The sequence below is a fragment of the Burkholderia sp. 567 genome (assembly GCF_040545115.1).
Taxonomy (GTDB): domain Bacteria; phylum Pseudomonadota; class Gammaproteobacteria; order Burkholderiales; family Burkholderiaceae; genus Burkholderia; species Burkholderia ambifaria.
The window spans coordinates 55858-111633 of sequence record NZ_JBEPLG010000013.1; the positions used below are offsets into that span (position 1 = coordinate 55858).

A 55776-nucleotide genomic window follows, 5' to 3' on the forward strand; every position below is an offset into this window, starting at 1 on the left:
TTTTCCTTGATGATGTCGCCGAGGTACTCGTGGCCGGGCAGGTCGTGCTTGATGTAGTCCATGTACGCCAGCTCGCCCTTCAGGCGGCAGGTGTGCGTCAGGATGACCTTGTCGAAGCGGTCGTAGATGTCCGGATCGCGGATGATCGACATGAACGGCGCGAGGCCCGTGCCGGTCGACAGCATCCACAGCGTCTTGCCGGGCAGCAGGTTGTCGGCGACGAGCGTGCCGGTCGGCTTTTTGCCGATCAGCACCGAGTCGCCCACCTTCAGGTGCTGCAGGCGCGACGTCAGCGGGCCGTTCTGGACCTTGATGCTGAAGAATTCGAGGTGCTCTTCGTAGTTCGGGCTGACGATCGAGTAGGCGCGCGCGAGCGGCTTGCCGTCGACTTCGAGGCCGACCATCGTGAATTCGCCGTTGTTGAAGCGCAGGCTCGGCTCACGGGTGCAGGTGAAGCTGAACAGCGTGTCGGTCCAGTGATGGACGGATTGGACGGTGGCGGTGTCGTATTTGCTCATGGCTTTGAAAACGGACGCGCGTAGCGAACGCGTGTAACGGGCCCAAAAACGGGCAAAAAAACCGAGTGCGTCGGCCCGATCGCGGATCGGCCGGCCGGCGCGTCGGACACGCGCCTTCTCGATGACAGACGTTTGAGGAACTGGTTATTTTACCCTGCTTGGGACAGATGCGGGCTTGACCCGCCCGGCTGCGCGGATTTGGCGCAACGAATCATTTCAGCGAGCTTTCAACGATCGGCCGCGAGCTTCGCGCCGAGACCGACGAGCGCGACGCCGCACAGCGCGTCGAGCGGACGCCGCACGCGCCGGTAGCCGCGCTGCGCGCGCGGGCTCGCGAACAGGAACGCGACGCACGAATACCAGCCGGCCGACAGCACGCCGATCGTCACCAGCACCGCGCCGTTGAACCACAGCGGCACGTGCGCGGGCAGCATCGCCGCGAACACGCTGGTCCAGAACGCGCACGATTTCGGGTTGGTCAGGCAGGTGAGCAGGCCGCTGCGATACGCGCGCAGATAGTCGCGCAGGTGCGGCGCGGCCAGCGGCGCGCTCGCGGCCGCGGTGTCGGCCGGCGCCGCGTCGCGGCGCACGCCCGAGCGCAGCAGCTTGATGCCGAAATACACGAGATAGACAGCGCCGCCGATCCGGATCGTCTCGTACAGCCATTCGACCTGGTGCAGCACGGCCGCGAGGCCGAGCATCGCGAGCGTCGCCCACGCGATCGAGGCGGTGCCCACGCCCAGTGCCGACGCGGCGCCAAGACTGCGCCGCCCCGCGAGCGACAACTGCGAAATCATGAAGAAGTTCGGGCCGGGCGTGATCGCCGCGACGAGATAGACGACGGCGATTTGCAGCAGGATCGGCAGGTAGTTCATCGCGGCGGGGTGGCAGGCGGGCAAAGCACTACTGTAGCGCGCGCCGTGCAACCGCGCTTGCGGTGTCAGGTCTTCAAGGGCCTCAGTGCATCACCGCGGATCGAGCCGCAGCCGCGCGATATACGGCAGGTGGTCCGACAACCACGCGGTTTCGCCGGACGGTGCCTGCCATTCGAGGGGCGTCAGCCCGCGCACGAACATCTTGTCGAGCGCGAGCGCCGGCGAGAACGCGGGGAACGTGCGGCCCGACTGGCCGAGCAGCGTCGCGACCTCGGACATTCCGATCTCGCCGAACAACGCGACCGAATCGTTGCGCCAGTCGTTGAAGTCGCCGGCGAGCACGAGCGGGTCGTCGCCCGCGTTGCGCACGATCCAGTGCGCGATCCAGTGCATCTGGCGCAGCCGCGCGGCGCGCGTGAGCGCGAGGTGCGCGCACAGCAGCGTGACGGGCCGCGAACCGGCGAGCGTCGCGCGCGCGACCAGCAGCCCGCGCCGCTCGAAGCGGTGCGCGGAGATGTCCCAGCGGCCGCCGAGGTCGAGCGGATGCGGCGACAGGATCGCGTTGCCATGCCGCCACGACGGCTTGAACACGTTGGGCCCGAGCGCGATCTGCCAGTCGAGCGCCTGCGCGATCTCGGTGGCCTGGCAGTGCCACACGTCGTCGACCGCGTCGTCGATCGGTGCGCCGAAGCCGGTTGCCAGCATCGGGCGCGGCATGCGGCGCGCCATCGCTTCCTGCAGAAAATACACGTCGGCGTGCGTCGATTGCATCCAGTTGCGCATCGCGTTCCACGCGGTGAAGCCGAGCGGCGAGCGGCCCTTGTGCAGGTTCCAGCTGACCGCGGTGATTTCGTCGGGCGCGGCGTGCGGTTCGGCGAACGGCAGGGACAGGGCGTCGGCGGACATGGCGCTCAGTCCTTCGCGACGTGCGCACGCACGCGGTAGACGAGATGCGGATGCTGCTCGACGAGCGTCCAGTCGGTCCACGCGTCGCCGCCGACCGACAGCCCCGGATGGCTCGCGACGATCTGCCGCGGCGATGCGGGCACGCACGGATCGCTGCGCGTCGCGTTTTCGTCGTCGAGGGTCTCCTGCACGTCGAGCGCAAGCGACACCGTGTGCGCGGCGTCGTCGACGGCGAGCGGCGCGACCGTCACCGAGCGCGAGCGCTCGGTCGGCACGACGCGCGCGGCATTGCTGCAGCCGACGGGCACGGCGGACGGGTAGCGATGGGTGTCGGTGCGGGTTTGACCGACGGTGGTGCGCTGCTGGAACGTGTCGATCGTCTGACCGTCGCGCACCACCTGGATCTCCCATGCGACGGCGGCCGGTGCGGGGCTCTGCGCATGGGCCGCGAGCGCGACGCTCGCGAGCAGGACGGCCAGGCCGTGTTTCAGCATGAAACTTCTCCGGAAACGCGGGGTAGCGGGGAATGGACGCACATCTTACGCCCGATCGATTTGGACGGTCGTGTGACAGGACGCGTCGCCGCGGGTTCGCAGCACGATCCGGTCCTGATAGAAAGGTAGGTGCGCGTCACGCGTTTTCAAGCGAAAAGGCGCGCGAACTTGGCGACGCTCATGGGCTCGACGACGAAGCGTTTTCGCTCGTGTCCGGATCGTAGCCAGACCGGCGCGATGGCCGGTGAATCATCGATGATACGCCGCGCGGCGCGACGCTGCAGTGCACGCGCGGTGTTAGCAGCAGTGTCGGACGGCTGCTTGCTTGCGCGCCGATGCGGGATCGCTACACTGAAATCGTAAGGGTCTGATGGTCGTGTCTGATGGTCGTGTGATGGCAGCAGGAGCGAGGTTGGTATGACGACGGCGATGGTGAAACAGGAACTGGCGGTGGCATCCTTCAGCACGGTGTACGACCTCGAGCAGGTCGAGACCGCGCTCAACGACTTGAACGAGAGCGCGAGCGACGCACTGCGCGCCACCTACGAGCGGATGCTCAAGACGGGCAATCTGCGCTTTTGCGTGAAGCCGAACCGGATGCCGTCGTTCGACGAACTCGGCGACGCGCTGCCCAATTTCACCGAGCCGCTCGACGACGTGCGCAAGCAGGTCGCGCTGTGCCTCGAGACCGACGACCGGCTCGAACTGATGCCGATCCTGCTGCTCGGGCCGCCGGGCATCGGCAAGACGCATTTCGCGAAGGCGCTCGCGAAGCTGCTCGGCACCGCGTATCACTACGTGCCGATGAGTTCGCTGACGGCCGGCTGGATCCTGTCGGGCGCGTCGTCGCAATGGAAGAACGCGAAGCCCGGCAAGGTGTTCGAGGCGCTCGTCAACGGTAGCTACGCGAACCCGGTGATCGCGGTCGACGAGATCGACAAGGCCGGCAGCGACGCGCAATACGATCCGCTCGGCGCGCTGTACGCGTTGCTCGAGCACGACACGGCGCGCGCGTTCGTCGACGAATTCGCCGAAGTGCCGATCGATGCGGGCAACGTGATCTGGATCGCGACCGCGAACGAAGCGCAGGCGATTCCGGAGCCGCTGCTGAACCGGATGAACGTGTACGAGATCGCGCCGCCCGATGCGGCCGGCGCGCGACGGATCGCGCAGACGATCTACGACGAGATCCGCACGTCGCACGCGTGGGGGCAGCGCTTCCCCGACACGCTCGACGACGACGCGCTCGACGTGCTCGCCGCGACGCCGCCGCGCACGATGCGCCGCGCGCTGCTGCATGCGTTCGGCGCCGCGCGGCTCGACGGCCGCGACGTGATCGCGCCGTCCGACATCCGCGCCGACGAGGGGGCCGCTAAGCGCCGACCGATCGGGTTCTGAGGCGGCGGCGCACGGTTCGCGGCGCGCACGTACATGTCGATACACATGGGGTTCGGCAGGCGGGCGAACCGGGACGTACAATTCCTATCTCTCCCCTCGACGCGTGAGCGACGCGAAACGCCATGGAGCAGACGGATTGTGTGGTGATCGGCGCAGGTGTGGTCGGTCTTGCGATTGCGCGTGAGCTGGCCGCGCGCGGGCGCGAAACGATCGTGCTCGAGGCGGCCGACGCGATCGGCACGGGCACGAGTTCGCGCAACAGCGAGGTGATTCACGCGGGGCTCTACTACCCGCGCGGCACGCTGAAGGCGATGTCGTGCGTGCGCGGGCGCGAACTGCTGTACGAATTCTGCGAAACGCATCATGTGCCGCACCGGCGCATCGGCAAGCTGATCGTCGCGACGAGCGTCGCGCAGGTGAAGCAGTTGAAGGCGCTCGTCGCGCGCGCGGCGGAAAACGGCGTGCTCGACCTGCTGCCGCTCACGCGCGCCGAGGCGCAGACGCTCGAGCCCGCGCTCGACTGCGTGGAGGCGGTGTTCTCGCCGTCCACCGGCATCGTCGACAGCCACCAGCTGATGCTCGCGCTGCTCGGCGACGCGCAGCGCAACGGTGCGACGTGCGTGCTGAAATCCCCGGTCGAGTCGATCGACGTGCTGCGCGGCGGCCGCTTCGTCGTGCGCACCGGTGGCGACGCGCCGACCGAAATCGAGGCGGCGTGCGTGATCAACAGCGCGGGCCTCGGCGCGCAGGCGCTCGCGCGCCGCACGCGCGGCCTCGACCCGCACTGGGTGCCGCCGCTCTATCTCGCGCGCGGCAACTACTTCAGCCTGTCCGGGCGCGCGCCGTTCTCGCACCTCGTGTATCCGATGCCCGACCGGGGCGGGCTCGGCATCCACCTGACGCTCGACCTGGCCGGGCAGGCGCGCTTCGGCCCGGACGTCGAATGGGTCGATGCGCTGCGCTACGAAGTCGATCCGGCGCGCGCGCAGGCGTTCTACGCGTCGATCCGCGCATACTGGCCCGAACTGCCCGACGACGCGCTGCAGCCGGCTTACTCCGGGATTCGTCCGAAGCTCGCGGGGCCGGGCGAGCCGCCGGCCGATTTCATCGTGCAGGGCGGCGCGCAGCACGGCGTGCGCGGGCTCGTGAACCTGTTCGGCATCGAGTCGCCGGGGCTGACCGCGTCGCTCGCGCTCGCGCAGCGCGTCGGCGACATGACGTCGAACGCGTGACGCGCACGGGCGGCGCCGGTCCGGGTCGACCGTGCGCCCCCTCGTGTGAATTCTCTTATCTCCGGCATTTCGGCACGCACATTTGTCTGCATGGCGGTTATTCTGTCGAACGGCTGTCGACAGAACGGCTTTCAAACCAATAACGTTGGAGCGAGTCCCCCATGAAAACAACCCGTCGGAGTTTCCTGATCACGAGCATTGGCGCCGTATCCGCGCTGGCGCTGTCGCGCGAAGCGCTGGCCGATGCGCCGATGCTGTCGGAAACCGATCCGACCGCCGTGGCGCTCGGCTACAAGGCCGATGCCACGAAGGTCGACAAGACGAAGTATCCGAAATACGCAGCCGGCCAGGATTGCGCGGCCTGCATGCTGTACCAGGGCAAGAAGGGCTCGGCTTCGGGCCCGTGCGGCGCATTCCCCGGCAAGCAGGTGTCGGCGAAGGGCTGGTGCAGCGCATTCTCGAAGATGGGTTGACGTGTACAGCGGCATCGTGCGGTGCCGCAATGTGGCGAAAACCGCGAAACGCCCGCCATCGGAAGATGGCGGGCGTTTTTTATGCTTGAAAACGGTTCCGTCGCTTTCTACACTCGCTGCACACCAGCGCGCCGCGGGCCCTCCGCGCGCCGCACCGCCCGACACGGCGAATTCACGAGGACGAGGCACGCATGGCGACGATTGCGAATTCAACGAAAACGGCCCGCCCCGAGCGTGCGCTGAACCGGCGCGCGGTCGTGGCGGCCGTGATCGGCAACGCGCTCGAGTGGTACGACTTCACGGTGTTCGGCTTCATGACGGTCGTGATCGCCGAGCTGTTCTTCCCGACTTCCAGTGAATATTCGTCGCTGCTGCTGACCACCGCGACGTTCGGCGTCGCATTCTTCATGCGCCCGATCGGCGGCATCGTGTTCGGGCTCTATGCGGACCGCGCGGGCCGCAAGGCCGCGCTGTCGCTCGTGATCCTGCTGATGACGGCCGGCATCTTCCTCCTCGCGATCGCACCGCCCTATGCGGCGATCGGCATCGGCGGCCCGCTCTTGATCGTGCTCGGCCGCCTGCTGCAGGGTTTCTCGGCCGGCGGCGAATTCGGCAGCGCGACCGCGCTGCTGATCGAAGCCGCGCCATTCTCGAAACGCGGTTTCTACGGCAGCTGGCAGATGGCGAGCCAGGCGGCCGCGCTGCTGATCGGCGCACTGGTCGGCGCGGCGATCACGCGCGGGCTGTCGCACGACGCGCTGCGCAGCTGGGGCTGGCGCGTGCCGTTCATCCTCGGGCTCGTGATCGGTCCGATCGGCTTCTATATTCGCCGCCATCTCGCGGATTCCGAAGCATTCCTGCATGCACAGCAAAGCGCGCGCCGCGCGACGCTCGGCGAAGTGTTCACGCGCTATCCGCGCGAGGTGCTGTGCGGGCTCGGCTCGGTGATCGCGCTGACGGTGACGATCTACGTGCTGATCAGCTATCTGCCGACCTTCGCGGTGAAGCAGCTGAAGCTGCCGTATGCGGAATCGTTCTACGCGGTGATCGTCGGCAATCTGTTGCTGATGGTGCTGTCGCCGATCGCGGGCGCGTGGTCGGACCGCATCGGCCGCAAGGGGCTGTCGCTGTGGTCGCTCGTGCTGACGCTCGCGCTGATGTACCCGCTGTTCGCGTGGCTCGACGCGGCGCCGAGCATCGGGCGGCTGATCGCGGTGCAGGCCGTGCTGTCGGTGACGCTCGCGGGCTACTACGGGCCGTTCGGCGCGATGATCGCCGAGCTGTTCCCGGCCAACGTGCGCTCGACCGGGCTGTCGATCGCGTACAACGTCGCGGTGATGCTGTTCGGCGGGTTCGGGCAGTTCATCGTCACGTGGCTGATCAAGACGACGGGCACGCCGCTCGCGCCCACTTACTACGTGATGGCGGGGCTCGCGCTGTCGATCGTCGCCGTTGCATTCGTGCCCGCGCGCAACGCGGATCTCGACGCGCCGGACTGATCCCGCGTGCAGCGCGGGCACCGCATCGGTTCCAAGGCTGCAACAATGCGCGCGGCTTGGCCCGAAAACGGGCTGACGTGCCGCTATCGGCGCGTACAAATTGTTTAGTTGACGAAGGAAACACGCGCCGGATCGGCGAAATGGCCGTCCGCGCGTGCAGAGGCACTTTTCGCGTGTGCCAGACATCCGCAAAAACCCGCGGAAATGCGTGTAGAAGAGTTTTTTCTCCAGCTTGTTGCAGAATCGCTAGCTCAAGTAATATCCGCGTACCCGGCCCCTGGGGGACCGGTTCCGATCTGGAAACCTGGAGGAAACATGGAATACAACCGTCTGTTGCACACCCTGCGTGTTACCGCCATTGCAGGCGTGGCAGCGGCATCGCTCGGCGTCGCGGGTTCTGCATTCGCACAGATCCCGAACAAAACGCTCGTCTACTGCTCAGAAGGCAGCCCGGCGGGTTTTGATTCCGCGCAATTCACGACCGGCGTCGATTTCACGGCCGCCACGTTCACCGTCTACAACCGGCTCGTCGAATTCGAGCGCGGCGGCACGAAGGTCGAGCCGGGCCTCGCGGAGAAGTGGGACGTCTCGTCCGACGGCAAGGTGTACACGTTCCACCTGCGTCATGGCGTGAAGTTCCACACGACCGACTTCTTCAAGCCGACGCGCGAATTCAACGCGGACGACGTCGTGTTCTCGTTCGAGCGCATGCTCGATCCGAACCAGGCGTTCCGCAAGGCCTACCCGGTGTCGTTCCCGTACTTCACCGACATGGGCCTCGACAAGCTGATCACGAAGATCGAAAAGGTCGATCCGTACACCGTGAAGTTCACGCTGGCCGAACCGAACGCGCCGTTCATCCAGAACATGGCGATGGAATTCGCGTCGATCCTGTCGGCCGAATACGGCGAGCAGCTGATGAAGGCCGGCAAGGCCGCCGACATCAACCAGAAGCCGGTCGGCACGGGCCCGTTCATCTTCCGCAGCTACACGAAGGACGCGACGATCCGTTTCGACGGGAATCCTGACTATTGGAAGAAGGGTGCCGTGAAGCTGTCGAAACTGATCTTCTCGATCACGCCCGACCCGGGCGTGCGCGTGCAGAAGATCAAGCGCAACGAATGCCAGGTGATGAGCTATCCGCGTCCGGCCGACATCGCGACGCTGAAGGCCGACTCGGGCATCGACATGCCGTCGCAGCCGGGCTTCAACCTCGGCTACCTCGCGTACAACGTCGAGCACAAGCCGGTCGACAAGCTCGAGGTGCGTCAGGCGCTCGACATGGCGATCAACAAGAAGGCGATCCTCGAATCCGTCTATCAGGGCGCGGGCCAGGCCGCCACCGCGCCGGTGCCGCCGACCCAATGGTCGTACGACAAGAACCTGAAGATGCCCGCGTACGACACCGCGAAGGCGAAGGCGCTGCTTGCGAAGGCAGGCTTCCCGAACGGTTTCGACATCACGCTGTGGGCGATGCCGGTGCAGCGCGCTTACAACCCGAACGCCCGCCTGATGGCCGAGATGATCCAGGCCGACTGGGCGAAGATCGGCGTGAAGGCGAAGATCGTCACGTACGAGTGGGGCGAGTACATCAAGCGCGCGCACACGGGCGAGCAGGACACGATGCTGATCGGCTGGACGGGCGACAACGGCGACCCGGACAACTGGCTCGGCACGCTGCTCGGCTGCGAGGCGATCAAGGGCAACAACTTCTCGCACTGGTGCTACAAGCCGTTCGACGAGCTGGTCCAGAAGGGCCGCACGACGACGGGCCAGGACGCGCGCACGAAGATCTACACGCAGGCTCAGCAGATCTTCGCGCAGCAGCTGCCGTTCTCGCCGATCGCGAACTCGACGGTCTACCAGCCGGTACGCAAGAACGTGGTCGACATGCGCATCGAGCCGCTCGGCTATGCCCGCTTCGACGGTGTCGGCGTGAAGTAACACGACCCGTGTAAGCTGTCTGCAACGATCGAGAAGGCACTATTCATCCGGCGGCGGGAGGCCAAAAGCTTCCCGTCGCCGGTCGCACATTTCCCACAAGAAAATACGAGACGCATCATGTTCACTTTCGTGTTGCGCCGCGTGGGCATGGTGATCCCGACCTTCATCGGCATCACCATCCTGGCGTTTGCGCTGATTCACCTGATACCGGGCGACCCCATCGAAGTGATGATGGGCGAGCGCGGCGTCGATCCCGCGATGCATGCGGAGGCAATGAAACGGCTCGGCCTCGACCAGCCGCTGCCGCTGCAGTACATCCACTACATCGGCCGTGCGCTGCACGGCGACCTCGGCACGTCGATCATCACCAACACCAGCGTCGCGGGCGAATTCTTCGCGCGCTTCCCGGCGACCGTCGAGCTGTCGCTGTGCGCGCTCGTGTTCGCGCTCGCGGTCGGCCTGCCGGCCGGCGTGATCGCCGCGCTGCGACGCGGCTCGGCCATCGATCACGGCGTGATGGGCACCGCGCTCACCGGCTACTCGATGCCGATCTTCTGGTGGGGGCTGATCCTCATCATGGTGTTTTCGTCGTATCTCGGCTGGACGCCCGTGTCGGGGCGCATCGCGGTCGAATACGACTTCCCGCATCCGACGGGCTTCATGCTGATCGACGCGTTGTTCGCGCCGGACGAAGGCGCGTTCAAGTCGGCGGTCAGCCACCTGATCCTGCCCGCGATCGTGCTCGGCACGATCCCGCTCGCGGTGATCGCGCGGATGACGCGCTCGTCGATGCTCGAAGTGCTGCGCGAGGACTACATCCGCACCGCCCGCGCGAAGGGGCTGTCGCCCGCGCGCGTGGTCGTCGTGCATGCGCTGCGCAACGCGCTGATCCCGGTCGTCACCGTGATCGGCCTGCAGATCGGCACGCTGCTCGCGGGCGCCGTGCTGACCGAGACGCTCTTTTCGTGGCCCGGTGTCGGCAAGTGGCTGATCGATGCGATCGGCCGTCGCGACTATCCGGTCGTCCAGGGCGGCATCCTGCTGATCGCGACGCTCGTGATCGTCGTGAACCTGGTCGTCGACCTGCTGTACGGCGTGCTGAATCCGCGCATCCGCCACACGAGGTAATTCCATGAGCAATCTGCAAAACACCCTGCCGAGCGAATCCGCGCCGGCCGGCGGCCGTGCGCTCGCGCTGCGCGAGTTCTGGGCCAACTTCTCGCGCAACCGCGGCGCCGTCGGCGCCGGCGTCGTCGTGCTGGTGCTGATCCTGGTCGCGCTGCTCGCACCGCTGATCGCGCCGCACAGCCCGGTCGAGCAATATCGCGACTACGTGAAGATCCCGCCCGCGTGGCTTCAAGGCGGCAACTGGCACTTCATCCTCGGCACCGACGAAGCAGGCCGCGACATTCTTTCGCGCCTGATGTTCGGTGCGCGGATGTCGTTCTGGATCGGCTTCGTGTCGGTCGTGCTCGCGCTGATCCCCGGCATCGTGCTCGGGCTGGTCGCCGCGTTTTTCCAGAAGTGGGCCGACACGCCCGTGATGCGCATCATGGACGTGCTGCTCGCGCTGCCGTCGCTGCTGCTCGCGGTCGCGGTCGTCGCGATCATCGGCCCGGGCCTCACCAACACGATGTTCGCGATCGCGATCGTCGCGCTGCCGGCCTATGTGCGTCTCACGCGCGCGTCGGCGCTCGGCGAACTGCAGAAGGAGTACGTGACGGCGTCGCGCGTGGCCGGTGCCGGCACGGTGCGCCTGATGTTCTCGCAGGTGCTGCCGAACTGCACGGCGCCGCTGATCGTGCAGGCGACGCTCGGTTTCTCGTCGGCCATTCTCGACGCGGCCGCGCTCGGCTTCCTCGGCCTCGGCGTGCAGCCGCCGACCGCCGAGTGGGGCGCGATGCTCGCGTCCGCGCGCGACTACATCGACAACGCATGGTGGATCGTGACGATGCCCGGCCTGTCGATCCTGATTTCGGTGCTCGCGATCAACCTGCTCGGCGACGGGCTGCGCGACGCGCTCGATCCCAAACTGAAGCGGATGGCGTGACCATGAGCCAAGATCTTTTGACTATCCGCAATCTCGCGGTGAACTTCAACGGCCTGCCCGCTGTCGACCGGATCAACCTCTCGGTCGCGCCGGGCGAGGTGGTGGGCGTCGTCGGCGAATCGGGCTCGGGCAAGAGCGTGACGATGATGGCGCTGATGGGCCTGATCGACGCGCCGGGCAAGGTGACGGCCGACGAGGTCACGTTCAACGGCGTGGACCTGCTGAAGGCGTCGCCGAAGGCGCGCCGCAAGATCGTCGGCAAGGACATCGCGATGGTGTTCCAGGACGCGCTGTCGAGCCTGAACCCGAGCTACACGGTCGGCTATCAGATCAAGGAGGTGCTGAAGCTGCACGAAGGACTGCGCGGCGACGCGCTGCACCGGCGCGCGCTCGAACTGCTCGACCAGGTCGGCATTCCCGATGCGAAGAACCGCATCACGGCGTTCCCGCACCAGATGTCGGGCGGGATGAACCAGCGCGTGATGATCGCGATGGCGGTCGCGTGCAACCCGAAGCTGCTGATCGCCGACGAGCCGACCACCGCGCTCGACGTGACGATCCAGGCGCAGATCATGGATCTGCTCGTGAAGCTGCAGAAGGAGCGCGGGATGGCGCTCGTGCTGATCTCGCACGACCTGGCCGTGGTGTCGGAGGTCGCGCAGCGCGTCGCGGTGATGTATGCGGGCGAGGTCATCGAGACCAATCGCGTGCCGGACATCTTCCGTGCACCGCATCATCCGTACACCGAAGCGCTGCTCGCGGCGATTCCCGAGCACAATAAGGGGGCGCGTCGCCTTGCCGCATTGCCGGGCATGGTGCCGGGCCGCGATGATCGCCCGTCCGGCTGCCTGTTCGCGCCGCGCTGCAAGTACGTCGTCGACGATTGCCGCAAGGCGCGTCCGGCGCTCGACACGCTGGTGCCGGCCAACGATGCGATGCGTGCGCGCTGCATCAAGCCGCTCAATATTTCCAACCTCGACCTGACGGGAGGCGCACGATGAACGCAGTCCACGAAACGCGTGCCACGCCGCACGACGAGGAAGCGGTGCTGATCGCGGACGGCCTCGCGAAGCACTACTCGGTGAAGCGCGGGATGTTCGGGCAGGGCACCGTGAAGGCGCTGAACGGCGTGTCGTTCACGCTCAAGCGCGGCAAGACGCTCGCGGTCGTCGGCGAGTCGGGCTGCGGGAAATCGACGCTCGCGCGCCAGCTCACGATGATCGAGACGCCCACCGCGGGCAGCCTGGTGATCGACGGCAAGAACGTGGCCGGCGCGAACCGCGAGACGGTCGCCGACCTGCGCCGGCGTGTGCAGATGGTGTTCCAGAATCCGTTCGCGTCGCTGAACCCGCGCAAGACCGTCGAGCAGACGCTCGGCGAGCCGCTCGAGATCAACGCGAACCTGACGGCCGCCGAACGCGCGGCGCGCATCGCGCAGATCATGCGCACGGTCGGCCTGCGGCCCGAGCACGCGAAGCGCTATCCGCACATGTTCTCGGGCGGCCAGCGCCAGCGCGTCGCGATCGCGCGCGCGATGATCCTCGATCCGCGCATCGTCGTTGCCGACGAGCCGGTGTCCGCGCTCGACGTGTCGATCCAGGCGCAGATCCTGAACCTGTTCATGGATCTGCAGGAGCAGTTCAAAACCAGCTACGTGTTCATCTCGCACAACCTGGCGGTGGTCGAGCACGTCGCGGACGACGTGATGGTGATGTACTTCGGCAGCGTCGCCGAGCTCGGCGACAAGGCAACGATCTACGCGCGGCCGCGGCATCCGTACACGCGCGCGCTGATGTCGGCGACGCCGGCGATCTTCGAGGAAGACCGCCGCGTGCAGATCAAGCTGCAGGGCGAGCTGCCGTCGCCGCTCAATCCGCCGTCGGGCTGCGCGTTTCACCAGCGCTGCCCGTACGCGATCGAGCGGTGCCGTGTCGAGGAACCGCAGTTGCGCGACGTCGACGGACGCCGTGTGGCCTGCCATCGCGCCGAGGAGGTGGGGGAGGCGAATGCCTGATGGTTTGGCGGCGCGCGCGTCAGACGTGCGCCGTTCGGGGACTGGCAGCGCGCGCGTGATGCGCGCGTGCCGCAACGCACGGCGCTGGAGCGTGCGCACGGTCACGGGCGCGGCGCTGGCCGGCGCGTGCGTGGCCGCCAGCGTGCTGGTCCCGGCCGACGCCGCACGTGCCGAAGGGCGCGCGCCGTCGAGTTCGCCGATCCATCCGTCGCAGGTACCGCCGCCCGGCCTGAGCCTGCCGGGCTTTCACGCGCCGTCCGTGTCGAACGGCACGGTCGCGCGCGGCACGGTGCGCGTGCAACCTGCGCGCATGCCGTTCTATGTCGCCACCCGGGGCCGGGTCACGCTGTACGTGCTCGGCACGCTGCATACGGGCGACCCGTCCGACTATCCGAGCGCCCAGCCGTTCCGGCCGCGCATCCTCGGGGCGCTCGCCGCGTCGCCGACGCTCGCGCTCGAGCTGTCGCCGGACGATCTGCTCGAATCGCAGGACGACGTGTCGAAGTACGGCGTGTGCCGCTACCCGTGCCTGCAACGCCTGCTGCCCGAGCCGCTGTGGCAGCGGCTCGCCGCGCGCCTGCGCGGCAATCCGGCCGCGCTCGTGGAGATCCGCCGGATGCGGCCGTGGCTCGCGGCGCTGGTCGTCGAGACCTACGACTCGCTGTCGGCTGGCCTGCAGACCGAATACGGCACCGAGGCGCAGCTGCAGAACGTGTTCCTGAAGAAGAAGGGCGGCCGCGTGATCGGGCTCGAGACGCTGGCCGAGCAGATGCGCGCTTTCACCGGGCTGACGCTCGCCGAGCAGCGCGAGATGCTCGCGCAGGACATGGTGCAGACGCCGGCGCAGAACGCGGCCGACATCAAGGCGCTGCACCGGCTGTGGCAAATTGGCGACGCCGATGCGATCGCCGCGTGGGCGGTCGCGAAGAGCGAACGGCTGGCCCGGTCGAAGGCGCTGTCGGCGTCGATCGACAACAAGATCCTGTACGAGCGCAACAGGCGCTTCGTTGCACGAATGACGGCAATCGCCGCGCCGGACCGGCCGGTATTCGTCGCGATCGGCGCGCTGCATTTGGGCGGCCCGCGCGGCGTGCTCGAATTGTTGCGCCGGCAAGGATACCGGGTCGACGCGAACTGATCGCGCCCGGCGCCGCGCATCGATCCTCCCCTGTTTGATCGACGTCGCGCGCGCGGTGCGAAGCGCGTGCGCGGCCGCGCGAGCCGATAAGGAAAACCCTCGAATCCTCAGGAAATAGCGTTTAAGACCATTGACATCCCGTTCTGCGAATCTCTATTCTTCATCCCACAAGTTGAAAAAATGAAAAGAATAGATAAGTTCTACGGGGTAGCAGAAAACAAAGCGCGGGGTTAGCGTAGCCGGCACGTGATGCGCGTGCCGGCCACGGAGTGTCTGCATGCACGGCGGGGCCAAACATCGTCGGTACAACAAATGCATGCGGCAGACTTGCGGATAAGCGACGTTCCGTCGTCCGACCGGGGGAAGCAGTATTCGGGCGGCGGCGGACGTTTTTTAATCCGGAGCAGGTTTCCGGTCACCGTCGACAGACGGTTTCGGGGGGCGAATCGACAGACGGCGAAGTCCGTGGCGATCGTGCCAACAGAAAAGCGCCACCAGGGCGCTTTTTTCTTTTGTGCGGCGGTTTTGGTCGGACGGCAGCGGGGCTTGCGCGCTTTTCAAGCGTCTTCGTCGGCCTGCAGCGCGCCGGGTGCGATGACGTCGACACCGGCCGCTTCGAGCGCCGTGCGGATCCGCTTCGCGAACGCGAGCGCATGCGGGCCGTCGCCATGCAGGCAAACCGTCTGCGCATTGAGCGGCACCCACTCGCCGCTCACCGCGCGCACCTTCCGCTCGCGCACCATGTCGAGCGTGCGCGCGAGCACGGCATTCTCATCGTCGATCAGCGCGCCGGGCTGGCTGCGCGGCACGAGCGAGCCGTCCGCGCGATAGCCGCGATCGGCGAACACTTCCTCCACCGCGGCGAGCCCCGCGTGGCGCGCGGCCGCGACGAACACGCTGTTCGCGAGCCCGAACACGGCGAGCGACGGATCGAAGTCGTGGATCGCGGACACCACCGCGTCGGCGATCAGCGGGTCGCGCGCGGCCTGGTTGTACAGCGCGCCGTGCGGCTTCACGTGCGCGATGCGGCCGCCTTCGGCCTGCGCGATCGCCGATAGCGCGCCGAGCTGGTACAGCACGCCCGCGTAGATGTCGCCGGCCGGCAGCTGCATTTCCTTGCGCCCGAAATTCTCCGGGTCGTGAAAACTCGGGTGTGCGCCGATCGACACGCCTTTCTGCACGGCCCAGCGCACGCAGTCGAGCATCGCATTGGCGCCGCCTGCATGCCAGCCGCACGCGATGTTCGCCGACGTGACGAGGTCGAGCAGCGCCTCGTCCGATCCGCATCCTTCGCCGAGATCGGCATTCAGATCGATTTCCATGATGTTCGTCGTCCACGGATGGCGTGGCGCGTCCTCCTTGTTGCTTACGACATTGTCACGCCGCGCGCGATTGCTCGCGGCGGCGCGTTTCCTCGCGCATCTCGATCGCGACGTCGATCTGCCGCAGATACGCACGTTCCGCGCTCAGCGCGGCGCGCGCGGCGTCGCGTGTCGTGCGCACGAAGCGGATCGGCAGGTTCAGGCGCGCCTGCGCGAGTTTCCAGAGATCCGCATGGATCACCGTGCCGATCTTCGGATAACCGCCGGTGGTCTGCGCATCGTGCATCAGCACGATCGGCTGGCCGTTCGGCGGCACCTGGATCGTGCCGGGCAGCACCGCGTGCGACAGCAGCTCGACCGGCCGCTCGCGCACGAGCTCGGCGCCGGCGAGGCGATAGCCCATCCGGTTGCTGTTCGCGGTGACGAGCCATTCCTCGTCCCAGAACGCCTGCTGCGAATCGGCCGCGAACGACGCGTAGTCGGGGCCCGGCAGCACGCGCACGGGCATCGCCCACGGCGCGTGCGCGGGACGGTGGTGGCGGCGCGGGGGTTCGTCGACGCGCACGAACGCGCACCACATGGGCGCCTTCACGCCGAATTCGGGCGCATCGGCCGCGAGGCAGCCGGCGCCGGCCGGCGGCACGCCGACCGGGAGCCGATCGCCGTCGCGCAGCGCGCGGCCGCCGAGGCCGCCGAAGCGCGACGCGAGATCGGTGCTGCGCGAGCCGAGCATCGGCAGCACGTCGATGCCGCCCGCGATGCACAGGTAGCCGCGCATCCCGCGCTTCGCGGCCGGCAGCACGAGCGTCTGCCCGGCCTCGACCGGCAGGCTCCACCATGAATACACGGGCTTGCCGTCGAGCGTCGCGCCGAATTCGGTGCCGGTGATCGCGATGCGCGTCGCGCGCGTGAAGCGGAACGCGGCCGGGCCGATCGTGATTTCGACGGCCGCCGCGTCGGGGCGATTGCCGACCAGCCGGTTGCCGACCTCGAGCGCGAGGCCGTCGAGCGCGCCGCCCTGCGCGACGCCGAGATGGCGCGTGCCGCGGCGGCCGAGATCCTGCACGGTCGACAGCGGGCCGGCGCGGACGACCTCGATCGTGCCCGGTGCGGTGTTCTGGCTCATGTCGCGTCGACTCCGGCAATGGTGAAGCGTACGCGGTCGCCGGGCAGCAGCAGCGTCGGCTGCGCCCGCGTGGGGTCGAACAGCACGTGCGACGTGCGGCCGATCAGTTGCCAGCCGCCGGGCGACGTGGCTGGATAGATGCCCGTCTGCGCACCGCCGATGCCGACCGAGCCGGCCGGCACTTCCAGGCGCGGCGCCGCGCGGCGCGGCGTGTGCAGCGACGCATCGAGGCCGCCGAGATACGCGAAGCCCGGCTGGAAGCCGACGAAGAACACGACGTATTCGCCCCCCGCGTGGCGCGCGACGACTTCGTCGGCCGACAGCCCCGTATGCGCGGCGACGGCCGGCAGGTCGGGGCCGGCGGTGCCGCCGTATTCGACGGGAATCTCGACTTCGCGGCCCTCCGCGTGCTCGACGTCGGCGGTTTCCCACGCGTCGCGCAGCGCCGGCGTGAGCGACTCGGCCGTCGCGGCGAGCGCGTCGAACACGATCGTCAGATTGTTCATGCCCGGCACGACGTCGATCACGTCGGGCCACGCGCGCGCGACCTCGGCGACGGCCCAGACGCGGCGCTGGCAATCGAGCGTGGCGGGCGGCGGCACCTCGCAGACGAGGGCGGCATCGCCGAGCGGATAAATGCGGGGTTGCGTCATCGGACTGGCACGGTTCGGACGGCAATGTTAGCGCACATTGTCGATAAAATATCGACAACTTCCCAATAAGCGTTTTCGCCTAGCTCGTATGCCGGGCCTTCTGTCGTACACTCGGCACACCCTGTCATCCGGCTTGCGCCGCCTTTCCATGAAGCGTCCTGCGACCAAGATCGTGTCATCCGAACACCTCGTTTCCGAGTCGAGCGCCGAATTGTCGGAGCTCGAATACGGCCTCATCATGGCCGGCAACGCATTCAACCGATGGATGGTGCGCTGCATGTCGGCCGCGGGCGCGAAGGACATGACGGCGGTCGAGGTGTCGCTGCTGCATCACGTGAGCCATCGCGAACGCAAGAAAAAGCTCGCCGACATCTGCTTCGTGCTCAATATCGAGGATACGCACGTCGCGACCTATGCGCTGAAAAAACTGATCGCGCGCGGCTATGTGAAGAGCGAGAAGAGCGGCAAGGAAGTGTTCTTCTTCGCGACCGACGCGGGCCGCGAGCTGTGCCTGAAGTATCGCGAGGTGCGCGAGCATTGCCTGATCGAGACGCTGAAGGACAGCGGCCTCACCAACGCGCAGATCGGCGACGCGGCGCAACTGCTGCGCCACGCATCGGGCCTCTACGATACGGCCGCGCGCGCGGCGGCCTCGCTGTAAACGATTGCGAACGGGACGGTGAACGCGGTGACGCGCGGCATGCGGCTGGCGCGGTGTCGCGCGCCGCGTCATCCGGCGGCCGGGTAAAGCGCGGCGTCGGTCACGATCCAGCCCATTGCGAGGTCGTGCGCCTCGGCCGGCAGCGCATCGACGCGGCACGCTTCATACGCGATGCCGACCGTCACCGGCAGCGTGTCGCCCGGCCACACCGCGAGCGTGCGGTCGTAGTAGCCGCCGCCATAGCCGAGCCGGTAGCGCTCCAGATCGAATCCCACACACGGAATCAGCAACAGGTCGGGCACGACGACGACCCCCGACGCCGGCTCCGGAATCCGGTGATGCCCTTCGCGCATCGGCGTGTGCGCATCCCACGCATGGAACGCGAGCGGCGTGTGACGCTCGCCGATCACCGGCAGCGCGGCACGGCGGCCGGTGCCGGCCGCGGACCACGCGAGCACCGCGTCGCGCGCGTCGAATTCGCCCGGCAGCGGCCAGTAGAAGCCGACCGTGCGCGGTGCGAGGCGTTCGAGCAACGCGCGCAGCCGCGCGTCGAGCGCGGCGTTCACGGCGGGCTGCGACGCGGCGTCGCGACGCGCGCCGGCCAGCGTTTTACGCAGTGCAACCTTCGGGTTCGGCACAGGGTTGCATGCTATGCTTTCGCTCAATTCGTGCTCCATTCAAAACGATGTCGAACAGCCTTTTCCGAGTATATCGCGCGGTCGCGCTCACGCTTTCCGCCGCCGCGCTCGTCGCGGGCACGGCCGCGTGCGCCGCACCGGGCGACGACACGCTCGCCGGGGATGACCAGATCTTCGTGCAGCTTCGCGAAGCCGCACGCCGCAACGACGCCGCGAAGGCCGCGCAGCTCGCGTCGATGATCCCGAACTATCCGGTCCCGTCCTACGTCGAGTATTTCCAGATCAAGCCGCAGTTGTTCGATTCGACGGGCCGCGCACGTGTCGACGCGCCCGACGCACCGGTGCAGTCGTTCCTGCAGCGCTACGACGGCCAGGCGATCGCCGACCGCATGCGCAACGACTACCTGCTCGTGCTCGGCGCGCGCCACGACTGGCGCAACTTCGACGACCAGTACAAGCGCTTCGTGCTCGACGACGACACGCAGGTCAAGTGCTACGCGCTCGAATCGCGCGCGGCGCGCGGCGAGAACGTCGCCGACGCGGCACGTGCGCTGCTCGTCGAGCCGAAATACTACGGCGACGCCTGTGTCGACCTGATTACGGCGCTGACGGTCAACCAGCAGTTCACGAGCGACGACGTGTGGCAGCAGGCGCGCCTCGCGTACGAGCAGAACTACACGACGCTCGGCGGCAAGATCGTCGACGCGCTCGGCGCGCGCCCGGTCGGCTTCGACCAGGCGACCAGCGCGCCGCCGCTGTATCTCGCGCGCGGCGTCGGCCCCGACGCGGCGTCGCACCAGCTCGCGCTGATCGCGCTCGGCCGCATGGCGCGCAACGATCCGGACGCGGCGGCCGGGATGCTGACCTCCGTCGCCGGCTCGCTCACTAAGCCCGAACAGGCGATCGCGTGGGGCGCGATCGGCTACCAGGGCGCGATCAAGCGCTCGCCGCTCGCGTCGGTCTGGTATGCGAAATCCGCGAACGCGCAGCTGTCGAACCCCGGCTACGAATGGCGCACGCGCGCCGCGCTGCTCGCCGGCAACTGGCCGATGGTGCGCTGGTCGATCGAGCAGATGCCGCCGTCGCTGCGCGAGGATCCGGCGTGGATCTACTGGCATGCGCGCGCGCTCAAGCAGAGCGGCGACACGCTGCAGGCGAACCAGGAATTCGAGCAGGTCGCGGGCCAGTACAACTTCTACGGGCAACTCGCCGGCGAAGAACTCGGCCAGCGCACGAGCATTCCGCCGCGCACGAAGGTGAGCGACGCCGACATCGGCGCGATGAGCAAGATCCCGGGCTTCGCGCTCGCGCAGCGCTTCTATGCGCTGAACCTGCGCCTCGAGGGCAACCGCGAATGGAACTGGCCGCTGCGCGGGATGACCGATCGCCAGCTGCTCGCGGCCGCCGAATACGGCAAGCGCGTCGACCTGCTCGACCGCACGGTCAACACGGCCGACCGCACGAAGGCCGAGCACGACTTCACGCTGCGCTACCCGTCGCCGTACCGCGACATCGTCGAGCGCTATGCGCAGTCGTCGGGCCTCGACATCGAATGGGCGTACGGGCTGATCCGCCAGGAATCGCGCTTCATCACGAACGCGCGCTCTTCGGTCGGCGCGGGCGGGCTGATGCAGCTGATGCCGGCCACCGCGCAGCTCGTCGCGAAGAAGCTCGGGATGGGCACGATCACGCGTGCGCAGATGCACGACATCAATACCAACATCCAGCTCGGCACCTGGTATCTGGCGGACATCTACAACAACTTCGACAGCTCGCCGGTGCTGGCGACCGCCGGCTACAACGCGGGCCCGGGCCGGCCGCGCCAGTGGCGCCAGGTGCTGACGCAGCCGGTCGAAGGCGCGATCTTCGCGGAGACGATTCCGTTCAACGAGACGCGCGACTACGTGAAGAACGTGCTGTCGAACACCGTCTACTACGCGGCGCTCTTCGAGGGCAAACCGCAGTCGTTGAAGAAACGCCTGGGCATGATCTCGCCCTGATCCGCAATCTTCATACTGCCGTGCGACACGCGGCAGTATGCTCGAGGGGCTGTCCACGCTCATGACGGGCCAGCCCCGTCTATGATTCTCCTGGTCAGGGGCGCGAGCGTGGCCGGTCGCACTGCGGCGTCGCACGTCGCTCGTCAGGCTCGGCCGGACGGCGCACCCCGCTTCTTGCACGCGACCGAAGGAAGTCCCGCTGGGACAGCCGGCCCGTCTCGTTCGCAAGCCCGTCATCAGCGTGAACCGCCCGTTGGAGGACTCGACCATGGATCGCCAGACCATCGCGCTGCTGGGCGGCACCGGCTTCATCGGCAGCCGGCTCGTCAATGCGCTGATCGACGCCGGCAAGCACGTGAGGATCGGCACGCGGCGGCGCGACCACGCGCGCCACCTGCAGATGCTGCCGGTCGAGATCGTCGAACTCGACGCGCTCGATACGCGCACGCTGGCCCGGTTCGTCGCCGGCGCGCACGCGGCCATCAATCTCGTCGGCGTGCTGCACGACGGCCGCGGCACGCCATACGGGCCCGGCTTCGAGCGCGCGCACGTCGCGCTGCCGGCCGCGCTGGCCGCCGCATGCGTCGAAGTCGGCGTGCAGCGCGTGCTGCACATGAGCGCGCTCGGCGCCGATTCGCACGGCGCGAGCATGTACCAGCGCTCGAAAGGCGACGGCGAGGCCGCGCTGCATGCGGTCGCGGCAACCGATTCGCTCGCGCTGACGATCTTCCGCCCGTCGGTCGTGTTCGGCCCCGGCGACACGTTCCTCAACACATTCGCGAACCTGCAGCGCACGCTGCCGGTGCTCCCGCTCGCGATGCCCGACGCGCGTTTCCAGCCGGTGTTCGTCGGCGACGTCGTGAGCGCGTTCGTCAACACGCTCGATCTCACGGCCGCGCACGGCAAAACCTACGAGCTCGGCGGTCCGACCGTCTATACGCTCGAGCAGCTGGTGCGCTATTGCGGCACGCTGGTCGGCCGGCAGGCACGCATCGTGCGGCTGCCCGACGCGCTTGCGCGGCTGCAGGCGCGCGTGTTCGAATGCCTGCCCGGCGAGCCGGTGATCACGCGCGACAATCTCGCGTCGATGTCGGTGCCCAACGTGCTGTCAGGGCCGCTCGCGCCGGAACTCGGGCTGTCGCCCGCGAGTCTCGAGAGCATCGCGCCCGCGTATCTCGGTGACGGCGCGCAGCGCTCCCGCTTCGACTGGTTCCGCTCGCGCCGCTAGGCGTCGCGGGCAGCCGCTTTCCGTCATTCACTTTCGCGCCTTTCGGAACACCGCCATGAAACTCGTCATTGGAGACAAGAATTACTCGTCGTGGTCGATGCGGCCGTGGCTGCTGCTCGCGCATTTCGGGATCCCGTTCGACGAGATCGCGATCGAGCTGCGCCGCGACGACACGGCCGCGCGCATCCGCGAGTATTCGCCGACCGGCAAGGTGCCGTGCCTGATCGACGATCACGGCACCGCGATCTGGGATTCGCTCGCGATCGCCGAGACGCTCGCCGAGCGCTATCCGCAATTCCCGATGTGGCCGGCCGATCCGCTGGAGCGCGTGCACGCGCGCTGCATCTCGGCCGAGATGCACTCAGGCTTCGCCGCGCTGCGCACGCAGATGGGGATGAACGTGCGCGCGTCGATGCCGGGGCGCGGCGCGACGCCCGATGCGCTGGCCGACGTCGCGCGCATCGACGCGCTGTGGAGCGCGTGCATCGAGGCATCGGGCGGGCCATTCCTGTTCGGTGAATTCGGAATTGCCGATGCGATGTATGCGCCGGTCGTGATGCGCTTCAACACGTATGCGCCGGCGCTGTCGCCGGAAGCGGCCGGGTATGCCGCGCGCGTGACCGCGCTGCCGGCGGTGCAGCGCTGGATCGACGCCGCGCGCCGCGAAACCAACGTGATTGCCGAATACGAACCGAACCCATGAACATCTACGCAGTAGGCGGAGCGATCCGCGACGAATTGCTCGGCGTGCCGGTGCAGGACCGCGACTACGTGGTGGTGGGCGCGACGCCCGAGCAGATGGTCGCCCAGGGCTTCCGGCCGGTCGGCAAGGATTTCCCGGTGTTCCTGCATCCGGACACGCAGGAGGAATATGCGCTCGCGCGCACCGAGCGCAAGACGGCGGCCGGCTATCACGGCTTCCAGTTCTACTTCGCGCCGGACGTGACGCTCGACGAGGATCTCGCGCGGCGCGACCTGACGATCAACGCGATGGCGCGCGAAGTGAGCCCGGAGGGCGCGCTGGTCGGGCCGGTGATCGATCCGTTCGACGGACAGGCCGACCTGCGTGCACGCGTGTTCCGGCACGTGGGCGACGCGTTCGTCGAGGATCCGGTGCGAATCCTGCGGATCGCGCGTTTTGCCGCGCGCTTCGCGGATTTCACGGTCGCGGACGACACGCTCGCGCTGATGCGCCGCATGGTCGACGCCGGCGAAGCGGACGCGCTGGTGGCCGAACGCGTGTGGCAGGAAATCGCGCGCGGGCTGATGGAGGCGAAACCGTCGCGGATGTTCGCGGTGCTGCGCGAATGCGGCGCGCTCGCGCGCGTCCTGCCCGAGGTCGACGCGCTGTGGGGCGTGCCGCAGCGCGCCGACTACCACCCGGAAGTCGACACGGGCGTGCACGTGATGATGGTCGTCGACTACGCGGCGAAGCAGGGCTACTCGCTGCCGGTGCGCTTCGCGGCGCTCACGCACGATCTCGGCAAGGCGACGACGCCCGCCGACGTGCTGCCGCGCCACGTCGGCCACGAAGGCCGCAGCGTCGAGCTCATCAAGCCGTTGTGCGAGCGGCTGCGCGTGCCGAACGAATGTCGCGATCTCGCGCTGGTGGTCGCGCGCGAGCACGGCAACCTGCATCGCGTGATGGAAATGGGCGCGGCCGCGCTGGTGCGGTTCTTCGAGCGCAGCGATGCGCTGCGCAAGCCGGCGCGCTTCGCGGAGATGCTGCAGGCGTGCGAATCGGATGCCCGCGGCCGGCTCGGGCTCGACACGCAGCCGTATCCGCAGGCCGAGCGGCTGCGCGTGGCGCTGGTGGCGGCGCGCAGCGTCGACGCGGGCGCGATCGCGCGCGGTGTCGGCGACGATGTGATGCAGATCAAGGACGCCGTGCATCGCGCACGGGTCGAGGCCGTCAAGCAGGCGCTGGCGATCGGCGAATAGCACGGAAGAAACGGGTGGCGCGGTGCGTCGCCCGGCCGCTCGCCGTCATTGCTTCGTGCGGGCGGTGGCTCGGCGGGCCGGGGTGGCGGCGGCCGGGCGTTTGCCCGTGGTCGCGCGCGGCTTGTCGGCAGCGGGCTTGGCCGCCACGCGGGCAGGCAGGTCGGCGGCAGGCGCGGCCGCGTTCGCGGCGTGCTCTTGTTCGCGTTTCTGCGCCGGTTCGCGGCGGCTCACGCGCGGCTCGCGCGGCGTCGGGCCGGCATCGCGTGCGGGCGGCCTGATTTCCATTGTCGCGGATCCGAATTCGGCGCAACTGTCGTCGAAGAGCGGCAGCGTGCCGACCGCGATCAGTTCGGCCGGCCCGTCCCCGACATTCGCGACGCGATGGCGCTTGCGCGCGTCGAAGTGCAGCGAGTCGCCGGGCGACAGCGGGTAATCCTTCTTGCCGATCGTGTAGCAGACGCGGCCGGTCAGCACGTACACGAACTCGTCGCCGCCGTGCGCGACCCATTCCGAACGGTAGCCCTCCATCATCCGGACCTTGAGCGCGTGGATCTGGCTGCCGTCGAAGGTGGTCGACAGCCGTTCGTACCATTGCGACGTGGCGTCGACCGCGTACGGTTCGCGGCGGCCCGCGCGCGAGTCGGGCTGCGCCTGGCGCGGCTGCTCGATCAGCGTGCCGAGCGGCACGTTCAGCGCCGTCGCGACGTTGACGAGCGACGACAGCGAGATCCCGGTGAGATTGCGCTCGACCTGCGACAGGAATCCGATCGACAGGTTCGCCTCGGTCGCGACTTCCAGCAGCGTCTTCTTCGCTTCCCGGCGCAGGCGCCGGATGCGCTGGCCGATACGCATGAGGTCTGAATCCATGAATCTCTTTCGTGACAACGAGTCGGGAGGCGAGCGGAAGGGCGGTGCAGCCGCCGGGACGTTGCGTTCCGCGAAGCGCACGACGCACGGCCGTCGGGACGGCGATGCCGGCGCATTGTACCGCGCGGTGGCGCCCGCACGACGCCACGCCGCGCCCTGGCCGGGCCGCCGTCGCGCCGTGCCGGGCCACCCTCGCGCCGTGCCGGGCCACCCTCGCGCCGTGCCGGTAATTTTAGCCCTACGAAAATTTTGGCTTGACCTCAATTTGAGCGTGCTCTAGATTCTGTCGACGCATCAAACAAAGTTAAGTGGGACAAAAATTTTTCTCGAGACCGGCCGCCGGAAACGGCGCTGCGGCGCCGCGGCCCGGCTGCCCGCGGGGCCTTGCGTCGTCCGCGCCCCGGGCGCGCCGCGTCACGCGTGCGCGATGCCGCGTGACACCGCCGGCTGCCGACCACAATCATTAGCGGGTACCCGATGATCGATCGACTGAAATACAGCTTCTCCGGCCTTCCCCCGTATGACGCGTGCGTCGCCGACACGCAGCGCGGCCTGTCGCGCGTGCTCGACGCGCTGCGGCTCGACGCCGTGGTCGTCACGTCGCAGGACGAATACATCACCGAATACCTGCCGCGCAGCAACAACCCGCGCTACGCGCTGTCGGGCTTCGACGGCTCGGCCGGCTGCGGGATCTTCCTGAGCGCGGCGACCGCGCAGGCGCTCGGCATGCCGCCGTTCGTGCTGTTCGTCGACGGCCGCTATCACCTGCAGGCCGAACAGCAGTGCGACCCGGCGCACGTGCGGATCGAGAAGCTCGGGATGAACGTGACGATCTGGCAGGCGCTGGGCGACTGGCTCGTCGCGCACGCGAGCCGGCTCGCGCGGGTCGGCTACGACGCGCTGCGGATCAGCGTCGCGCAGCGCGACCGGCTGATCGAGCAGACGCAGCCCGCGTCGCTCGACTGGACGAGTCTCGTCGAGCGCGAGATCGACCGCGCGATCGCGCTGCCGGGCTGGGTGGTCGAGCGGCCGATCTTCGAGCTGCCGGACACGATGACCGGCGCGAGCGTCGCGCAGAACCTCGACGCGCTGAACCGCCGGCTCGCCGCGCACACCGGCGCGGCGCCCGGCAAGACCGCATTCTTCACGTGTGCGTCGGACGATCTCGCGTATCTGCTGAACAGCCGCGGCTATCACATCCCGAACGTGTCGTCGCACCTGGGCTTCCTGTTCGCGGTCGGCGCGCAGGTCGTGCTGTTCCTGCCGGAAGGCTGCGACCGGTGCCCGGTCGAGCTGACGTCGTATCCGGCGCTGCGCGTGATCCGGCGCGACTTCGCCGAACTCGAGCGCTTCCTCGCGTCATGCGCGGTCGACCACGTGTGCTACGGCTTCGAATCGGTCAACTGCGCGCTGGTCGAATCGGTGCGTCGCGTGTGGCCGCAGGCGCGCCACGCCGATTTCAACCCGGTCGAGGCGATGCGGGCGAGCAAGACGCCGGCGGTGCTCGACCGCTTCCGCGACGCGTTCGCGCGCAGTTCGGCGGCGATCGCCGAAACGATGCGCTGGGCGAAGGCCGGCGAGCCGGGGCGGCGCCATACCGAATACGACCTCGCCCGCACGATCAACGACGCGTACGGCGCGCGTTCGGCGGTCGCGCTGACGTTCCCGTCGATCGCGGCGAACGGCGCGAACAGCGCGTTCGCGCATTACACGACGGCGAGCGCCGAGGTCGAGTTGACGGAAGGCGAACTCGTGCTGCTCGACAGCGGCGCGTATTACGACGCCGGTTTCGCGACGGACTGCACGCGGGTCGTGCTGCGCCGCACGCGGCCGGAAACGGTCGCGCAGCCGTGGCAGCGCGAGATCTATACGGTCGCGCTGAAGGCCTGCATCAAGGGGCTTGTCACGCGCTTTCCGAAGACGGCCACGGGCGGCGACGTCGATGCAGCGGTACGGCAGGTGTGCCGCGACCACGGCTACGATTTCGGCCACGGCACCGGGCATGGCGTCGGGATCCACGTCCACGAGGGCGGCGTGCGGTTCGCGCCGGGCGCGAAGTACGGGCTGGTGCCGAATGCGGTGATTTCGGTCGAGCCGGGCATCTACGTGCCGGGCAAGGGCGGCGTGCGGATCGAGAACATCGTGATCGTGCGCGCGGACGACGACGCGTCGGACACCGTCTCGTTCGAGAACATCGTCACCGTCGGCTACGACTGGGATCTGATCGACGTTGAGCTGCTGGACGACGGCGAGCGCGCGTACCTGCGCGACTACGAACGGCTTTGCGTGGAACGCGGCACGCAGGTCACCGCGTGTCCGTTGCTGTAAGGCGGGGAGGGGGCGCGCGGCCGGCGCGTCGGAGTGCTGGCGTGATCGGTACGCCGATGCTTCAGCGCATCAGCGCCGACACGCGCCCGTCGGGCCCGTAGACGCCGGCCGGCGCGGGGGCCGAGCGCAGCACCGCGAGCGCGCGCTCGTTGTAGTCCATCCGGATCCGGATCAGCATCCCGTTGGTCGCATTGGCCTGGCGCGCGCGTTCGGCGGCCTGCAGCAGCAATTGCCAGCGGCCGGCGAGGCGAGCATCGCGCTCGGCGGCCTGATCCATGCCTTTCTTGCCGGCCGGAAAGCCGAGCGCGGACAGCTGCGTGTCGCGCGTGCGCTCGAGCTGCGCGAGCCGGTCGATCAGCACGCTCTTCTTCTCGACGATGCCGGGCAGCATGTCGAGCGGCTCCGGTGTCGTGAGCGCCTTTTCCTCGTAGGCGAGCAGGGACGCGAACGCTTCGACCGTCGCGTGTTCGTCGTTGACCGTGGCCAGCAGCTCTTCTCTCATCGCGTCATGCTCGTCGCGCCGGCACGCGGGGGCGCATGCCGGCAAACCAGGGGACCGGTCAGGGCGTGACGGGCCCCTGGCCGGCTCAGTTGCCCTGCGAGCGCTGCTGTTGCAGCAGGTCGCGGGCGGTATTCAATACGCCGTCGGCGATCTTGTTCACGTCGATCGTCAGCGTGCCGTCGTTCAGCGCGTCCTTGATCGACTGGACGAGGGCCGTGTCGATGTCGGCGCTGCCCGAGGCCGACTGCGAACGCAGCTGGCCCGACAGACCCGACAGGTTCACGGTCGTGTCGCCGCCGGTCGATCCAGCGTCGGCCGCCTGCGCGGGCGACGACGAAGCCGCGCCGGATTGCGCGCGGGTCGCGCCGTTGCCGGTCGACGCGAGGGGGCTCGGTTTCGGAGTGGAATCGATCTTCACGATGGGTTTCCTGTACGGTATGACCCGGATAACGGCCGGGTCGGCCCGAACTTTAGCATCGTGAGCCCGACAGGCTCCGAATAAACAATTCTTTGCAATCTTGCGGCGGGATCCGCCCCTACAGCGGAATTTCCACGGTGCCGGCGTCCTTGACGATCGCCGTGACGATTTGCCCCGCGGCCATCCTGACCCGTATCGACTGGCCCGGCGCCGCGTTCGCGAGCGCGCTGCCCTCGGCCGAGATCGTGAAGCCGGGCCCGGCCGCGACGACCCGCACCGTCTGGCCGGCCGACACCGACGCGGCGCTCTTCAGCATGTCCTGGCGCAGCGGCAGCCCGGCCGAGATCCGGGCCAGCGCGGTCGCGCCGACCGCCTGCGCGGGATCGGTGATCACCGCGAGCGGCAGCACCGTCAGGTCGCCGTCGCGCGCGACGAGGTCGGCCGCGGTGAGCGGCTCGCCGGGCGCGATCTGCCGCGCGGCGACGTAATAGGTGGCCTGCACGGCAACCTTCGCCTGCAGGTAGACGGTCCACGGCCGCTCGCCCGCGCAGCGCACGCCGACCGTCGTGCGGCCCCACAGGCGCGCGCCGGTCGGCTGGAACGGTTCGAGCGTCGTGCACGCGGCGAGCCCGCGCGGAAACGCGGTCGCGACGGTCGCGGTGGTCTTGCCCGGCAGGCCGGCGATCTGCTGCTGGAGGAACGCGAGGGCCGTGCGTCGGATCGCGTCGGGGTCCTGCTGGCCGGGCGGCGTCGCCGGCTGGGGCGCGGCGGAAGCCTGGGCCACGGTGGTTGACGCCGTCGGCGCGCGCGGGGCCGGTGCGGCCGGGAGGGGGCGGGCTGCCGCGATGCGCTGGGCGATCGCCGCTCGCGCCGGGTTCGATGCGGGATTCGACGCGGGCTCAGCCGTACCGGCGACGACGGTCGCGACGGCGCCCGGATCGGCGGCGCGCGGCGCGCCGTAACCGGTGTTCATGCGCGCGGTGTTCATGCGTGCGGCCGCGTAGACGGGCCGCGGTGCGGGCGCCGGCGCGGCGGCCGGCGGCGGAACGCTCGTCACGACCATCGAGCCAGCCGGCTGCGCCGCGTAGCCGGCCGCGGCACTTGCAGTGCCGGCCGCGCCGCCCGCCATCGCCATGCCCGCTCCCGGCGCCATGCCCGAGCCCGACGCCGCTCCCGCTCCCGGCACCGTTCCCGACACCGCGCCCACCGCCATCCCCGCATTCCCCCCAAACCGCCCGCCGCTCGCCGCATTCGCATGCGCGAGCGCCGTCTCGGCCGTCTCGCCGCGTCCGGGGATCACGATCATCCCGTCGTCCGCGTGCGCCGCCGGCACCGCGAGCCACAGCGCCGCGGCGAGCGCGAACGCACGCGGCACGCGCGTCCGGCGTCCGTCGTTCCCGCGAAGTGCGCTGCCTGTCATCGCCGTGTCCTCGAAACCGTTGATCCGATTCGCATTCTAGGCAGCGGGGCCGTCGCGCAAACGATGAATAGAGGGGGCCTTTGCCGCGTTATTCGCCCGATTGCCGGTTGCGCGCGACGCCTACCATCGCTGTCATGGAAAAAAGCCCCTTGGGTCGCCATCCGGCGCAACGGGCGTGCAGCGCTTCATACGGAGAGACGCACACATGCTGGACAAACTCGATGCCGAATTCGCGTTCGGCCGACAGGCGCTCGACGTGCGCGCCTATCGGCAGGAACTGCTGTCGTCGAACATCGCGAACGCCGACACGCCGGGCTACCAGGCCCGCGACGTCGATTTCGCGTCGACCCTCGCGCGCTCGTTGAAGCAGACCCACGGCGGCCTCGCGCCGAGCAACGCCGCGCAGCTGCCGATGGCGCAGCCGGCCGGCGTGGCAAGCGGGATGACGATGGTGTCGACGGCGCCGGGCCACATGGCCGGCACCGCGAAGCTGATTCCCACCGGCGGCCCGGCCGACGACTACGGTCGTTCGCAATACCGGATGCCGCTGCAGCCGTCGCTCGACGGCAACACGGTCGATCTCGACGTCGAGCGCGTGCAGTTCGCGAACAACGCGCTGCACTACGAAACCGGGATGACCGTGATGACCCAGCAGATCAAGGCGATGATCGCCGCGATCTCGACGAACTCGTAAGCGCGCGCCGCTTCCGTACCCGAACAAGGAGCCCTCATGCCCTCGTTGATGAACATCTTCGGCGTCGCCGGTTCGGCGCTGTCCGCGCAATCGCAGCGCCTGAACGTCACCGCGTCGAACCTCGCGAACGCCGACAGCGCGACCGGCCCCGACGGCAAGCCGTACAAGGCCAAGCAGGTCGTGTTCGCGACCGACCCGATGGGCGGCGCGCGCACCGCGTCCGGCCAGGGCGTGGGCGGCGTGCGCGTGACGAAGGTGATGGACGATCCGTCGCCGATGAAGTCGACCTACGACCCAGCGAACCCGTCCGCCGACGCGAACGGCTACGTGCAGATGCCGAACGTCGATCCGGTGCAGGAGATGGTGAACATGATCTCGGCGTCGCGCTCGTACCAGGCCAACGTCGAGACGCTGAACACCGCGAAGACGCTGATGCTCAAGACGCTGACGATCGGCTCGTAAGCCGCGCAGAGATACCGACACATCGAGACCCCAGACCCGACAGTTCCGACACAAGGCCATTCAGGATGACATCCACCAGCACGACGATCGGCGGCAACGGCACCAACGTGTCGAACCTGCCGACCGACACGATGAACACCAGCAACGTGTCGACGACCGGCACGTCGGCGAGCGACCTGCAGGCGACGTTCCTGAAGCTGCTCGTCACGCAGTTGCAGAACCAGGATCCGACGAGCCCCGTCGACAGTTCGCAGATGACCTCGCAGCTCGCGCAGATCAACACGGTGAGCGGCATCGCGCAGCTGAACACGTCGCTCACGTCGCTGTCGAGCCAGCTCGCGGCCGGCCAGCAGACGCAGGCCGCGCTCCTGATCGGCACGAACGTGCTCGCGCCGGGCAACGGCGTCGCGGTGAAGGGTGGCGCGGCGTCGCCGTTCGGCGTGTCGCTCGCGAACGACGTGTCGAACCTGACGATCACCGTGAAGAACAGCTCGGGCGCCGTCGTCAACACGATCAACGCGGGCAAGCAGGCGGCCGGCACGGTGCCGTTCAACTGGACGCCGACCGATGCAGCGGGCAACGCGCTGCCGGACGGCAAGTACACCGTGAGCGCGCAGTACACGGGCAGCGACGGCAAGACGTATGCGCCGACCGTGCTCGCGGCCGCGCAGGTACAGAGCGTGATCAAGCAGGCGGACGGCACGGCGGGGCTCGTGCTGTCGAACGGCACGACCGTGGGGCTCACCCAGGTCGCGTCGATCTTCCCGAACACCGCATCGTCGTCGACCTCCGACGCCACCACCAACTGATCCAGCTTTCTCGAAAACGGAGACCGAAATGGGTTATCAACAGGGTCTGAGCGGCCTCGCCGGCGCATCGAACGCGCTCGACGTGATCGGCAACAACATCGCGAACGCGAACACGGTCGGCTTCAAGTCGAGCACCGCGCAGTTCTCCGACATGTACGCGAACTCGATCGCGACGTCGGTCAACACGCAGATCGGCATCGGCACGGCGCTCTCGTCGGTGCAGCAGCAGTTCGGCCAGGGCACGATCAACACGACGAACTCGTCGCTCGACGTCGCGATCAACGGCAACGGCTTCTTCCAGATGTCGAACAACGGCGTGACGACGTACTCGCGCGACGGCACGTTCCAGCGCGACAAGAACGGCTACATCGTCAACGCGCAGGGCCTGAACCTGATGGGCTACCTGGCCGACAAGAACGGCGTGGTGAACACCGCGCAGACCGTGCCGCTGCAGGCGCCGACGACCAACATCTCGCCGACCGCCACGACCAAGATCACCGGCCAGTTCAACCTGAACTCGCAGGACAAGGTGCCGACCAAGACGCCGTTCGACGCGACCGACACCTCGACGTACAACTATTCGACGTCGGTGCAGGTGTACGACTCGCTCGGCGGCTCGCAGGCGGTCAACATGTACTTCGTGAAGTCGGCGGCGGGCACGTGGGAAGCGTATGCGGGCGTGCAGGGCGGCGCCACGACCGACCTCGGCACGGTCACGTTCGATTCGTCGGGCGCGATCAAGAGCACGACGACGGGCACGCCGGCCGTGCCGACCGCGTCGGTCGGCCAGTTCCAGTTCACCGTGCCGACCACCGACGGCTCGACCACGCCGCAGCCGCTCACGCTGGACCTGACCGGCACCACGCAATTCGGCGGCAAGGACGGCGTGAACAACCTCGCGCAGAACGGCTACGCGAGCGGCACGCTCACGACCTTCTCGATCGGCGCGGACGGCAAGCTGACCGGCAACTACTCGAACGGCCAGACGGCGGTGCTCGGGCAGATCGCCATCGCGAACTTCAACAACCCGAACGGCCTCGTCAACCTCGGCGGCAACCAGTACGCGGAAACGGCCGCATCGGGCGTGCCGCAGATCTCGGCGCCGGGCAGCACCAACCACGGCACGCTGCAGGGCAGCGCGCTCGAGAACTCGAACGTCGACCTGACGTCGCAGCTCGTCAACCTGATCACCGCGCAGCGCAACTACCAGGCGAACGCGCAGACGATCAAGACGCAGCAGACCGTCGACCAGACGCTCATCAACCTGTAACGCGCGGATAACCGGCAGCCATGGACCGACTGATCTACACGGCGATGACGGGCGCGTCGCAGTCGCTCGACCAGCAGGCGATCGTCGCGAACAACCTCGCGAACGCGTCGACGACGGGTTTTCGCGCGCAGCTCGCGACCTACCGTGCGGTGCCGATGAATTTCGGCGACGGCAGCACGAGCGATCCGACGACGACGCGCACTTACGTGCTCGCGTCGACGCCCGGCGCGGACTACGCGCCGGGTCCGATCACGCGCACCGGCAACCCGCTCGACGTCGCCGTGCAGGGGGCCGGCTGGCTGGCGGTGCAGACGGCCGACGGCAGCGAGGCGTACACGCGCGCCGGCAACCTGCACGTCGATGAAAACGGCCAGCTCGTCAACGCGAGCAACCTGCCGGTGATCGGCAACGGCGGCCCGATCTCGGTGCCGCCGAACGCGGAAGTGACGATCGGCAAGGACGGCACGGTGTCCGCGCTGATGCCGGGCGACCCGCCGACGGCGGTCGCGATCGTCGACCAGATGAAGCTCGTGAACCCCGATCCGGCCACGCTCGCGCGCGGCAACGACGGGCTGTTTCGCACCGCCGACGGCAATCCGGCCGACAGCGACCCGAGCGTGGTCGTCACGCCGAATTCGCTCGAAGGCAGCAACGTGAATCCGGTGACCGCGATGGTCGCGATGATCGACAACGCACGGGCGTTCCAGCTGCAGTCGAAGCTGATCCAGACGGCCGACCAGAACGAGCAGTCGGCGAACCAGCTGCTCAACTTCAGCTGAGCGGCCCGGCCCTCGCTACCAGGAGAAGATTCAACATGAACCGTTCGCTCTACATTGCCGCCACCGGCATGAATGCGCAGCAGGCGCAGATGGACGTGATCTCGAACAACCTCGCGAACACCAGCACGAACGGCTTCAAGGCGTCGCGCGCGGTGTTCGAGGATCTGCTGTACCAGACCATCCGCCAGCCGGGCGCGAACTCGACGCAGCAGACCGAACTGCCGTCGGGCCTGCAACTCGGCACCGGCGTGCAGCAGGTCGCGACCGAGCGCCTGTACACGCAGGGCGGCCTCACGCAGACCGGCAACTCGAAGGACGTCGCGATCAACGGCGCGGGCTTCTTCCAGGTGCTGATGCCGGACGGCACGAATGCGTACACGCGCGACGGCTCGTTCCAGACCAACGCGCAGGGCCAGCTCGTCACGTCGAGCGGCTACCAGATCCTGCCGGCGATCACCGTGCCGCAGAACGCGCAGTCGCTGACGATCGGCAAGGACGGCGTCGTGTCGGTCACGCAGCCGGGCTCGAGCAACGCGGTGCAGATCGGCTCGCTGCAGATCGCGACCTTCATCAACCCGGCCGGCCTCGAGGCGAAGGGCGAGAACCTGTTCGCCGAAACCACGTCGTCGGGCGCGCCGAACGTGGCGCAACCGGGCCTGAACGGCGCGGGCGTGCTCAACCAGGGCTACGTCGAGGCGTCGAACGTGAACGTCGTGCAGGAGCTCGTCAACATGATTCAGACGCAGCGTGCGTACGAGATCAACAGCAAGGCCGTGACGACGTCCGACCAGATGCTGCAGACCGTCACGCAGATGAAGAGCTAACCGGAAAGTCCAGTCGTCGCCATGAAGCAGGTTTGCCTCCTCCCGCCAGCCCCCGTGCGCGCCGTGTGCGTGCTCGCGGTGGCCGCGCTCGCCGGCTGCGCGCAGATTCCGCGCGATCCGATCATCCAGCAGCCGATGACGGCGCAGCCGCCGATGCCGATGTCGATGCAGGCGCCCGGCTCGATCTACAACCCGGGCTACGCGGGCCGGCCGCTGTTCGAAGACCAGCGGCCGCGCAACATCGGCGACATCCTGACGATCATGATCGCGGAGAACATCAACGCGACCAAATCGTCGGGAGCGAACACCAACCGGCAGGGCAACACCGACTTCAGCGTGCCGACGGCCGGCTTCCTCGGCGGGCTGTTCGCGAAGGCGAACATGTCGGCGGCCGGCGCCAACAAGTTCGCGGCGACGGGCGGCGCGAGTGCGGCGAACACGTTCAACGGCACGATCACCGTGACCGTCACCAACGTGCTGCCGAACGGCAACCTCGTCGTCAGCGGCGAGAAGCAGATGCTGATCAATCAGGGCAACGAGTTCGTGCGCTTCTCGGGGGTCGTCAACCCGAACACGATCTCGGGCGCGAACTCGGTCTACTCGACGCAGGTCGCCGACGCGAAGATCGAATACTCGTCGAAGGGCTATATCAACGAAGCCGAGACGATGGGCTGGCTGCAGCGCTTCTTTCTCAACATCGCACCGTGGTGATGACGATGCCGCAGCCTCTTTTCCATCGACTGTCATCCCGCGCGCAGGCCGTCGCGCGGATCGCCGCCGCGCTCGTGCTGGCAGCCTGCGCGTTCGGCGCGCCGGGCGCGCATGCGGAACGCCTGAAGGATCTCGCGCAGATCCAGGGCGTGCGCGACAACCCGCTGATCGGCTATGGCCTCGTCGTCGGCCTCGACGGCACGGGCGACCAGACGATGCAGACGCCGTTCACGACGCAGACGCTCGCGAACATGCTCGCGAACCTCGGCATCTCGATCAACAACGGGTCGGCCAACGGCGGCCCGTCGTCGTTGAGCAACATGCAGCTGAAGAACGTCGCGGCCGTGATGGTGACCGCCACGCTGCCGCCGTTCGCGCGGCCGGGCGAGGCGCTCGACGTGACCGTGTCGTCGCTCGGCAACGCGAAGAGCCTGCGCGGCGGCACGCTGCTGCTCACGCCGCTCAAAGGCGCGGACGGGCAGGTGTATGCGCTCGCGCAGGGCAACATGGCGGTCGGCGGCGCGGGCGCGAGCGCGAACGGCAGCCGCGTCCAGGTGAACCAGCTCGCGGCCGGCCGGATCGTCGGCGGTGCGATCGTCGAGCGCGCGGTGCCGAACGCGATCGCGCAGATGAACGGCGTGCTGCAGCTGCAACTGAACGACATGGACTACGGCACCGCGCAGCGGATCGTGTCCGCGGTCAATTCGAGCTTCGGCCCGGGCACCGCGACGGCGCTCGACGGCCGCACGATCCAGCTCGCCGCGCCGGCGGATTCCGCGCAGCAGGTCGCGTTCATGGCGCGCCTGCAAAACCTCGACGTGAGCCCGGACAAGGCCGCCGCGAAGGTCATCCTGAACGCGCGCACCGGCTCGATCGTGATGAACCAGATGGTGACGCTGCAAAGCTGCGCGGTCGCGCACGGCAATCTGTCGGTGGTCGTCAACACGCAGCCGGTGGTGTCGCAGCCGGGGCCGTTCTCGAACGGGCAGACGGTGGTCGCGCAGCAGTCGCAGATCCAGTTGAAGCAGGACAACGGGGCGCTCAAGATGGTGACGGCCGGCGCGAACCTCGCCGACGTCGTGAAGGCGCTGAACACGCTCGGCGCGACGCCGGCGGACCTGATGTCGATCCTGCAGGCGATGAAGGCGGCCGGCGCGTTGCGCGCCGACCTGGAGGTGATCTAAATGGCTGCGAACCTTCCGGACGCGAACGATCTCACCCAGCGCTTCGCACTCGACGTGCAGGGCTTCGACGCGCTGCGCGCGCAGGCGCGGCAGTCGCCGCAGGCCGGCGCGAAGGCGGTCGCGGGCCAGTTCGACGCGATGTTCACGCAGATGATGCTCAAGAGCATGCGCGACGCGACGCCCGACGGCGGGCTGCTCGATTCGCACACGTCGAAGATGTACACGTCGATGCTCGACCAGCAGCTCGCGCAACAGATGTCGAAGCGCGGGATCGGCGTCGCCGACGCGCTGATGAAGCAGCTGATGCGCAACGCGGGGCAGGGCGGCGGCACGGCGGCCGACGCCGGCGCGGCCGGGCTCGGCGCGGCGGGCCTGGGCGCGGCCGGCGCCGGCACGTCGGGCAACGAAGGCAGCCTCGCCGCGATGAATGCGATGGCGCGGGCGTATGCGAACGCGGCGAACAACGGTGGACTCGCCGGCGCGCGCGGCTACTCGGCCGGCAGCGCGCTCACGCCGCCGTTGAAGGGCGCGAGCGGCGTGCAGGACGCCGACGCGTTCGTCGACCGGCTCGCCGCGCCGGCGCAGGCGGCGAGCGCGAGCACCGGCATCCCGGCGCGTTTCATCGTCGGCCAGGCCGCGCTCGAATCGGGCTGGGGCAAGCGCGAGATTCGCGCGAGCGACGGCTCGACGAGCTACAACGTGTTCGGCATCAAGGCGAACAAGGGCTGGACGGGCCGCACGGTGTCGGCGCTGACGACCGAGTACGTGAACGGCACGCCGCGGCGCGTCGTCGCGAAGTTCCGCGCGTACGATTCGTACGAGCATGCGATGACCGACTATGCGAACCTGCTGAAGAACAACCCGCGCTACGCGGGCGTGCTGAGCGCGAGCCGCAGCGTCGAGGGTTTCGCGCACGGGATGCAGAAGGCCGGCTACGCGACCGACCCGAATTACGCGAAGAAGCTGATCTCGATCATGCAGCAGATCGGCTGACGGGCAGCCCCCGTTCCGCCGCCTCTCGGACCGCGCCCGGCACCCTGCCGCGCGCGGTTTTCAACGTTTGCGCGAAAAATATCGGCAATTCGATCTAAACTTTCGGGGAGCACTGCCGCTAAGTGTGTGAGACCTGCTACCGGGCCCTGTTCTGGCCCGGTTTTACTGCGCACCGTTCGTCCGGGCGCCCTGACAAGAAAACCGGCTAGCCATGAATATCGAAACGTCGACCGATCCGAGCCTGGATGCGGGCCATTCCGGGCCTGACTACGCCCGCCGCAATCCGCTGGAGATCGGCGTGCAGCTGCGCAATCTCGTGAATCGCGGCGACTTCCTGACCGTCCAGTACCCGGGCGGCCAGCTCGTCACGCGCCTGCTCGAGGTCGACGTCGGCGCGCGCACGTTCACGTTCGACTGGGGCGCGCTGTCCGAGCAGAACGCCAGCATCCTCGCCGCGTCGCACTGCACGTTCTCGGCCGCGCCGGAGGGCGTGCGCGTCGAATTCACCACGAACACGCCGCGCGAGACGCGCTACGAGGGGCTGCCCGCGTTCGTCGCCGATTTCCCCGACGTGCTGATGTGCATCCAGCGCCGCGAGTACTTCCGCGTCGATGCGCCGATCGTCGATCCGTTCCTGTGCCGCGGCACGCTGCCGGACGGAGAGAGCTTCGTGTTCGAGGTGCATAACCTGTCGCTCGGCGGCGTCGGGTTGCGCACGGCCGACGAGCGCGTCGAGGCGCTCGAGGTCGGCACGCTGCTGCCGGACGTCGAGCTCGAGCTGACCGGCCACGGCAAGCTGTCGCTGGAACTGCGCCTCGTATCGCAGCGTTCGACGCAGATGCCGAACGGTTCGCGGCGCTACCAGCTCGGCTTTCGCTTCATGTCGCTGCCGGGCAGCGCGGAGAACACGCTGCAGCGCCTGATCACGCAGCTCGAGATGAAGCGCCGCTCGCTCGCGCGGGCCTGACACACCCCCTCGCGGCCCCGCTCGGGGCCGCCTTCGCAGCGGCGCCGGCAGCGCGCGCCGCGGCCCTCGACCGGCGACGCGCGAGCGCGCGTCGCGCGTGCATTTTTTCCTCAATTTTTCCGATCCGCGGCCGTTATACCGGGAGTCACGCAACCCGGCGGCCGCAGCGCGGCCGGCTCATCAGGATCGCGCATGTCCAACACACTCATGAACCTCGGCGTCAGCGGCCTCAATGCCGCGCTCTGGGGCCTCACGACGACCGGTCAGAACATCAGCAACGCCGCGACGCCCGGCTATTCGGTCGAGCGTCCCGTTTATGCCGAGGCGAGCGGCCAGTACACGTCGAGCGGCTACATGCCGCAGGGCGTGAATACCGTCACCGTGCAGCGGCAGTACAGCCAGTACCTGAGCGACCAGCTGAACAGCGCGCAGTCGCAGGGCGGCGCGCTGTCGACGTGGTATTCGCTCGTCGCGCAGCTGAACAACTACGTCGGCAGCCCGACGGCCGGCATCTCGACCGCGATCACCGGCTATTTCACCGGGCTGCAGAACGTCGCGAACAATGCGTCCGATCCGTCGGTGCGGCAGACCGCCATCAGCAACGCGCAGGTGCTCGCCGATCAACTCAAGGCGGCCGGCCAGCAGTACGACGCGCTGCGCCAGAGCGTGAATACGCAGCTCACCAGCACCGTGTCGCAGATCAACACGTACACGTCGCAGATCGCGCAACTGAACCAGCAGATCGCGGCGGCGAGCAGTCAGGGGCAGCCGCCCAACCAGTTGATGGACCAGCGCGACCTCGCGGTGTCGAACCTGTCGAGCCTCGCCGGCGTGCAGGTCGTGCGCAACGACAGCGGCTACAGCGTGTTCCTCGCGGGCGGCCAGCCGCTCGTCGTCGCCGACAAGAGCTACCAGCTCGCGACGGTCACGTCGCCGTCCGATCCGAGCGAGCTGACCGTCGTGTCGCAGGGCATCGCCGGCGCCAACCCGCCGGGCCCGAACCAGGCGCTGCCGGATACATCGCTGTCGGGCGGCACGCTCGGCGGCCTGCTCGCGTTCCGCAGCCAGACGCTCGACCCCGCGCAGGCGCAGCTCGGCGCGCTTGCGACCAGCTTCGCCGCGCAGGTCAACGGGCAGAACGCGCTCGGCATCGACCTGTCGGGCAAGCCGGGCGGCAACCTGTTCGCGGTCGCGAACCCGGCCGTCTATTCGAACCAGGGCAATACCGGCACCGCGTCGCTGTCCGTCTCGTTCGCCAACGCAGCGCAACCGACGACGAGCGACTACACGCTGTCGTACGACGGCACCAACTACACGCTGACCGACCGCGCGAGCGGGTCGGTGGTCGGTCAGTCGACGTCGATGCCGGCGTCGATCGGCGGGCTGGCCTTCTCGTTCGCGTCCGGCTCGATGAATGCCGGCGACCAGTTCACCGTGCTGCCGACGCGCGGCGCGCTGAACGGCTTCGGCCTCGCGACGACGAGCGGTTCGGCGATCGCGGCCGCGTCGCCGGTGGTCGCGGCGGCGTCGAGCACCAACCTCGGCACGGGCAAGATCGCGCAGGGCGCGGTGAGCGCCGGCTACCAGGTCCCGACCACGCCGACCAAGCTCACCTACGACGCGGCGTCGAAGTCGCTGTCGGGCTTCCAGGCCGGCACCACGGTGACGATCGCGGGCACGCCGCCCACCTCGGTGACGATCACGAGCCCGACCGACAGCGTGCCGTACGACGCGACGGCCGGCGCGAAGCTGACGATCACGAGCACCACGCAGCCGGCGCCGGCGGGCGTGATGAACGGCGTGACCGTCACGCTGTCCGGCGCGCCGTCGGATGGCGACTCCTTCACGATCGGGCCGTACGCGGGCGGCACGAGCGACGGCTCCAACGCGCTCGCGCTGTCGCAGCTCGTCACCGCGAAGTCGCTCGGCGGCGGCACGACGACGCTGACCGGCGCATATGCGAAGTACGTGAACGCGATCGGCAACACGGCGAGCCAGCTGAAGTCGTCGAGCGCCGCGCAGACCTCGCTGGTCGGCCAGATCACGACCGCGCAGCAGTCGGTGTCGGGCGTGAACCAGAACGAGGAAGCGGCGAACCTGATGCAGTACCAGCAGCTTTACCAGGCGAACGCGAAGGTGATCCAGACGGCGGCGACGCTGTTCCAGACCGTGCTCGGCCTGTTCAACTGACCGGATTCGAGGAATAGAAGCGATGCGAATTTCCAGCGCCCAGTTCTTTCAGCTGAACGTTTCCCAGATGAACGATCAGCAGGCGCAGCTCGCGCAGCTGTACCAGCAGATCGCGAGCGGCGTGAGCCTGCAGACGCCGGCCGACAACCCGGTCGGCGCGGCGCAGGCCGTGCAGCTGTCGATGACGTCGGCGACGCTGTCGCAATACGCGACCAACCAGACCGCGGCGCTCGCGTCGCTGCAGGCCGAGGATCAGGCGCTGCAAAGCGTGAGCGGCGTGCTGACCGGCGTGCAGACGCTCGTCGTGCGAGCCGGCGACGGCTCGCTCGCCGACAGCGACCGCTCGGCGCTCGCGACGCAGCTGCAAGGCTATCGCGACCAGTTGATGACGCTCGCGAACTCGAACGACGGGGCCGGCAACTACCTGTTCGCCGGCCTGAACAATTCGTCGGCGCCGTTTACCAGCAGCCCGAACGGCAGCGTCAGCTACGTCGGCGACTCGGGCACGCGCCAGGTGCAGATCGGCGATTCGAGCAGCGTGGCGCAGGGCGACACCGGTTCGGCGGTGTTCATGTCGGTGCCGTCGCTCGGCAGCGCCCCGGTGCCGTCGGCCGGCGCTGCCAACACGGGCACCGGCACGATCACCGCGGTGACGGTCACGACCCCGTCGGCCGCGACCAACGGCCATCAGTTCTCGATCGCGTTCGGCGGCACGCCCGCCGCGCCGACCTACACCGTGACCGACAACTCGGCCAAGCCGCCGACCACCACGCCCGCGCAGGCGTACACGGCGGGTGCGTCGATCGCGCTCGGCGGCGGGATGACGGTGGCGGTGTCGGGCACGCCGGCCGCCGGCGACACGTTCGCCGTGACGCCCGGCCCGCAAGCGAGCGGCGGCGCGGACATATTCTCGACGCTCGACTCGATGATCTCGGCGCTGAAGACGCCCGTGACCGGCAACCCCGTCGCCGCCGCGGCGCTGTCGAACGCGCTGATGACCGGCTCGATCAAGGTCGGCAACACGATGCGCAACGTGACGACGATCCAGGCGTCGGTCGGCGGGCGCGAGCAGGAGGTCAAGGCGATGCAAGCCGTCAACCAGACCGCGTCGCTGCAGACCACCAGCAACCTGACCGACCTGACCAGCACCAACATGACGACGACGATCAGCCAGTACCTGCAGGTGCAGAACGCGCTGACCGGTGCGCAGAAGGCCTACGTGCAGCTGCAGAACCTGTCGCTGTTCCAGTACATCAATCCGTGATGTCCGCGGCGCCCGCTGCGATGTGAGCGCCCGCTTACGTCGCGCGACGGGCTGGGCGGTCGCTGTTGGCCACGGCTTACGGCTTACGGCTTACGGCTCACGGCTTACGGCTTACGGCTCACGGCTTACGGCTCACGGCTTACGGCTCACGGCTTACGGCTCACGGCTCACGGCTCACGGCTCACGGCTGCGGCTGCGGCTGCGGCCGGCCGGCGTGCGCGATCGCGCCAGGCCCGTTGGCCGCTTCTCCCGGCGCGGCCGTCGCACCGGCGGTTCGCGCTTGCCAGCCCCATTTCCGCTCCGTAAACTCGCGCCAGATTCCAGACCGGCGCACCGTCCGCAGCCGGCGTTCGACAGGAGCCCTTTTTCCCCATGTCCGATTCCTACTTCCCGCGCTGGCGGGTGCAATCGACCGGCGCGTCGCGCGTGGTCGGCCCCGACGAACGCCTCGCGTGGCCGCAGATGGTCGCGATGGGCGTGCAGCACGTCGTCGCGATGTTCGGCTCGACCGTGCTCGCGCCGCTGCTGATGGGCTTCGACCCGAACCTGTGCATCTTCATGTCGGGCATCGGCACGCTGCTGTTCTTCGTGCTGGTCGGCGGCCGCGTGCCGAGCTACCTCGGCTCGAGCTTCGCGTTCATCGGCCTCGTGATTGCGGTGACGGGCTACGGCGGCAGCGGCCCGAACCCGAACATCGCGGTCGCGCTCGGCGGGATCGTCGCGTGCGGCGTCGTGTACGTCGCGCTCGGCGCGCTGGTGCAGGCAATCGGCACGCGCTGGATCGAGACGCTGATGCCACCCGTCGTCACCGGCGCGGTGGTCGCGGTGATCGGGCTGAACCTCGCGCCGATCGCGGTCAAGGGCGTGTCGGCCTCGACGTTCGACTCGGTGATGGCGCTCGTCACGGTGCTGTGCGTGGGCGGCGTCGCGGTGTTCGCGCGCGGGATGATGCAGCGCCTGCTGATCCTCGTCGGGCTCGCGATCGCGTACGCGCTCTACGCGATCGCGACCAACGCGATGGGCCTCGGCAAGCCGATCGACTTCTCGATCGTCGCGCATGCCGCGTGGTTCGGCGTGCCGGCTTTCCGTGCGCCCGTGTTCGATCCGCACGCGATGCTGATGCTCGCGCCGGTCGCGGTGATCCTCGTCGCCGAGAACCTCGGCCACATCAAGGCCGTCAGCGCGATGACGGGCCACAACCTCGACCGCTACGTCGGCCGCGCCTTCATCGGCGACGGGCTCGCGACGATCGTGTCGGGCAGCGTCGGCGGCACGGGCGTGACCACCTACGCGGAGAACATCGGCGTGATGGCCGTCACGCGAATCTATTCGACGCTGGTGTTCGCGGTCGCCGCGCTGATCGCGATCGGACTGGGCTTCTCGCCGAAGTTCGGCGCGGTGATCCAGACGATTCCGGGCCCGGTGCTCGGCGGCGTGTCGATCGTCGTGTTCGGGCTGATCGCGGTGACGGGCGCGCGGATCTGGGTCGTCAACAAGGTCGACTTCTCCGACAACCGCAACCTGATCGTCGCGGCCGTCACGCTGGTGCTCGGCGCCGGCGACTTCTCGCTGAAGATCGGCGGCTTCGGGCTCGGCGGAATCGGCACCGCGACGTTCGGCGCGATCATCCTGTACGCGATCCTGCGCAAGGAAAAGGAACCGGGGCCGGTGGTTTGATCTGATTTGGGTGCGGGCGGTGCAATGCCGCCCGGCGGCGCATCCTTACGCGCCGGTGTTCGACTGCGCCTGCAGCCACGCACAGAACTGCGCGACGAGCGGATCCTCCGCCGGCGCGCGCGGCGCGATCCACCAATAGCTGCGCGTCGCGATGCGCGGCCCGTCGAGCGGCATCACCAGGCGCCCGCTTGCGAGTTCGTCGTCGATCAGCGGCAGCGGGCCGAGCGCGACGCCCAGCCCGTCGACGGCCGCCTGCAGCGCGAGGTAGAAGTGGTCGAACGACTGCCGCTTGCGCCCCTTCGGCGTCACGCCGGCCGCCGCGAACCAGTCGCGCCAGCCTTCCGGCCGCGTATCCGAATGCAGCAGCACGTGCCGGGCGAGATCGTCCGCGCGGGTAATCGGCACGCGCTTGAGCAGCGCGGGGCTGCAGACCGGAATCACGCTTTCGTCGAGGAAGTGGCCGCTCGTGCAGTTCGGCCAGTGGCCGGGGCCGCGGCGGATCGCGACGTCGAAGCCATCGAGCGCGTCGAGCGGCGCGTTCGACGTTGACAGCTTCAGCTCGACGTTCGGCACGTCGCGCTGGAACCGCGACAGGCGCGGCAGCAGCCATTTCATCGCGAAGGTCGGCAGCGCATTGATGCGCAGCACGCGCGCGGCACCGGTGTTGCGCAACTGCTCGGTGGCGAGCGCGATGCTGTCGAACGCGGCGCGCACGGTGTCCAGATAGCGGCGGCCTTCATCGGTGAGCCTCACGCGCTTGCCGTAGCGATGGAACACCGGCTTGCCGAGCCACGCCTCGAACCCGGCGATCTGCCGGCTGATGGCACCGTGAGTCACATGCAGCTCGTCGCCGGCGGCGCTGAAGCTTTCGTGTCGTGCCGCTGCTTCAAAGGCCCGAAGCGCGGAAAAGGGCGGGAGATCGCGTGCCATGCTTGTGATTCTAGATCACAAGGCCCCGTCGATAAAATCGTTTTGCCGGCATTCCGAACGGCGGTAATCTCGGGGCACGTTTGATGAGGAGCCCCATGCAATCCGTTTCCCCGCCGCCCGCGGCGCCCGCGCGCCGCATCGGCCTCGCCGAGCTGTTCACCGGCTTCCTGTCGCTCGGCCTGATGTCGTTCGGCGGCGCGTTGCCGTTCGCGCGGCGCACGATCGTCGACGAGCGCAAATGGCTGTCCGCCGACGAATTCACCGATCTGCTCGGCCTCTGCCAGTTCCTGCCGGGCGGCAACGTGATCAACCTGTCGGTTGCCGTCGGCATGCGCTTTCGCGGTGTCGCGGGTGCGTTCGCCGGCATTCTCGGGCTGATCGCGGGCCCGACGCTCGTGGTCGTCGCGCTCGGCGTGCTGTATGCGAAGACGCAGGGCGATCCGCGCGTGCAGCATCTATTCGGCGGGCTCGCCGCCGCGGCCGCGGGCCTGCTCGTCGCGATGGCCGTGAAGGTCGCGAAGCCGTTGCTGCGCGCGCCGCGCACGGCGGCAGGCATCGCGGCGCTCGCATTCGTCGCGATCGCGGTGCTGCGCGTTCCGCTGCTGACCACGATGCTGGTGCTGACGCCCGTCAGCATCTGGCTCGCGTCGCGGCGCCGCGATACACGGGCATCGCAACGCAGCGCCGCCCGCGACGGAGGCCGCTCATGAACGACACGCTGATCGCGATCGCGACGATCTTCAGCCAGCTGTCGCTGCTCGCATTTGGCGGCGGCAACACGATCCTGCCGGAGATGCAGCGGCAGGTGGTCGACGTCCATCACTGGATGAGCGCGCACGAGTTCACCGCGCTGTTCGCGCTCGCGCAGGCCGCTCCCGGGCCGAACATGATGATCGTGTCGCTGGTCGGCTGGCACGTGGCCGGCTGGGCCGGGCTGCTGGTCGCGTCGATCGCGAAGTTCGGGCCGTCCTCGATCGTCACGGTGCTCGCGCTGCATGCATGGGAGCGCTTTCGCGACCGCCCGTGGCGCCGCTACGTGCAGCAGGGGCTGATGCCGGTCACGGCGGGGCTCGTCGCGGCCAGCGCGGTGCTGATCTCGGAAGCGTCGAACCGCACCGCGATCCAGTGGGGCATCACCGCCGCATGCGCGGTGCTCGCGTGGCGCACGCGCATTCATCCGCTGTGGCTGCTCGCGGCCGGCGCGCTGATCGGGCTCACCGGCATCGGTCAGTGAGCGGGAGCCGATCGGCGGCGGCCGACCGATGCCGCGCGTGATCGAACGCTACGGCGACGCCGGCCGGTCGCCGTTCACGAGGCCGAGCAGCCGGCCGCGCTCGCCGCCGACGTCGTCCGTCGCGGCCGGCCAGTCCATCACGTAACCGGCGTCGAGCGCGTCGCGCATGATCGCGTCGTAGTCGGCCTTGCCGAGCCTGCCGCGGCCGCGCATCGCATCGGCCACCTCGCGCTTGAGCTTCGGCGTGAACGACGGATAGGCCGCCACCAGCGCCGCATACTGGCGCGCATCGACTTCGCCCGATTCGCGGTTGAACGCCCAGACGGCCACCAGCACGATCGCGACGAACGGGATCACGGTGTAGCGCAGGAAGAACTTCGCGGGTGTCATGGCGTGCGGTGGCGCGTCGAGAGGGCAGCGGGTCGGAGTGAAGCGGGGCGCGGGAGGCGGCAAGGTAGCCGACGAACGCGGCCGGTATACTCGGCCGGTTTTCCGGCACCGACAACCGCGATGGCGGTATGCGCAGCCTGCGCGCGCCCGACGCCGACCAATTATATTGGCGCGGCCGCACGGAAGCCGCGACGTCCGGCGCCCGTCGCCGGAACCGATGAATCAGGCGCCGCCCGCCTCGCCTCGTGCGGCCGGACGGCGCGCCCCACGGGAGGATCGATGGATCTCGACGGCGCCAGCCGCAACCTCACCGTCGCCGCGCTGCTCACGCTGTCCGGCGGCTACCTCGACGCGTACACGTACGTCGGTCACGGCCACGTGTTCGCGAACACGATGACCGGCAACGTCGCGCTGCTGGGCATCAATGTTTCGGCCGGCGAATGGGCGGAGGCGCTGCATCACGTGCCGCCGCTCGGCGGCTTCGTGGTCGCGGTATTCGTCGCGCACCTGTTCGGCCTTGCCGCGCAGCGCGGCTGGATGCGTCACACCGCGTTCGTGAGCCTGATCGTCGAGATCGCGTTTCTCGGCCTCGCCGCGAGCGGGCTCGTCGGCGCGTCGAGCGCGTGGCTGATTCCCGGCATTTCGTTCGTCGCGACGCTGCAGACGCTGTCGTTCACCCATCTCGAGGAACTGTCGTACACGTCGGTGATGACGACCGGCAACCTGCGGCGCGCCGCGCAGAAGCTATTCGTCGGGCTGATTCCGCGCTACGACGTGCACGCGCTGCACGACTCGGCGCTGCTCGCGACGATCAGCTTCTGTTTCCTGGCCGGCGCGGTGATCGGCGGCCTCGTGACGCGGCTCGTGCCGGACGTCGCGCTGTGGGGCGCGGTGCTGCTGCTCGTCGGTGCGTTCGCGGAGATCGTGCGGCGGGCGCGGCGGCGCGCGGGCGGTGAAGGTGATGGTGGCGCTGGCAGCAACGGCGATGGTCGTGTTGGCGGCAACGTCAGCAACGGCAGCAACGGCAGCAACGCCAGCACCGGCAGCAATCCCGACGACCGCACGCCAGGCGACGCAAACCCCGCGCGGTAAACGTTGCGCCCGGGCGACAAAATCGCGCGCTGCCACGTTTTTCAATTTCTTTCAGCGCGCGCACTCGTCTTATGATTCAGCCCACATCGCGCACGCCATGAGCGTTCCGCGATCGCCACCCGGCCGCGCACGCGGCCGGCCATGAATGGAGACACCTACAAAAAGGGCAAGCTCATGAAGCAGACCACCCGACTCGCAGCTATCGCAGGGGGCGCGGCGCTGGCCTTCGCCAGCCAGTACGCAGCAGCACAAAGCTCGGTCACGCTGTGGGGCGTCGCCGACGCCAGCATCCGTTACCTGACCAACGCAAACGCGAAGAACGACGGCCTGCTGTCGATGGCCAACGGCGCGATCACGAACAGCCGCTTCGGCATCTACGGCACGGAAGACCTCGGCGGCGGCCTGAAGGCCGTGTTCAACCTCGAAAGCGGCGTCAACCTGCAGAACGGCGGATTCGCCGACAGCGGCCGTCTGTTCAACCGCGCAGCATACGTCGGCCTGCAGAGCCCGTATGGCACGGTGACCCTCGGCCGCCAGAAGACCCCGCTGTTCGACCTGCTGGCCGACACCTACGATCCGCTGACGGTCGGCAACTACCTCGAAAACGCGTGGCTGCCGGTCGCGCTGGGTGGCGGCCTGTATGCGGACAACCAGATCAAGTACACGGGCAAGTTCGCGGGCCTGACCGCGAAGGCGATGTACTCGACGGGCACGAACTACGAATCGACCGGCGCGGGCGGCTTCTCCGGCCAGATTCCGGGCTCGCTCGGCAAGGGCAATGCATGGGGCGTGTCGCTGTCGTACGTGGCGGGGCCGCTCAGCATCGCGGCCGGCGCGCAGCAGAACAGCGACAACTCCGCGCGCAAGCAGACGATCTACCACGCGAACGTCGTGTACGCGTTCAGCAAGGCGAAGATCTATGCGGGCTACCTGCGCTCGAAGGACGACACCGGTTTCGTCGACAGCCTGCTCGCGCAGCAGTCGATCCCGGTCGCGAAGGGCACGGGCCGGATCGACGATGGTCCGTTCGCGGGCGTGAGCTGGCAGGTCAGCACGCCGCTGACGCTGACGGGCGCGTTCTACTACGACCACATGCGCAACGCGATGACCACGAACGGCACGCTCGCGAGCGGCAACCGCTACGCGATCGTCGGCATCGCCGAATACGCGCTGAGCAAGCGCACGGAAGTCTACGGCACCGTCGACTTCAACAAGACGAACGGCGCGGCGAACGTCGAGCTGCCGGGTCGCAGCAACCAGACCGGCATCGCGATCGGCCTGCGCAATATCTTCTGACGAAAGTCGGAAAACACACGCGCGGGCTTCGCCTGGCGCGCATCGAAGAGGCTCCCGCGGGAGCCTCTTTTTTTCGTCACACGAACTTGCCGCGCGCACGATCATTCAGCGATCGCTCCATCGGAAACGACTAGCCCGTAAGGGTTCCGTCGGGAATCCGGAACATACTTTGACAGTGCGCGCGAAGCGTTTCCGCTACGCTGCGTGCAGGGCCGGCCGTGCGCCGCGATGCGCGCGCGGGCGTCGTTCCGCCGCGCGTTTTCGCGTGCGGCCGGCCCGCTGCGTAACTTGTGTATCCGGCGATGACAAACACGGTCTGCCGGTTTTTTTTCGTGGGACGATGCGCTCACGCTTTTTCTTGAAAGGGGATGACGATGGGTATCCTGAACACCGTCGGTGAAATCGCCGGCGCCGTGGCGGCCGTCGAGGCAGTCGAGAAGCTCGACCCGGATGCGGGCCTGCTGACCAAGGCGGCAGCGGCCATCGCCGGCTTCAAGGGCGCCGAGGCGATCGAAGGCATGCTCGAGAAGAAGGAAGAGCAGCCCCAGCAGGCAGATGATACGCAGGCGACGGACGGCAGCGACACGTCGCAGGCCTGAGCATGGCGGCGGGGCCGCCGCGGGTGCGCCGTTCGCGCGCCCGGGCGAACCGGCGCCGCGCGGCCGGCAGGTCGGGCATGTGGTCGATCGGTGACGCATGGCACACCCGGCAGCTGGTTTGACCGGCGAGAGGCGATGTCTCTCGCCGTTTTTTATGGGGCGCGCGCGCCGCGGCGCCACGTCCCGCACGAATGCCGGAATCTTGCTATCGTGCCGTCATCCGAACTGCGATGAGGGCTTGCGATGGAATTCGACTACGACCTGTTCGTCATCGGGGCCGGCTCCGGCGGCGTGAGGCTCGCCCGGATGTCGGCGTCATACGGCGCGCGCGTCGGGATAGCGGAAGAGGAGCAGATCGGCGGCACCTGCGTGCTGCGCGGCTGCATCCCGAAGAAGCTGCTCGTCTATGCATCGCATTATCCGCACGAGCTCGAGGACGCGAAGGGCTTCGGCTGGACGTTCGGCGCCGGCACGCTCGACTGGCCCGCGCTAATTGCCGCGAAGGATCGCGAGATCAACCGGCTCAGCGACATCTACATCAACCTGCTGCGACAGTCCGGCGTCGAGATGCACGCGGGGCGCGCGACGCTCGTCGACGCGCATACCGTCGCGATCGGCGATCGCACGATCCGCGCGCGCCACATCGCGATCGCGACCGGCTCGCGCCCGTCGCTGCCGCCGCGGCCCGGCATCGAGCATGCGATCACGTCGCGCGAGGCGCTGTCGCTCGCGAAGCTGCCCGAGCGCATCGCGGTGGTCGGCGGCGGTTACATCGCCGTCGAGTTCGCGGGCATCTTCAACGGCTTCGGCAGCCATGTCGACCTGTTCTATCGCGGCGAGAAGATCCTGCGCGGCTTCGACGACGACGTGCGGCAATTCCTGACCGACGAAATGACCAAGCAGGGCGTCGCGATCCACGCGCGCGCGGTGGTCGAATCGATCGTGCGCGCGGACGACGGCACGCTCGGCGTGCGGGTCGGGGATGCACAGCACGGGCCGTACGACGCGGTGCTCTATGCGACCGGCCGCGTGCCGAACGTCGAGGGGCTCGGGCTCGAGCGCGCGGGCGTGCTGCTCGACGCGCGCGGCGCGATCGCGGTCGATGCGTATTCGGCGACGTCGGTCGAATCGATCCATGCGATCGGCGACGTGACGTCGCGGCCGCAGCTCACGCCGGTCGCGACGCGCGACGGCGCGCTGCTCGCGGCGACGCTGTTCGGCGGGCGCCGCGCGGCGACCGATCATGAATGGGTGCCGTCCGCGGTGTTCAGCCAGCCCGAGGTCGCGACGGTCGGGCTCACCGAGGCGCATGCGCGCGCCGTGTACGGCGAGCTCGACATCTACCGCACGTCGTTCAAGGCGCTGCGCCACACGCTGTCGGGCCGCGACGAACGCACGCTGATGAAGCTCGTGGTTGCGCGCGACAGCCAGCGCGTGGTCGGCGCGCACATGGTCGGCCGCGACGCGGGCGAGATCATCCAGGGCATCGCGATCGCGATTCGCGCGGGCGCGACGAAGGCGCAGTTCGACGACACGATCGGCATTCACCCGACCGCGGCCGAGGAGTTCGTGACGCTGCGGCAGAAGGTGGCGGACTAACGGCAACCGGCGCGCCGGCGCGTGTTGTCAGCGCCGGCTTCGCGTACGCATCGCGTATCAGGCGGTGCCGTACGGTCCGCATTCGCCGAAGTACGGGACGGACTGAGCGCAAGTCGGCGCGCAGCGCACGGGCACCGTATTCCCCCGCCGCGCCGCCGTCATGCCGACGTGATGCGATTCGATCGAACGGCCGCGCTTATTGCGCGGCCGTTTTCGTTTTGCATCGGCGTATGCCGTGTGTTCAACGCGTGCGCAGCATCGCGCCGCATCCCCGCGGCACGACGCTCAATGCACGCCCAGCGCGTCGAGCAGCCGATACCAGCTCATCGCGAGCACCAGCGCCGGCGTGCGCAGCGTCGCGCCGCCGGGGAAGTCGCGATGCCGGATCCTGCCGAACAGGTCGAAGCGGCTCGCCTGGCCGTCGATCGCCTCGGCGATCAGCTTGCCCGCGAGCGCGGTCGTGTTCACTCCGTGCCCCGAGAAGCCCTGCGCGAAATACATCGTCGGCGCGACACGCCCGAAGTGCGGCGCGCGGTTCATCGTGATGTCGACGAAGCCGCCCCATGCGTAGTCGACCTTCACGTCGGCGAGCTGCGGGAACGTCTTCAGCATGTCCGCGCGCATCGCGGCGGCTAGATTGCGCGGCGGCCGCGTCGAATAGCTGACCTTGCCGCCCCACACGAGCCGCGTGTCGGGCGCCGGCCGGAAATAGTCGAGCACGAAGCGGCTGTCGCAGATCGCCGCGCGCGCGGGCATCAGCGCGGCGGCGCGCGCTTCGCCGAGCGGCTCGGTCGCGATCACGTAGGTGCCGACCGGCATGATCTTTCTCGACAGCGCGGGCGCGAGCGTGCCGACGTAGGTGTTGCACGCGAGCACGACGAAGCGTGCGCGCACGTGCCCCTGGTCCGTTTCGACGACATGCCCACCCGCGACGTCGCGCACGCGCGTCACGCAGCTGTCCTCGTGGATCCGCACGCCGGCGTCGGTCGCCGCGCGCGCGAGCCCGAGCGTGTAGTTCAGCGGATGCAGGTGGCCGCTGTCGGGGTCGTACAGGCCGCCGCGATAGCGCGCCGACTGCACGTAGTCGCCGAGTTCGTCCGCTTCGACGAAATGGAAGCGGTCGTAGCCGAAGCGCTTCGCGGCCTCGTCGCGCCAGCGCTTCAGCGCATCGGCGTCGCGCTCGGTGTTCGCGGCGGTGAGGTAGCCGGGCACGAGCGCGCAGTCGATGTCGTGTTGCGCGATGCGCGACTTCACGAGCGACAGCGTTTCGAGCCCCATGTCCCAGATCCGCTTCACGTCGCCTTCCGGCATGAAGTTGGCGAACGTGTCGATGCCGCACGCGAAGCCGCCGATCAACTGGCCGCCGTTGCGTCCGCTCGCCGCCCATCCGACCCGCGACGCCTCGAGCACGGTCACCGAATGGCCGCGCTCGGCGAGGTTGAGCGCGGCGGACAAACCGGTGAGGCCCGCGCCGATCACGCACACGTCGGCGTCGGTCGCGCCGGCGAGCGGCGCATGGCGGGTCGTATCGTTGGCGCTCGCCGCGTAGTACGACGCGACGTGCGGCTGCTTGGCGAATGTCTGCATGGTCAGGAGAACGGAGAAAGAGGGCTCAGAACAGCTCGCGCACGCGGTGGTACAGCATCCCGAGTTCGAGCGCGGGCTGCCGCCATGCGTCGCCGCCGGGAAAGCGCCGGTGGCGCAACTGGGCGAACAGGTCGAACGCGCGCGTGTCGCCCGCGATCGCGCCGGCGATCGCGCGCCCGGCGATGCCGGTCAGCGCGACGCCGTGTCCGCTGAAGCCCTGGACGTAGAAGAAGTTCGGATCGAGCGCGCCGAAGTCCGGCGCGCGGTTGCGCGTGACGTCGACGAAGCCGCCCCACGCGTGATCGACGCGCACGTCGGCGAGCTGCGGGAACACGCCGACCATGCGCCGCCGGATCGTTTCGGCGAGCGTGGCGGGCGATGCGCCCGCGGAGTTCGCGCGGCCGCCGAACAGCATCCGGTGGTCGGCCGACAGCCGGAAGTAGTCGAGGAAGAAATTGTTGTCGCACACGGCTTCGCGCTGCGCGATCAGCACGTCGGCGCGCGCGCGGCCGAGCGGTTCGGTCGCGATGATGTACGAAGCGATCGGCGCGATGCGTGCGGCGGTCGCGGCCGGCAGGATGCCGGCGGGGCCCGCGTTGCAGCACGACACGACGAAGCGGCAGCGCACCTCGCCCGACGGCGTGCGCACCACCGGCCGCGCGCCGCGCACGATCTCGAGCGCGGGCGTATGCGCATGGAGCGCGACGCCTTCGCGGCGTGCGGCATCGGCGAGGCCGAGGCAATACTTGAGCGGATGCAGGTGACCCGACAGCGGATCGTAGACGCCCGCCAGATAGCGGGACGATGCGATGCGCGCGCGGACCTCGCCGGTGTCGAGCCACGACAGCGACGGATGGCCCCAGCGCGAGGTCGCGGCGTCCATCCATGCACGCAGGTCGTCGATGCGGCGCGGCTTCGTCGCGACCGTCAGGTAGCCGCGCGTGAAGTCGCAGTCGATCCCATAGCGTGCGATCCGCTCGGCGATCAGCGCGACGCCGTCGAGCGACAGCGACCATGCGGCGCGTGCACCGGCGGCGCCGAGCTGCCGCTCGATCACCTCGTCTTTCGCGAACCCCGTGATCGCCTGGCCGCCGTTGCGACCAGACGCGCCCCAGCCGGGCCGGTGCGCGTCGAGCACGGCGACCGACAGCCCGCGCGCGCGGCAATCGAGCGCCGTCGACAGGCCCGCGAAGCCCGCGCCGATCACGCACACGTCGACGTCGATCGCATCCTCCAGCGCGGGGTCGTCGACCACCGGCCGCGTGACGGTTGCTTCGTAGTACGAGTCGCGCGCGAGCGCATCGGCGCGGCGGGTGAAAGACTGCGTCATCAAACCGACTCCCTCGAAGACGGCCGGCGCCGGTGCGCGACGCACCGCGATCCGGCCGGGTGAAACGGCGCGGGACGCCTTGCGTGCGGCACGGCGCTCCGCGCGGCCCGCGTCAGAACGAATAGATGAACTGCGTCGCGAGCAGGTCGTTGGACTTGCCGTACGACCCGTCGTTGCGCAGGAACACCTTGTTGTTCGCCCAGTCGTGCCGGTATTCGACCTTCACGGTGATCTGCTGGGTCGGATAGAACAGCAGGTCGAGCGCGACGTCCTGGCGGATGGCGCCCTTGCAGTCGAAGCCCAGGCCGCCGTTCGCCTTCGACGTCGCGAGGCAGTCCGCATCGACACCGAAGCCGTTGGACGGATCCATCCCGTTGCCGTTCAGCGCGATGCCGCCGCCGCCGCCGCCGTTCTTGCGGTTCACGAGCGCATCGTAGCGCAGCGTCACGCCCATGCGGCCGACCACCGGTGCGTTGAACTTGCGGTGCGCGAGCAGCGACAGGCCGTACCACTGCGCGAGCCCGCCGTTGTACGCCGCGTGCTGCTGCTGGCCGTAGTCGAGCTCGGCGTTGTACTGGATGTCGGCCAGCGTATAGGTCGCGTCGACTTCGCCGAAGAAGAACGTGCCGTACGCGCTCGGCGCGGCACCGCCCGGGCCGTAGTGGACGTTGCCGTCCGGATCGATCGCGCTCGCCAGCGTCTGCCTGCCGATGTTGATCGACCCGCCGATGTCGAGTGCGCTCGACCACGTGTAGTCGGCGCGCGCGGTGAAGGTCGGCACCTTGTTGCTGGTCGTGATCGGGTCGCCGAGCGCGTTGGTGCCCGTCTGCGTGACCGAGCCGTACGTGCGGTACTGCTCGTTGCCGACGAAGAACTTCCACGCCCAGTTGCCCTTCGTGTAGTTCGCGCCAGCACCGACGTAGCTGCCCGGATCGGAGAAGTCGTACAGCAGGTTGTGCGTGAGTGTGAGCATCTGGTTCGACTGCTGCACCTCGTAGCCGCCGAAGCTCGGGATCAAGCCGGCGACGAGCGTGGTCGACGCGGTGATCGGCACGTTGATGACCGCGGTGTTCAGCAGGTTGTCGGTGATCGAGCCGCGCGAGTTCTGCAGCAGCGTGATGCCGTTGCCGCGGTTCGGCATCAGCGTGATCTCGGCCGACGGCGCCATCGGGCCGACGCCGAAGGTCTTCTTGATGTCGAGGTACAGGTCGCCGAACGTGCTGTTGAAGTAGTTGTACGCGTTCTCGTGGTTCGCGAACAGGAACGACGACGTGCCGGCCGCGCGGTTGTAGATGTAGGTCGGGTCGATATAGCCCGTCACCGACAGGCCCGCGAGCGGCCCGGTGCTGGCCGCGTCCGTCAGCGAGTCGACCTTCAGCTGCTGGTTGGCGATCTGCTGCTTCATTTCGCTGACTTCGTCGTTGGTCAGCGCGGCCTGCGCACGGCCATAGTCCGGCGAGGCCGGATCGGCGGCCACGATCACCGGCCTCGCCGCGGCCGTTGCGCCCGCCTGCGCGACGGGTGCGCCGCCCGGCTTCCCGGCGAGCTGCGCCTGCATGGCCTTCATCTGCTTCTGCAACGCGGCCACCTGCGCCTGCAATGCCTTGATTTCGGCGGAGGTCGAGGCGGCCAGCGCGATGCCCGGCAACGCGCCGGCCACCAGCAGGCAGATCAGTTTCTTCTTCATTGCGGATTCTCCTTGTCGTGTGCCTGTCAATCTGCGTTTCGGTGCGCGCCGCAAACGCGCGGCGCGCAGGTCTTGTTATCGATGGATGGGGAGGAGGGGCGTCAGGCCGCCGCGAACGCCGCCTTCAGGTCGGCCACCCGACGCCGTTCGCGCGCGATCATCATCTGGTTCACGACGATCACGCCGATCGTCACCGCAGTGATGAACAGCGTCGCGAGCGCGTTCATCTCGGGATTCAGACCGAGCCGCACGCGCGAGAACACCACCAGCGGCAGCGTCGTCGAGCCCGGCCCCGACAGGAACGCCGACAGCACCAGATCGTCGATCGACAGCGTGAACGACAGCAGCCAGCCCGACAGCAGCGCCTGCGAGATCAGCGGCAGCGTCACCACGAAGAACACCTTCAGCGGCGTCGCGCCCAGATCCAGCGCCGCTTCTTCGAGCGACTTGTTCATCTCCTTCACGCGCGACTGCACGATGATCGCCACGTACGACACGCACAGCATCACGTGACCGATCCAGATCGTCACCATCCCGCGCCCCTTCGGCCAGCCGAACATCTG

Annotated in this window: 54 protein-coding genes (2 of these 54 cut by a window edge); 35 read left to right on the plus strand and 19 right to left on the minus strand. The window is 68.5% G+C overall.

Features of this window, described 5'->3' with window-relative positions:
* The 5 genes from ABIC50_RS29595 to ABIC50_RS29615 form a co-directional block, all read right to left on the minus strand.
* Positions 1-518, minus strand: partial view of a ferredoxin--NADP reductase gene (locus tag ABIC50_RS29595; protein WP_354168433.1) — the 5' portion only. It extends 253 nt beyond the left edge of the window; the window shows 518 of its 771 coding nt (coding positions 1-518); it begins with the start codon at positions 516-518; the stop codon falls past the left edge of the window.
* 227 nt (positions 519-745) lie between these two features.
* Positions 746-1393 (minus strand): LysE family translocator, encoded by a 648-nt coding sequence (locus ABIC50_RS29600; RefSeq protein ID WP_175696899.1) that lies wholly within the window; start codon positions 1391-1393, stop codon positions 746-748.
* A 90-nt stretch (positions 1394-1483) separates the two neighbouring features.
* Positions 1484-2299 carry an endonuclease/exonuclease/phosphatase family protein gene (locus ABIC50_RS29605; RefSeq protein WP_126228691.1) on the minus strand — a complete coding sequence of 272 codons (816 nt, stop codon included), beginning with the start codon at positions 2297-2299 and terminating at the stop codon, positions 1484-1486.
* Between the two features lie 5 nt (positions 2300-2304).
* Complete coding sequence (locus ABIC50_RS29610; RefSeq protein WP_354168434.1) at positions 2305-2793, minus strand: hypothetical protein; 489 nt, start codon at positions 2791-2793, stop codon at positions 2305-2307.
* Positions 2794-2939: 146 nt separating this feature from the next.
* Positions 2940-3260: a hypothetical protein gene (locus tag ABIC50_RS29615; RefSeq protein WP_354168525.1), complete on the minus strand. Its 321-nt coding sequence runs from the start codon at positions 3258-3260 to the stop codon at positions 2940-2942.
* Between ABIC50_RS29615 and ABIC50_RS29620 the strand changes: the two genes are divergently transcribed.
* The 10 genes from ABIC50_RS29620 to ABIC50_RS29665 all read left to right on the plus strand — a co-directional run bounded on the left by ABIC50_RS29620 (position 3211) and on the right by ABIC50_RS29665 (position 14541).
* A complete protein-coding gene (locus ABIC50_RS29620) occupies positions 3211-4191 on the plus strand; it encodes an AAA family ATPase (protein WP_105831977.1) in 981 nt (326 codons plus the stop codon). The two genes, ABIC50_RS29615 and ABIC50_RS29620, sit on opposite strands and share 50 nt — an antisense overlap.
* 122 nt (positions 4192-4313) lie before the next feature.
* The gene (locus ABIC50_RS29625; protein ID WP_175745360.1) at positions 4314-5423 is read left to right on the plus strand and encodes an NAD(P)/FAD-dependent oxidoreductase; all 1110 of its coding nucleotides are present in this window, start codon (positions 4314-4316) and stop codon (positions 5421-5423) included.
* A 161-nt stretch (positions 5424-5584) separates the two neighbouring features.
* Complete coding sequence (locus ABIC50_RS29630; protein WP_006751923.1) at positions 5585-5896, plus strand: high-potential iron-sulfur protein; 312 nt, start codon at positions 5585-5587, stop codon at positions 5894-5896.
* 191 nt (positions 5897-6087) lie between these two features.
* On the plus strand, positions 6088-7395 hold the full coding sequence (locus tag ABIC50_RS29635) for an MFS transporter (RefSeq protein WP_105831975.1): 1308 nt from the start codon (positions 6088-6090) through the stop codon (positions 7393-7395).
* Positions 7396-7710: 315 nt separating this feature from the next.
* The gene (locus ABIC50_RS29640; protein ID WP_175657080.1) at positions 7711-9339 is read left to right on the plus strand and encodes an ABC transporter substrate-binding protein; all 1629 of its coding nucleotides are present in this window, start codon (positions 7711-7713) and stop codon (positions 9337-9339) included.
* A 117-nt stretch (positions 9340-9456) separates the two neighbouring features.
* Entirely contained in the window at positions 9457-10467 is a 1011-nt protein-coding gene (locus ABIC50_RS29645; protein WP_011658160.1) for an ABC transporter permease subunit, read from the plus strand.
* Positions 10468-10471: 4 nt separating this feature from the next.
* Positions 10472-11389 carry an ABC transporter permease subunit gene (locus tag ABIC50_RS29650; protein WP_354168436.1) on the plus strand — a complete coding sequence of 306 codons (918 nt, stop codon included), beginning with the start codon at positions 10472-10474 and terminating at the stop codon, positions 11387-11389.
* A 2-nt stretch (positions 11390-11391) separates the two neighbouring features.
* Positions 11392-12390: an ABC transporter ATP-binding protein gene (locus ABIC50_RS29655; RefSeq protein ID WP_105831971.1), complete on the plus strand. Its 999-nt coding sequence runs from the start codon at positions 11392-11394 to the stop codon at positions 12388-12390.
* Positions 12387-13403: a peptide ABC transporter ATP-binding protein gene (locus ABIC50_RS29660; protein WP_138847009.1), complete on the plus strand. Its 1017-nt coding sequence runs from the start codon at positions 12387-12389 to the stop codon at positions 13401-13403. The genes ABIC50_RS29655 and ABIC50_RS29660 overlap by 4 nt, the downstream gene beginning before the upstream one ends.
* Positions 13396-14541 (plus strand): TraB/GumN family protein, encoded by a 1146-nt coding sequence (locus tag ABIC50_RS29665; RefSeq protein ID WP_011658156.1) that lies wholly within the window; start codon positions 13396-13398, stop codon positions 14539-14541. The genes ABIC50_RS29660 and ABIC50_RS29665 overlap by 8 nt, the downstream gene beginning before the upstream one ends.
* Positions 14542-15098: 557 nt before the next feature.
* On the opposite strand, the gene pxpA is transcribed toward ABIC50_RS29665, so the two are convergent.
* From pxpA to pxpB, 3 genes are read right to left on the minus strand one after another with little or no spacing between them, the layout of a single operon-like run.
* Entirely contained in the window at positions 15099-15863 is a 765-nt protein-coding gene (pxpA, locus tag ABIC50_RS29670; RefSeq protein ID WP_354168438.1) for a 5-oxoprolinase subunit PxpA, read from the minus strand.
* 55 nt (positions 15864-15918) lie between these two features.
* Entirely contained in the window at positions 15919-16989 is a 1071-nt protein-coding gene (locus ABIC50_RS29675) for a 5-oxoprolinase subunit C family protein (protein WP_138847010.1), read from the minus strand.
* On the minus strand, positions 16986-17642 hold the full coding sequence (gene pxpB, locus ABIC50_RS29680; RefSeq protein ID WP_175665935.1) for a 5-oxoprolinase subunit PxpB: 657 nt from the start codon (positions 17640-17642) through the stop codon (positions 16986-16988). Before pxpB ends, ABIC50_RS29675 begins: the two co-directional genes overlap by 4 nt.
* Positions 17643-17790: 148 nt before the next feature.
* Between pxpB and ABIC50_RS29685 the strand changes: the two genes are divergently transcribed.
* Positions 17791-18303 carry a winged helix DNA-binding protein gene (locus ABIC50_RS29685; RefSeq protein ID WP_006751934.1) on the plus strand — a complete coding sequence of 171 codons (513 nt, stop codon included), beginning with the start codon at positions 17791-17793 and terminating at the stop codon, positions 18301-18303.
* 68 nt (positions 18304-18371) lie between these two features.
* Here ABIC50_RS29685 and ABIC50_RS29690 read toward each other — a convergent pair whose 3' ends face one another.
* Entirely contained in the window at positions 18372-18980 is a 609-nt protein-coding gene (locus ABIC50_RS29690; RefSeq protein ID WP_354168440.1) for a 5-formyltetrahydrofolate cyclo-ligase, read from the minus strand.
* A gap of 8 nt (positions 18981-18988) precedes the next feature.
* On the opposite strand from ABIC50_RS29690, the gene ABIC50_RS29695 reads away from it, so the two are divergent.
* The 4 genes from ABIC50_RS29695 to ABIC50_RS29710 all read left to right on the plus strand — a co-directional run bounded on the left by ABIC50_RS29695 (position 18989) and on the right by ABIC50_RS29710 (position 24110).
* Positions 18989-20941: a lytic transglycosylase domain-containing protein gene (locus ABIC50_RS29695; RefSeq protein ID WP_354168442.1), complete on the plus strand. Its 1953-nt coding sequence runs from the start codon at positions 18989-18991 to the stop codon at positions 20939-20941.
* A 268-nt stretch (positions 20942-21209) separates the two neighbouring features.
* On the plus strand, positions 21210-22169 hold the full coding sequence (locus tag ABIC50_RS29700) for a complex I NDUFA9 subunit family protein (RefSeq protein WP_354168444.1): 960 nt from the start codon (positions 21210-21212) through the stop codon (positions 22167-22169).
* 55 nt (positions 22170-22224) lie between these two features.
* Complete coding sequence (locus ABIC50_RS29705) at positions 22225-22872, plus strand: glutathione S-transferase family protein (protein WP_012364913.1); 648 nt, start codon at positions 22225-22227, stop codon at positions 22870-22872.
* A complete protein-coding gene (locus ABIC50_RS29710) occupies positions 22869-24110 on the plus strand; it encodes a multifunctional CCA addition/repair protein (RefSeq protein ID WP_175696903.1) in 1242 nt (413 codons plus the stop codon). Before ABIC50_RS29705 ends, ABIC50_RS29710 begins: the two co-directional genes overlap by 4 nt.
* Positions 24111-24155: 45 nt before the next feature.
* Here the strand turns inward: ABIC50_RS29710 and ABIC50_RS29715 are convergent, their stop codons facing one another.
* Positions 24156-24977: a helix-turn-helix domain-containing protein gene (locus tag ABIC50_RS29715; RefSeq protein WP_354168445.1), complete on the minus strand. Its 822-nt coding sequence runs from the start codon at positions 24975-24977 to the stop codon at positions 24156-24158.
* Positions 24978-25454: 477 nt separating this feature from the next.
* Between ABIC50_RS29715 and ABIC50_RS29720 the strand changes: the two genes are divergently transcribed.
* Positions 25455-27305, plus strand: coding sequence for a M24 family metallopeptidase (locus ABIC50_RS29720; RefSeq protein ID WP_354168447.1), 1851 nt, complete (start codon positions 25455-25457; stop codon positions 27303-27305).
* A 61-nt stretch (positions 27306-27366) separates the two neighbouring features.
* On the opposite strand, the gene ABIC50_RS29725 is transcribed toward ABIC50_RS29720, so the two are convergent.
* From ABIC50_RS29725 to flgA, 3 genes are all read right to left on the minus strand, one after another.
* The gene (locus ABIC50_RS29725; RefSeq protein ID WP_006755733.1) at positions 27367-27807 is read right to left on the minus strand and encodes a flagella synthesis protein FlgN; all 441 of its coding nucleotides are present in this window, start codon (positions 27805-27807) and stop codon (positions 27367-27369) included.
* Between the two features lie 85 nt (positions 27808-27892).
* Positions 27893-28225, minus strand: a complete 333-nt coding sequence (flgM, locus tag ABIC50_RS29730) for a flagellar biosynthesis anti-sigma factor FlgM (RefSeq protein ID WP_006755734.1) — start codon at positions 28223-28225, stop codon at positions 27893-27895.
* 118 nt (positions 28226-28343) lie between these two features.
* Positions 28344-29645 carry a flagellar basal body P-ring formation chaperone FlgA gene (gene flgA, locus ABIC50_RS29735; RefSeq protein WP_354168448.1) on the minus strand — a complete coding sequence of 434 codons (1302 nt, stop codon included), beginning with the start codon at positions 29643-29645 and terminating at the stop codon, positions 28344-28346.
* Between the two features lie 205 nt (positions 29646-29850).
* On the opposite strand from flgA, the gene flgB reads away from it, so the two are divergent.
* The 13 genes from flgB (at position 29851) to ABIC50_RS29800 (ending at position 43469) form a co-directional block, all read left to right on the plus strand.
* Positions 29851-30339 (plus strand): flagellar basal body rod protein FlgB, encoded by a 489-nt coding sequence (flgB, locus tag ABIC50_RS29740; protein ID WP_012364906.1) that lies wholly within the window; start codon positions 29851-29853, stop codon positions 30337-30339.
* Positions 30340-30375: 36 nt separating this feature from the next.
* Positions 30376-30801 (plus strand): flagellar basal body rod protein FlgC, encoded by a 426-nt coding sequence (flgC, locus tag ABIC50_RS29745; protein WP_006755137.1) that lies wholly within the window; start codon positions 30376-30378, stop codon positions 30799-30801.
* 65 nt (positions 30802-30866) lie between these two features.
* Positions 30867-31610, plus strand: coding sequence for a flagellar hook assembly protein FlgD (locus ABIC50_RS29750; RefSeq protein WP_354168450.1), 744 nt, complete (start codon positions 30867-30869; stop codon positions 31608-31610).
* Between the two features lie 28 nt (positions 31611-31638).
* A complete protein-coding gene (flgE, locus tag ABIC50_RS29755) occupies positions 31639-32880 on the plus strand; it encodes a flagellar hook protein FlgE (protein ID WP_126228677.1) in 1242 nt (413 codons plus the stop codon).
* Between the two features lie 20 nt (positions 32881-32900).
* A complete protein-coding gene (gene flgF / locus ABIC50_RS29760) occupies positions 32901-33659 on the plus strand; it encodes a flagellar basal-body rod protein FlgF (protein WP_006755140.1) in 759 nt (252 codons plus the stop codon).
* A gap of 35 nt (positions 33660-33694) precedes the next feature.
* Positions 33695-34483, plus strand: coding sequence for a flagellar basal-body rod protein FlgG (flgG, locus tag ABIC50_RS29765; RefSeq protein ID WP_006755141.1), 789 nt, complete (start codon positions 33695-33697; stop codon positions 34481-34483).
* 21 nt (positions 34484-34504) lie between these two features.
* Positions 34505-35194: a flagellar basal body L-ring protein FlgH gene (flgH, locus tag ABIC50_RS29770; RefSeq protein WP_354168452.1), complete on the plus strand. Its 690-nt coding sequence runs from the start codon at positions 34505-34507 to the stop codon at positions 35192-35194.
* 5 nt (positions 35195-35199) lie between these two features.
* A complete protein-coding gene (locus ABIC50_RS29775; RefSeq protein WP_175657068.1) occupies positions 35200-36378 on the plus strand; it encodes a flagellar basal body P-ring protein FlgI in 1179 nt (392 codons plus the stop codon).
* Positions 36379-37371, plus strand: coding sequence for a flagellar assembly peptidoglycan hydrolase FlgJ (gene flgJ, locus ABIC50_RS29780; RefSeq protein ID WP_105831956.1), 993 nt, complete (start codon positions 36379-36381; stop codon positions 37369-37371).
* Positions 37372-37582: 211 nt separating this feature from the next.
* Entirely contained in the window at positions 37583-38338 is a 756-nt protein-coding gene (locus tag ABIC50_RS29785; RefSeq protein WP_105831955.1) for a flagellar brake protein, read from the plus strand.
* Between the two features lie 192 nt (positions 38339-38530).
* Complete coding sequence (flgK, locus tag ABIC50_RS29790; protein ID WP_011658136.1) at positions 38531-40528, plus strand: flagellar hook-associated protein FlgK; 1998 nt, start codon at positions 38531-38533, stop codon at positions 40526-40528.
* A 22-nt stretch (positions 40529-40550) separates the two neighbouring features.
* A complete protein-coding gene (gene flgL, locus ABIC50_RS29795) occupies positions 40551-41792 on the plus strand; it encodes a flagellar hook-associated protein FlgL (protein WP_011658135.1) in 1242 nt (413 codons plus the stop codon).
* 372 nt (positions 41793-42164) lie between these two features.
* On the plus strand, positions 42165-43469 hold the full coding sequence (locus ABIC50_RS29800; RefSeq protein ID WP_354168453.1) for a solute carrier family 23 protein: 1305 nt from the start codon (positions 42165-42167) through the stop codon (positions 43467-43469).
* Between the two features lie 45 nt (positions 43470-43514).
* Here ABIC50_RS29800 and ABIC50_RS29805 read toward each other — a convergent pair whose 3' ends face one another.
* On the minus strand, positions 43515-44399 hold the full coding sequence (locus ABIC50_RS29805) for a transcriptional regulator GcvA (RefSeq protein ID WP_175730588.1): 885 nt from the start codon (positions 44397-44399) through the stop codon (positions 43515-43517).
* A gap of 95 nt (positions 44400-44494) precedes the next feature.
* Here ABIC50_RS29805 and ABIC50_RS29810 point away from each other — a divergent pair, with 95 nt between their 5' ends.
* A complete protein-coding gene (locus tag ABIC50_RS29810; RefSeq protein WP_354168455.1) occupies positions 44495-45109 on the plus strand; it encodes a chromate transporter in 615 nt (204 codons plus the stop codon).
* Positions 45106-45633, plus strand: a complete 528-nt coding sequence (locus ABIC50_RS29815) for a chromate transporter (RefSeq protein ID WP_006760173.1) — start codon at positions 45106-45108, stop codon at positions 45631-45633. The genes ABIC50_RS29810 and ABIC50_RS29815 overlap by 4 nt, the downstream gene beginning before the upstream one ends.
* 48 nt (positions 45634-45681) lie before the next feature.
* On the opposite strand, the gene ABIC50_RS29820 is transcribed toward ABIC50_RS29815, so the two are convergent.
* Positions 45682-46023, minus strand: a complete 342-nt coding sequence (locus ABIC50_RS29820) for a hypothetical protein (protein WP_354168456.1) — start codon at positions 46021-46023, stop codon at positions 45682-45684.
* A 279-nt stretch (positions 46024-46302) separates the two neighbouring features.
* On the opposite strand from ABIC50_RS29820, the gene ABIC50_RS29825 reads away from it, so the two are divergent.
* The 4 genes from ABIC50_RS29825 to gor all read left to right on the plus strand — a co-directional run bounded on the left by ABIC50_RS29825 (position 46303) and on the right by gor (position 50609).
* Positions 46303-47115 carry a YoaK family protein gene (locus ABIC50_RS29825; RefSeq protein WP_354168458.1) on the plus strand — a complete coding sequence of 271 codons (813 nt, stop codon included), beginning with the start codon at positions 46303-46305 and terminating at the stop codon, positions 47113-47115.
* A 174-nt stretch (positions 47116-47289) separates the two neighbouring features.
* Positions 47290-48411, plus strand: coding sequence for a porin (locus tag ABIC50_RS29830; protein WP_041491407.1), 1122 nt, complete (start codon positions 47290-47292; stop codon positions 48409-48411).
* A 374-nt stretch (positions 48412-48785) separates the two neighbouring features.
* Positions 48786-49010, plus strand: a complete 225-nt coding sequence (locus ABIC50_RS29835; RefSeq protein ID WP_011658130.1) for a hypothetical protein — start codon at positions 48786-48788, stop codon at positions 49008-49010.
* A 243-nt stretch (positions 49011-49253) separates the two neighbouring features.
* On the plus strand, positions 49254-50609 hold the full coding sequence (gene gor, locus ABIC50_RS29840; RefSeq protein WP_354168460.1) for a glutathione-disulfide reductase: 1356 nt from the start codon (positions 49254-49256) through the stop codon (positions 50607-50609).
* A 285-nt stretch (positions 50610-50894) separates the two neighbouring features.
* On the opposite strand, the gene ABIC50_RS29845 is transcribed toward gor, so the two are convergent.
* The 4 genes from ABIC50_RS29845 to ABIC50_RS29860 form a co-directional block, all read right to left on the minus strand.
* On the minus strand, positions 50895-52196 hold the full coding sequence (locus ABIC50_RS29845; RefSeq protein WP_354168462.1) for an NAD(P)/FAD-dependent oxidoreductase: 1302 nt from the start codon (positions 52194-52196) through the stop codon (positions 50895-50897).
* Between the two features lie 25 nt (positions 52197-52221).
* On the minus strand, positions 52222-53526 hold the full coding sequence (locus ABIC50_RS29850) for an NAD(P)/FAD-dependent oxidoreductase (protein WP_354168463.1): 1305 nt from the start codon (positions 53524-53526) through the stop codon (positions 52222-52224).
* 112 nt (positions 53527-53638) lie between these two features.
* Complete coding sequence (locus tag ABIC50_RS29855) at positions 53639-55213, minus strand: DUF3138 family protein (RefSeq protein WP_354168465.1); 1575 nt, start codon at positions 55211-55213, stop codon at positions 53639-53641.
* 101 nt (positions 55214-55314) lie between these two features.
* A protein-coding gene (locus ABIC50_RS29860; protein ID WP_105786537.1) for an ABC transporter permease subunit crosses the window boundary here: on the minus strand, positions 55315-55776 show its 3' portion. Its footprint extends 378 nt past the window's final position; only the last 462 of its 840 coding nucleotides appear in the window; its start codon lies beyond the right edge, outside the window; it ends in the stop codon at positions 55315-55317.

Bases quoted from the DNA above. Each gene is read 5' to 3' on its own strand.
- ABIC50_RS29675 (WP_138847010.1), bottom strand. From the start codon at position 16,989: ATGAGCCAGAACACCGCACCGGGCACGATCGAGGTCGTCCGCGCCGGC.
- flgG (WP_006755141.1), top strand. From the start codon at position 33,695: ATGAACCGTTCGCTCTACATTGCCGCCACCGGCATGAATGCGCAGCAG.
- ABIC50_RS29660 (WP_138847009.1), top strand. From the start codon at position 12,387: ATGAACGCAGTCCACGAAACGCGTGCCACGCCGCACGACGAGGAAGCG.
- ABIC50_RS29815 (WP_006760173.1), top strand. From the start codon at position 45,106: ATGAACGACACGCTGATCGCGATCGCGACGATCTTCAGCCAGCTGTCG.
- ABIC50_RS29690 (WP_354168440.1), bottom strand. From the start codon at position 18,980: ATGGAGCACGAATTGAGCGAAAGCATAGCATGCAACCCTGTGCCGAAC.
- ABIC50_RS29630 (WP_006751923.1), top strand. From the start codon at position 5,585: ATGAAAACAACCCGTCGGAGTTTCCTGATCACGAGCATTGGCGCCGTA.
- ABIC50_RS29710 (WP_175696903.1), top strand. From the start codon at position 22,869: ATGAACATCTACGCAGTAGGCGGAGCGATCCGCGACGAATTGCTCGGC.
- ABIC50_RS29810 (WP_354168455.1), top strand. From the start codon at position 44,495: ATGCAATCCGTTTCCCCGCCGCCCGCGGCGCCCGCGCGCCGCATCGGC.
- ABIC50_RS29720 (WP_354168447.1), top strand. From the start codon at position 25,455: ATGATCGATCGACTGAAATACAGCTTCTCCGGCCTTCCCCCGTATGAC.
- ABIC50_RS29800 (WP_354168453.1), top strand. From the start codon at position 42,165: ATGTCCGATTCCTACTTCCCGCGCTGGCGGGTGCAATCGACCGGCGCG.
- ABIC50_RS29635 (WP_105831975.1), top strand. From the start codon at position 6,088: ATGGCGACGATTGCGAATTCAACGAAAACGGCCCGCCCCGAGCGTGCG.
- ABIC50_RS29645 (WP_011658160.1), top strand. From the start codon at position 9,457: ATGTTCACTTTCGTGTTGCGCCGCGTGGGCATGGTGATCCCGACCTTC.
- ABIC50_RS29785 (WP_105831955.1), top strand. From the start codon at position 37,583: ATGAATATCGAAACGTCGACCGATCCGAGCCTGGATGCGGGCCATTCC.
- ABIC50_RS29620 (WP_105831977.1), top strand. From the start codon at position 3,211: ATGACGACGGCGATGGTGAAACAGGAACTGGCGGTGGCATCCTTCAGC.
- flgL (WP_011658135.1), top strand. From the start codon at position 40,551: ATGCGAATTTCCAGCGCCCAGTTCTTTCAGCTGAACGTTTCCCAGATG.
- ABIC50_RS29855 (WP_354168465.1), bottom strand. From the start codon at position 55,213: ATGAAGAAGAAACTGATCTGCCTGCTGGTGGCCGGCGCGTTGCCGGGC.
- flgA (WP_354168448.1), bottom strand. From the start codon at position 29,645: ATGACAGGCAGCGCACTTCGCGGGAACGACGGACGCCGGACGCGCGTG.
- ABIC50_RS29750 (WP_354168450.1), top strand. From the start codon at position 30,867: ATGACATCCACCAGCACGACGATCGGCGGCAACGGCACCAACGTGTCG.
- flgJ (WP_105831956.1), top strand. From the start codon at position 36,379: ATGGCTGCGAACCTTCCGGACGCGAACGATCTCACCCAGCGCTTCGCA.
- ABIC50_RS29650 (WP_354168436.1), top strand. From the start codon at position 10,472: ATGAGCAATCTGCAAAACACCCTGCCGAGCGAATCCGCGCCGGCCGGC.
- ABIC50_RS29705 (WP_012364913.1), top strand. From the start codon at position 22,225: ATGAAACTCGTCATTGGAGACAAGAATTACTCGTCGTGGTCGATGCGG.
- ABIC50_RS29825 (WP_354168458.1), top strand. From the start codon at position 46,303: ATGGATCTCGACGGCGCCAGCCGCAACCTCACCGTCGCCGCGCTGCTC.
- ABIC50_RS29640 (WP_175657080.1), top strand. From the start codon at position 7,711: ATGGAATACAACCGTCTGTTGCACACCCTGCGTGTTACCGCCATTGCA.
- ABIC50_RS29715 (WP_354168445.1), bottom strand. From the start codon at position 24,977: ATGGATTCAGACCTCATGCGTATCGGCCAGCGCATCCGGCGCCTGCGC.
- flgE (WP_126228677.1), top strand. From the start codon at position 31,639: ATGGGTTATCAACAGGGTCTGAGCGGCCTCGCCGGCGCATCGAACGCG.
- ABIC50_RS29850 (WP_354168463.1), bottom strand. From the start codon at position 53,526: ATGACGCAGTCTTTCACCCGCCGCGCCGATGCGCTCGCGCGCGACTCG.
- pxpA (WP_354168438.1), bottom strand. From the start codon at position 15,863: ATGGAAATCGATCTGAATGCCGATCTCGGCGAAGGATGCGGATCGGAC.
- ABIC50_RS29700 (WP_354168444.1), top strand. From the start codon at position 21,210: ATGGATCGCCAGACCATCGCGCTGCTGGGCGGCACCGGCTTCATCGGC.
- pxpB (WP_175665935.1), bottom strand. From the start codon at position 17,642: ATGACGCAACCCCGCATTTATCCGCTCGGCGATGCCGCCCTCGTCTGC.
- ABIC50_RS29625 (WP_175745360.1), top strand. From the start codon at position 4,314: ATGGAGCAGACGGATTGTGTGGTGATCGGCGCAGGTGTGGTCGGTCTT.
- ABIC50_RS29665 (WP_011658156.1), top strand. From the start codon at position 13,396: ATGCCTGATGGTTTGGCGGCGCGCGCGTCAGACGTGCGCCGTTCGGGG.
- ABIC50_RS29820 (WP_354168456.1), bottom strand. From the start codon at position 46,023: ATGACACCCGCGAAGTTCTTCCTGCGCTACACCGTGATCCCGTTCGTC.
- flgK (WP_011658136.1), top strand. From the start codon at position 38,531: ATGTCCAACACACTCATGAACCTCGGCGTCAGCGGCCTCAATGCCGCG.
- flgC (WP_006755137.1), top strand. From the start codon at position 30,376: ATGCCCTCGTTGATGAACATCTTCGGCGTCGCCGGTTCGGCGCTGTCC.
- ABIC50_RS29845 (WP_354168462.1), bottom strand. From the start codon at position 52,196: ATGCAGACATTCGCCAAGCAGCCGCACGTCGCGTCGTACTACGCGGCG.
- ABIC50_RS29685 (WP_006751934.1), top strand. From the start codon at position 17,791: ATGAAGCGTCCTGCGACCAAGATCGTGTCATCCGAACACCTCGTTTCC.
- flgH (WP_354168452.1), top strand. From the start codon at position 34,505: ATGAAGCAGGTTTGCCTCCTCCCGCCAGCCCCCGTGCGCGCCGTGTGC.
- ABIC50_RS29725 (WP_006755733.1), bottom strand. From the start codon at position 27,807: ATGAGAGAAGAGCTGCTGGCCACGGTCAACGACGAACACGCGACGGTC.
- ABIC50_RS29695 (WP_354168442.1), top strand. From the start codon at position 18,989: ATGTCGAACAGCCTTTTCCGAGTATATCGCGCGGTCGCGCTCACGCTT.
- flgF (WP_006755140.1), top strand. From the start codon at position 32,901: ATGGACCGACTGATCTACACGGCGATGACGGGCGCGTCGCAGTCGCTC.
- gor (WP_354168460.1), top strand. From the start codon at position 49,254: ATGGAATTCGACTACGACCTGTTCGTCATCGGGGCCGGCTCCGGCGGC.
- ABIC50_RS29775 (WP_175657068.1), top strand. From the start codon at position 35,200: ATGCCGCAGCCTCTTTTCCATCGACTGTCATCCCGCGCGCAGGCCGTC.
- ABIC50_RS29605 (WP_126228691.1), bottom strand. From the start codon at position 2,299: ATGTCCGCCGACGCCCTGTCCCTGCCGTTCGCCGAACCGCACGCCGCG.
- ABIC50_RS29805 (WP_175730588.1), bottom strand. From the start codon at position 44,399: ATGGCACGCGATCTCCCGCCCTTTTCCGCGCTTCGGGCCTTTGAAGCA.
- ABIC50_RS29835 (WP_011658130.1), top strand. From the start codon at position 48,786: ATGGGTATCCTGAACACCGTCGGTGAAATCGCCGGCGCCGTGGCGGCC.
- ABIC50_RS29655 (WP_105831971.1), top strand. From the start codon at position 11,392: ATGAGCCAAGATCTTTTGACTATCCGCAATCTCGCGGTGAACTTCAAC.
- ABIC50_RS29830 (WP_041491407.1), top strand. From the start codon at position 47,290: ATGAAGCAGACCACCCGACTCGCAGCTATCGCAGGGGGCGCGGCGCTG.
- ABIC50_RS29610 (WP_354168434.1), bottom strand. From the start codon at position 2,793: ATGCTGAAACACGGCCTGGCCGTCCTGCTCGCGAGCGTCGCGCTCGCG.
- ABIC50_RS29600 (WP_175696899.1), bottom strand. From the start codon at position 1,393: ATGAACTACCTGCCGATCCTGCTGCAAATCGCCGTCGTCTATCTCGTC.
- flgB (WP_012364906.1), top strand. From the start codon at position 29,851: ATGCTGGACAAACTCGATGCCGAATTCGCGTTCGGCCGACAGGCGCTC.